Source organism: Micromonospora sp. NPDC048909, from assembly GCF_040649635.1.
Taxonomy (GTDB): Bacteria; Actinomycetota; Actinomycetes; order Mycobacteriales; family Micromonosporaceae; genus Micromonospora.
Map to the genome: position 1 here is coordinate 112,751 of NZ_JBEZFU010000004.1, position 55,985 is coordinate 168,735.

At 73.4% G+C, this 55,985-nt stretch carries 52 protein-coding genes, 2 tRNA genes and 1 pseudogene (2 of these 55 running past the window's edge); 32 read left to right on the plus strand and 23 right to left on the minus strand.

Features of this window, described 5'->3' with window-relative positions; genetic code table 11:
* A protein-coding gene (locus tag AB0C04_RS12760; protein WP_357052583.1) for a glutamate ABC transporter substrate-binding protein crosses the window boundary here: on the minus strand, window positions 1–695 show its 5' portion. It extends 259 nt beyond the left edge of the window; only the first 695 of its 954 coding nucleotides appear in the window; its start codon is at window positions 693–695; its stop codon lies beyond the left edge, outside the window.
* Between the two features lie 17 nt (window positions 696–712).
* Window positions 713–1,441 (minus strand): amino acid ABC transporter ATP-binding protein, encoded by a 729-nt coding sequence (locus tag AB0C04_RS12765; protein ID WP_357052586.1) that lies wholly within the window; start codon window positions 1,439–1,441, stop codon window positions 713–715.
* Window positions 1,442–1,633: 192 nt separating this feature from the next.
* On the opposite strand from AB0C04_RS12765, the gene AB0C04_RS12770 reads away from it, so the two are divergent.
* Window positions 1,634–2,821, plus strand: coding sequence for an ROK family transcriptional regulator (locus AB0C04_RS12770; RefSeq protein ID WP_357052589.1), 1,188 nt, complete (start codon window positions 1,634–1,636; stop codon window positions 2,819–2,821).
* Between the two features lie 37 nt (window positions 2,822–2,858).
* Here AB0C04_RS12770 and AB0C04_RS12775 read toward each other — a convergent pair whose 3' ends face one another.
* Complete coding sequence (locus AB0C04_RS12775; protein WP_357052591.1) at window positions 2,859–3,569, minus strand: hypothetical protein; 711 nt, start codon at window positions 3,567–3,569, stop codon at window positions 2,859–2,861.
* Window positions 3,570–3,698: 129 nt separating this feature from the next.
* Here AB0C04_RS12775 and AB0C04_RS12780 point away from each other — a divergent pair, with 129 nt between their 5' ends.
* Window positions 3,699–4,235: a hypothetical protein gene (locus AB0C04_RS12780; RefSeq protein WP_357052595.1), complete on the plus strand. Its 537-nt coding sequence runs from the start codon at window positions 3,699–3,701 to the stop codon at window positions 4,233–4,235.
* Between the two features lie 55 nt (window positions 4,236–4,290).
* On the opposite strand, the gene ilvD is transcribed toward AB0C04_RS12780, so the two are convergent.
* A complete protein-coding gene (gene ilvD / locus AB0C04_RS12785) occupies window positions 4,291–6,138 on the minus strand; it encodes a dihydroxy-acid dehydratase (RefSeq protein WP_357052598.1) in 1,848 nt (615 codons plus the stop codon).
* A gap of 111 nt (window positions 6,139–6,249) precedes the next feature.
* Between ilvD and AB0C04_RS12790 the strand changes: the two genes are divergently transcribed.
* The 5 genes from AB0C04_RS12790 to serA all read left to right on the plus strand — a co-directional run bounded on the left by AB0C04_RS12790 (window position 6,250) and on the right by serA (window position 14,584).
* Window positions 6,250–8,664, plus strand: a complete 2,415-nt coding sequence (locus AB0C04_RS12790; protein ID WP_357052601.1) for a bifunctional diguanylate cyclase/phosphodiesterase — start codon at window positions 6,250–6,252, stop codon at window positions 8,662–8,664.
* A gap of 190 nt (window positions 8,665–8,854) precedes the next feature.
* Window positions 8,855–10,732 (plus strand): acetolactate synthase large subunit, encoded by a 1,878-nt coding sequence (locus AB0C04_RS12795; protein ID WP_357052604.1) that lies wholly within the window; start codon window positions 8,855–8,857, stop codon window positions 10,730–10,732.
* An 88-nt stretch (window positions 10,733–10,820) separates the two neighbouring features.
* The gene (gene ilvN, locus AB0C04_RS12800) at window positions 10,821–11,336 is read left to right on the plus strand and encodes an acetolactate synthase small subunit (protein WP_350869528.1); all 516 of its coding nucleotides are present in this window, start codon (window positions 10,821–10,823) and stop codon (window positions 11,334–11,336) included.
* A gap of 88 nt (window positions 11,337–11,424) precedes the next feature.
* A complete protein-coding gene (gene ilvC, locus AB0C04_RS12805; RefSeq protein WP_357052608.1) occupies window positions 11,425–12,438 on the plus strand; it encodes a ketol-acid reductoisomerase in 1,014 nt (337 codons plus the stop codon).
* 547 nt (window positions 12,439–12,985) lie between these two features.
* Window positions 12,986–14,584: a phosphoglycerate dehydrogenase gene (serA, locus tag AB0C04_RS12810; RefSeq protein ID WP_357052611.1), complete on the plus strand. Its 1,599-nt coding sequence runs from the start codon at window positions 12,986–12,988 to the stop codon at window positions 14,582–14,584.
* Window positions 14,585–14,662: 78 nt separating this feature from the next.
* Here the strand turns inward: serA and AB0C04_RS12815 are convergent, their stop codons facing one another.
* On the minus strand, window positions 14,663–15,019 hold the full coding sequence (locus AB0C04_RS12815; RefSeq protein ID WP_357052615.1) for a hypothetical protein: 357 nt from the start codon (window positions 15,017–15,019) through the stop codon (window positions 14,663–14,665).
* A 313-nt stretch (window positions 15,020–15,332) separates the two neighbouring features.
* Window positions 15,333–16,178: an FAD:protein FMN transferase gene (locus AB0C04_RS12820; RefSeq protein WP_357052618.1), complete on the minus strand. Its 846-nt coding sequence runs from the start codon at window positions 16,176–16,178 to the stop codon at window positions 15,333–15,335.
* Window positions 16,179–16,399: 221 nt separating this feature from the next.
* Between AB0C04_RS12820 and AB0C04_RS12825 the strand changes: the two genes are divergently transcribed.
* Window positions 16,400–17,431 carry a 3-isopropylmalate dehydrogenase gene (locus AB0C04_RS12825; RefSeq protein ID WP_357052621.1) on the plus strand — a complete coding sequence of 344 codons (1,032 nt, stop codon included), beginning with the start codon at window positions 16,400–16,402 and terminating at the stop codon, window positions 17,429–17,431.
* Between the two features lie 325 nt (window positions 17,432–17,756).
* Window positions 17,757–18,854, plus strand: coding sequence for a branched-chain amino acid aminotransferase (locus AB0C04_RS12830; RefSeq protein ID WP_357052624.1), 1,098 nt, complete (start codon window positions 17,757–17,759; stop codon window positions 18,852–18,854).
* Window positions 18,855–18,918: 64 nt separating this feature from the next.
* Here the strand turns inward: AB0C04_RS12830 and AB0C04_RS12835 are convergent, their stop codons facing one another.
* The 4 genes from AB0C04_RS12835 to AB0C04_RS12850 form a co-directional block, all read right to left on the minus strand.
* Window positions 18,919–19,659 carry a tyrosine-protein phosphatase gene (locus AB0C04_RS12835; protein WP_357052627.1) on the minus strand — a complete coding sequence of 247 codons (741 nt, stop codon included), beginning with the start codon at window positions 19,657–19,659 and terminating at the stop codon, window positions 18,919–18,921.
* 60 nt (window positions 19,660–19,719) lie between these two features.
* Window positions 19,720–20,178: a PRC-barrel domain-containing protein gene (locus tag AB0C04_RS12840; RefSeq protein WP_357052631.1), complete on the minus strand. Its 459-nt coding sequence runs from the start codon at window positions 20,176–20,178 to the stop codon at window positions 19,720–19,722.
* A 141-nt stretch (window positions 20,179–20,319) separates the two neighbouring features.
* Window positions 20,320–20,850, minus strand: a complete 531-nt coding sequence (locus tag AB0C04_RS12845) for a carboxymuconolactone decarboxylase family protein (protein WP_357052634.1) — start codon at window positions 20,848–20,850, stop codon at window positions 20,320–20,322.
* Between the two features lie 2 nt (window positions 20,851–20,852).
* A complete protein-coding gene (locus AB0C04_RS12850) occupies window positions 20,853–21,413 on the minus strand; it encodes a peroxiredoxin (RefSeq protein ID WP_350869546.1) in 561 nt (186 codons plus the stop codon).
* 392 nt (window positions 21,414–21,805) lie between these two features.
* Here AB0C04_RS12850 and cimA point away from each other — a divergent pair, with 392 nt between their 5' ends.
* Window positions 21,806–23,389, plus strand: coding sequence for a citramalate synthase (gene cimA / locus AB0C04_RS12855; RefSeq protein ID WP_357052638.1), 1,584 nt, complete (start codon window positions 21,806–21,808; stop codon window positions 23,387–23,389).
* Here the strand turns inward: cimA and AB0C04_RS12860 are convergent.
* Entirely contained in the window at window positions 23,362–24,393 is a 1,032-nt protein-coding gene (locus tag AB0C04_RS12860; RefSeq protein WP_357052641.1) for an endonuclease/exonuclease/phosphatase family protein, read from the minus strand. The two genes, cimA and AB0C04_RS12860, sit on opposite strands and share 28 nt — an antisense overlap.
* Before the next feature lie 357 nt (window positions 24,394–24,750).
* Here AB0C04_RS12860 and AB0C04_RS12865 point away from each other — a divergent pair, with 357 nt between their 5' ends.
* The 8 genes from AB0C04_RS12865 (at window position 24,751) to AB0C04_RS12900 (ending at window position 30,670) form a co-directional block, all read left to right on the plus strand.
* On the plus strand, window positions 24,751–25,251 hold the full coding sequence (locus tag AB0C04_RS12865) for a hypothetical protein (protein ID WP_357052644.1): 501 nt from the start codon (window positions 24,751–24,753) through the stop codon (window positions 25,249–25,251).
* Window positions 25,252–25,439: 188 nt separating this feature from the next.
* Window positions 25,440–26,486: a MoxR family ATPase gene (locus AB0C04_RS12870; RefSeq protein WP_357052647.1), complete on the plus strand. Its 1,047-nt coding sequence runs from the start codon at window positions 25,440–25,442 to the stop codon at window positions 26,484–26,486.
* Between the two features lie 23 nt (window positions 26,487–26,509).
* Complete coding sequence (locus AB0C04_RS12875) at window positions 26,510–27,496, plus strand: DUF58 domain-containing protein (RefSeq protein WP_357053676.1); 987 nt, start codon at window positions 26,510–26,512, stop codon at window positions 27,494–27,496.
* Entirely contained in the window at window positions 27,493–28,452 is a 960-nt protein-coding gene (locus AB0C04_RS12880; protein WP_357052649.1) for a VWA domain-containing protein, read from the plus strand. The genes AB0C04_RS12875 and AB0C04_RS12880 overlap by 4 nt, the downstream gene beginning before the upstream one ends.
* Before the next feature lie 58 nt (window positions 28,453–28,510).
* The gene (locus AB0C04_RS12885) at window positions 28,511–29,380 is read left to right on the plus strand and encodes a trypsin-like peptidase domain-containing protein (protein WP_357052652.1); all 870 of its coding nucleotides are present in this window, start codon (window positions 28,511–28,513) and stop codon (window positions 29,378–29,380) included.
* A gap of 110 nt (window positions 29,381–29,490) precedes the next feature.
* Complete coding sequence (locus tag AB0C04_RS12890) at window positions 29,491–29,787, plus strand: hypothetical protein (protein WP_357052655.1); 297 nt, start codon at window positions 29,491–29,493, stop codon at window positions 29,785–29,787.
* Window positions 29,788–29,796: 9 nt separating this feature from the next.
* A complete protein-coding gene (gene arfB, locus AB0C04_RS12895; protein WP_357052658.1) occupies window positions 29,797–30,222 on the plus strand; it encodes an alternative ribosome rescue aminoacyl-tRNA hydrolase ArfB in 426 nt (141 codons plus the stop codon).
* A gap of 67 nt (window positions 30,223–30,289) precedes the next feature.
* Window positions 30,290–30,670, plus strand: coding sequence for a DUF4180 domain-containing protein (locus AB0C04_RS12900; RefSeq protein ID WP_357052661.1), 381 nt, complete (start codon window positions 30,290–30,292; stop codon window positions 30,668–30,670).
* A gap of 77 nt (window positions 30,671–30,747) precedes the next feature.
* On the opposite strand, the gene AB0C04_RS12905 is transcribed toward AB0C04_RS12900, so the two are convergent.
* Together AB0C04_RS12905 and AB0C04_RS12910 are read right to left on the minus strand one after the other, a co-directional pair.
* Window positions 30,748–31,617, minus strand: a complete 870-nt coding sequence (locus AB0C04_RS12905) for a 3-methyladenine DNA glycosylase (RefSeq protein WP_357052664.1) — start codon at window positions 31,615–31,617, stop codon at window positions 30,748–30,750.
* 35 nt (window positions 31,618–31,652) lie between these two features.
* Window positions 31,653–32,999, minus strand: coding sequence for an LPXTG cell wall anchor domain-containing protein (locus tag AB0C04_RS12910; protein ID WP_357052667.1), 1,347 nt, complete (start codon window positions 32,997–32,999; stop codon window positions 31,653–31,655).
* Between the two features lie 159 nt (window positions 33,000–33,158).
* Here AB0C04_RS12910 and AB0C04_RS12915 point away from each other — a divergent pair, with 159 nt between their 5' ends.
* From AB0C04_RS12915 to AB0C04_RS12925, 3 genes are all read left to right on the plus strand, one after another.
* On the plus strand, window positions 33,159–33,962 hold the full coding sequence (locus AB0C04_RS12915) for a fumarylacetoacetate hydrolase family protein (RefSeq protein WP_357052670.1): 804 nt from the start codon (window positions 33,159–33,161) through the stop codon (window positions 33,960–33,962).
* 109 nt (window positions 33,963–34,071) lie between these two features.
* Window positions 34,072–34,143 (plus strand) — tRNA-Gln (locus AB0C04_RS12920).
* 136 nt (window positions 34,144–34,279) lie between these two features.
* A tRNA-Glu gene (locus AB0C04_RS12925) sits at window positions 34,280–34,352 on the plus strand.
* 206 nt (window positions 34,353–34,558) lie between these two features.
* On the opposite strand, the gene AB0C04_RS12930 is transcribed toward AB0C04_RS12925, so the two are convergent.
* Complete coding sequence (locus AB0C04_RS12930; protein WP_350869568.1) at window positions 34,559–35,245, minus strand: IclR family transcriptional regulator; 687 nt, start codon at window positions 35,243–35,245, stop codon at window positions 34,559–34,561.
* Between the two features lie 49 nt (window positions 35,246–35,294).
* Here AB0C04_RS12930 and leuC point away from each other — a divergent pair, with 49 nt between their 5' ends.
* From leuC to AB0C04_RS12950, 4 genes are all read left to right on the plus strand, one after another.
* Window positions 35,295–36,737 (plus strand): 3-isopropylmalate dehydratase large subunit, encoded by a 1,443-nt coding sequence (leuC, locus tag AB0C04_RS12935; protein WP_357052673.1) that lies wholly within the window; start codon window positions 35,295–35,297, stop codon window positions 36,735–36,737.
* Between the two features lie 14 nt (window positions 36,738–36,751).
* Window positions 36,752–37,339, plus strand: coding sequence for a 3-isopropylmalate dehydratase small subunit (gene leuD / locus AB0C04_RS12940; protein ID WP_357052676.1), 588 nt, complete (start codon window positions 36,752–36,754; stop codon window positions 37,337–37,339).
* Between the two features lie 172 nt (window positions 37,340–37,511).
* The gene (locus tag AB0C04_RS12945) at window positions 37,512–38,159 is read left to right on the plus strand and encodes an HU family DNA-binding protein (RefSeq protein WP_357052679.1); all 648 of its coding nucleotides are present in this window, start codon (window positions 37,512–37,514) and stop codon (window positions 38,157–38,159) included.
* 135 nt (window positions 38,160–38,294) lie between these two features.
* Entirely contained in the window at window positions 38,295–40,295 is a 2,001-nt protein-coding gene (locus AB0C04_RS12950) for an endonuclease/exonuclease/phosphatase family protein (protein WP_357052682.1), read from the plus strand.
* Between the two features lie 71 nt (window positions 40,296–40,366).
* On the opposite strand, the gene AB0C04_RS12955 is transcribed toward AB0C04_RS12950, so the two are convergent.
* The 5 genes and pseudogenes from AB0C04_RS12955 to cofC form a co-directional block, all read right to left on the minus strand.
* Complete coding sequence (locus AB0C04_RS12955) at window positions 40,367–41,245, minus strand: NUDIX hydrolase (RefSeq protein WP_357052685.1); 879 nt, start codon at window positions 41,243–41,245, stop codon at window positions 40,367–40,369.
* A complete protein-coding gene (locus AB0C04_RS12960; RefSeq protein ID WP_357052688.1) occupies window positions 41,233–42,762 on the minus strand; it encodes a CYTH and CHAD domain-containing protein in 1,530 nt (509 codons plus the stop codon). Before AB0C04_RS12960 ends, AB0C04_RS12955 begins: the two co-directional genes overlap by 13 nt.
* Window positions 42,763–42,786: 24 nt before the next feature.
* A pseudogene (locus tag AB0C04_RS12965) lies at window positions 42,787–44,988 on the minus strand (RNA degradosome polyphosphate kinase); the annotation flags it as partial.
* A gap of 213 nt (window positions 44,989–45,201) precedes the next feature.
* Window positions 45,202–45,399 carry a cold-shock protein gene (locus AB0C04_RS12970; RefSeq protein ID WP_357052691.1) on the minus strand — a complete coding sequence of 66 codons (198 nt, stop codon included), beginning with the start codon at window positions 45,397–45,399 and terminating at the stop codon, window positions 45,202–45,204.
* A gap of 26 nt (window positions 45,400–45,425) precedes the next feature.
* A complete protein-coding gene (gene cofC / locus AB0C04_RS12975) occupies window positions 45,426–46,070 on the minus strand; it encodes a 2-phospho-L-lactate guanylyltransferase (protein WP_357052694.1) in 645 nt (214 codons plus the stop codon).
* Between the two features lie 129 nt (window positions 46,071–46,199).
* Here cofC and AB0C04_RS12980 point away from each other — a divergent pair, with 129 nt between their 5' ends.
* From AB0C04_RS12980 to AB0C04_RS13000, 5 genes are all read left to right on the plus strand, one after another.
* Entirely contained in the window at window positions 46,200–46,931 is a 732-nt protein-coding gene (locus AB0C04_RS12980) for a lysophospholipid acyltransferase family protein (protein WP_357052696.1), read from the plus strand.
* Between the two features lie 76 nt (window positions 46,932–47,007).
* A complete protein-coding gene (locus AB0C04_RS12985) occupies window positions 47,008–48,024 on the plus strand; it encodes an NAD(P)H-dependent glycerol-3-phosphate dehydrogenase (protein ID WP_357052699.1) in 1,017 nt (338 codons plus the stop codon).
* Window positions 48,025–48,031: 7 nt separating this feature from the next.
* Window positions 48,032–49,153: a cystathionine gamma-lyase gene (locus AB0C04_RS12990; RefSeq protein ID WP_357052702.1), complete on the plus strand. Its 1,122-nt coding sequence runs from the start codon at window positions 48,032–48,034 to the stop codon at window positions 49,151–49,153.
* Window positions 49,154–49,313: 160 nt separating this feature from the next.
* Window positions 49,314–50,102: a putative protein N(5)-glutamine methyltransferase gene (locus AB0C04_RS12995; protein WP_357052704.1), complete on the plus strand. Its 789-nt coding sequence runs from the start codon at window positions 49,314–49,316 to the stop codon at window positions 50,100–50,102.
* Between the two features lie 315 nt (window positions 50,103–50,417).
* Entirely contained in the window at window positions 50,418–51,467 is a 1,050-nt protein-coding gene (locus AB0C04_RS13000; protein WP_357052707.1) for an ROK family protein, read from the plus strand.
* Window positions 51,468–51,577: 110 nt separating this feature from the next.
* Here the strand turns inward: AB0C04_RS13000 and AB0C04_RS13005 are convergent, their stop codons facing one another.
* Window positions 51,578–51,778 carry a DUF397 domain-containing protein gene (locus AB0C04_RS13005; RefSeq protein WP_350869599.1) on the minus strand — a complete coding sequence of 67 codons (201 nt, stop codon included), beginning with the start codon at window positions 51,776–51,778 and terminating at the stop codon, window positions 51,578–51,580.
* A 5-nt stretch (window positions 51,779–51,783) separates the two neighbouring features.
* Window positions 51,784–52,629, minus strand: coding sequence for a helix-turn-helix transcriptional regulator (locus AB0C04_RS13010; RefSeq protein ID WP_357052711.1), 846 nt, complete (start codon window positions 52,627–52,629; stop codon window positions 51,784–51,786).
* Window positions 52,630–52,905: 276 nt separating this feature from the next.
* Here AB0C04_RS13010 and AB0C04_RS13015 point away from each other — a divergent pair, with 276 nt between their 5' ends.
* Entirely contained in the window at window positions 52,906–53,124 is a 219-nt protein-coding gene (locus tag AB0C04_RS13015) for a hypothetical protein (RefSeq protein WP_350869600.1), read from the plus strand.
* Between the two features lie 46 nt (window positions 53,125–53,170).
* On the opposite strand, the gene AB0C04_RS13020 is transcribed toward AB0C04_RS13015, so the two are convergent.
* Window positions 53,171–54,454: an ATP-binding protein gene (locus AB0C04_RS13020; RefSeq protein WP_357052715.1), complete on the minus strand. Its 1,284-nt coding sequence runs from the start codon at window positions 54,452–54,454 to the stop codon at window positions 53,171–53,173.
* A 229-nt stretch (window positions 54,455–54,683) separates the two neighbouring features.
* Here AB0C04_RS13020 and AB0C04_RS13025 point away from each other — a divergent pair, with 229 nt between their 5' ends.
* Entirely contained in the window at window positions 54,684–55,790 is a 1,107-nt protein-coding gene (locus tag AB0C04_RS13025) for a D-alanine--D-alanine ligase family protein (RefSeq protein ID WP_357053679.1), read from the plus strand.
* Window positions 55,791–55,802: 12 nt separating this feature from the next.
* On the opposite strand, the gene AB0C04_RS13030 is transcribed toward AB0C04_RS13025, so the two are convergent.
* Window positions 55,803–55,985, minus strand: partial view of a DUF3515 family protein gene (locus AB0C04_RS13030; RefSeq protein ID WP_357053682.1) — the end only. It continues 354 nt past the right edge of the window; only the last 183 of its 537 coding nucleotides appear in the window; its start codon lies beyond the right edge, outside the window; its stop codon occupies window positions 55,803–55,805.

Consider the following 55,985-nt stretch of genomic DNA (forward strand, 5'->3'; position numbering starts at 1 on the left):
TACGCGTCGCCGCGCTTCTGCAGCAGCGCCTGCACCGCCTGAGGGTCGGTGGCGAAGGCGACCTGCTTGGAGCCGGGGGCGGCGCTCGGCAGCGCGGTGACCGCCGGGGTGTTGGCGCCGACGATGACGGTCTTGCCGGCCAGGTCCTTGACGCCCTTGATGCCCGTCTCGTCCTTGCGCACGGCGACCGCCAGCCCGGAGGTCAGGTACGGCCCGGCGAAGGCGACCTGGGTGGCCCGCTGCGGGGTGATCGTGTAGGTCTGGAAGACCGCGTCCACCGACTTCGCCTGGAGCATCGCCTCCCGGGTCTGGGTGCCGATGGTCACCGTCTTCACCTCGGGCTTACCGATGATGTACTTGGCCAGCAGCTTGGCCATGTCGGCGTCGAAGCCCTCGATGTCGCCGCTGACCGGGTTCTGCTGGGACAGCAGCGGGGCGTCGAGGGAGCCGCCGACGTTCAGGTAGCCGCGCTTGCGGATCATGTCCATGGTGGAGCCGGCCGGGATGTCGGCGTCCGACGCCACCGGTGCGGCGTCGAAGACGGACTGGGCCACCTTCTGGCCGTCCGCCTGTCCCGGCAGTGCCGGGGCGGATCCGCCGTCGCCGCAGCCGGCGGCGGCGAGCGCGACGGTCACGGCCGCGGCGGCGATCGTCAACGCGCGGCGGCGTGTGACGTTCGTGGAGCGAATCGACATGGCACCCTCCTCGGGGGTCAGTGCTGGAGGATCTTGGAAAGGAAGTCGCGCGCCCGGTCGGTGCGTGGGGCGGCGAAGAACGCGTCGGGGCTGCCGGACTCGACGATCCGGCCGTCGTCCATGAAGACGACCCGGTCCGCGGCGCGGCGGGCGAAGCCCATCTCGTGGGTCACCACGATCATGGTCATCCCCTCGGCAGCCAGGGAGACCATCACGTCCAGGACCTCGTTGACCATCTCCGGGTCGAGGGCCGACGTCGGCTCGTCGAAGAGCAGCACCTTGGGCCGCATGGCGAGGGCGCGGGCGATCGCCGCGCGCTGCTGCTGGCCGCCGGAGAGCTGCGCGGGGTAGTGGTCGGCCTTGTCAGCGATGCCGACCCGGTCGAGCAGGGCGAGGGCCCGCTCACGCGCCGTGGCCTTCGGCGTCCGGCGGACCCGCACCGGGCCGAGCGTGACGTTCTCCAGCACGGTGCGGTGGCCGAACAGGTTGAAGGACTGGAAGACCATGCCGACGTCGGCACGGAGCCGGGCCAGTTTCCGCCCCTCGGCGGGCAGCGGCTCACCGTCGATCTCGACGCTGCCGGCGTCGGCGACGGCCAACCGGTTGAGGCAGCGGCAGAGGGTCGACTTGCCGGATCCGGACGGGCCGACGACGACCACCACCTCGCCGGCGGCCACCGTGAGGTCGATCTCCTTGAGCACGTGCAGCGGGCCGAACCACTTCTGCAGGCCGTGGACGGCCACCATCGGCCGATCCGGCCGGGTGGGCCCGGTCCGGTCCGCGAGATCCGGTGCCGCCGTCGGTGCCATCGCTCGCCCCGCTTCCTGCAACTGTCGAACAAAGATCTGCGCTTTTCGAATCAACGGTGCCATCTAATGCGAGGGTCAAAACCAAGTCAACCGCTTGCTAGAACAAAGCTCGGATGCTAAGAACCTGGCGTGACGATCGACGACGCCGCGCGGGACAGCCCGCGGGGCGGCCCGCGCGAGCTGCTCCGGTTGGTGTCCAGCGGAGCGGCGGTCAGCCGGGCGGATCTCGCCCGGCTCTCCGGGCTGTCGCCGTCCACCGTCTCCCTGCGGGTCGAGGCGCTGATCAGCGAAGGTCTGCTCGAGGAGACCGGCGACGGGAAGTCCCGGGGCGGGCGCCGTCCCCGCCAGCTCGCGGTGCCCACCGGCGACGCACTGGTCGGCGCGATCGACCTGGGCGCGCAACACGCCCGCCTCGGCACCCTCGACCTCACCGGGCGGGTCGTCGAGGTCCGGTCCCGGCCGATCCGCATCGAAGACGGGCCGGAGGCCGTCCTCGGCGCGCTGCTCGACGAGGTCGCCGCGTTGGCGCCCCGGCCCGTCGCTCCGGTATCCGGCCAGCGGGGCGCAGCCACCGCCGGCGGGCTGCGCGGCATCGGCATCGGCATCCCCGGCCCGGTGCACTTCGACACCGGCCGGATCGTCAGCCCCTCCCGGATGCCCGGCTGGAACGGCTTCGACGTGCGCGCCTTCTGTGCCGAGCGGACCGAGGTGCCGGTCGTCGTCGACAACGACGCCAACCTGATGGCGCTCGGCGAGCACCGGTCCACCCATCCCGAGCTCGACCACGCCGTCTACGTCAAGGCCGGCACCGGCATCGGCGCCGGTGTCATCTCCGGTCGGCGACTGCACCGGGGCGCCCAGGGCTCCGCCGGGGACATCAGCCACTGTCGGGTGGTCGCCGATCCGGGGCCGCTGTGCAGCTGCGGCAACACCGGCTGCCTGGAGGCGGTGGCCAGCGGGGCCGCCCTGGTCGCCGCGCTGCGCGAGCAGGGCGTACCGGTCGAGAACCTGAGCGGCGTGATGCGGCTGATCGACGACGGCGACCGGCACGCCACCGCGCTGGCCCGCCGGGCCGGACGATCGATCGGCGAGATCCTCGCGGTGGTGGTCAACTTCTTCAACCCGCAGGTGGTCGCGATCGGCGGTCGGCTGGCCGAGTGTGAGCCCCTGCTGGCCAGCATGCGGGCCACCCTCTACGAGCGCTGCCTGCCGCTGGCCACCCAGGCGTTGCTCATCGAGCGGGTCGTCGCCGGCCCGGACGTCGGCATCATGGGCGCCGCGCAGCTGGTCATCGATCGGATCGTCGACCCCGGCTGACCGGGATCATCCGGTCCACGCCGGACGGTGGTGCGGATCAGCCGGGCAGGGCTCCCAGCCCGGCCAGCAGCTCCAGCCGCTCCTGCGGCGAGAGCACCGCGTAGACCGGCTCGTCACGGCGGTTCGTCTCGTCCTCGATGGCCCGCCGCTGGGGCCCGTCCGGCAGCGCGCGAACGCCGTCGACCGTCAACCCGGCCGCCCGCCACGCGGCCCGGTGCGCGTCGGCTCGGTGATGGCGCAGCGCGCCGAGCCGGGAGGTCAGCCGCAGCGCCGGGGAGGCGTCCGCCGGCTCGTACACCGGGGCCATGGCCCGGAACGCAGGCCCTGAGCCGACGATCCCCGGCGTCAGCAGCCGGCCGACCAGCTCGGCCAGCCGCGGCACCACGGCGAGGCCGGGCAGCAGGTCCGGCGCGGCGGCCCACCGCTCCTCGGCGGTCTCGGCGACCATCCGCTGCACCGCCAGGGCCAGCTCGCGCCCGAGCGCGGTCAGCCGCCACGCGCCGTCGGCGTCGACCTCGGCGACCCCCTGCTCGAGCTCGTCGGTCATGTCGCCGCTCGTGTAGACCAGCGCGTCGGCGAGCGCGTCGGCCGGCATGGGTCGGGCGAGCAGCCCGAAGTTGAAGCTGCTCTCGAAGCCGGGTCGCAGGCCGCGCCCGGCGTAGTACGCCTGCACCCTCGGCCGGGCGGCCGCCCGCACTCCGACGTGCACCCGGTCGATGACCGGCCGGATCAGTCCCGCGTAGCTCATGATCGCCTCCCTGGCCTGACAAGGTACCGGTGCCCGAGCGAGGGCCTGCCAAGATCGGGACCAACGCCCGAGGCCCCGACGGCCGAACCCCGGATCACCCCGGCACGGCGCAGCACCGGAGGAGAATCAATGATCGCGGACCACGTTCGTGACGCGTCGGCCACGGCCTTCGTCTTCGGCTTCTTCGCGTCCAGTTGGTTCGGCTGGGCGCAGGAGGCGCCGCCGCGCAGCTGGCGGACGCTGCTCGCCGTCGGATCGGTTCTCTCGCTGCTCACGGCGGCGGCCGGTGGAGTTCTCGCCGGGCGGCACTGGTCGGACGGCACGGCCTTCGACGCCGACACCAGTCGCACCTTCGGCCTCGTCGTGGGCGTCGAGTTCGGTCTCGCCGTGCTCGGGGCCGGCCTGCTCGCCCTGCGCCGCCGCAAGGACCTGATCCCGGTCTGGGTCGCGCTCGTGGTGGGGCTGCACCTGTTCCCGGTCGCGGCGCTGCTCGACTATCCGCTGATCCACCTGGTCGCGGCCCTGGTGACGGCGGTGGCGCTGGCGGCCGTGCCGGTGGCCCGGGCCCGTGCCGTCACGGTGAGCGCGGTGGTCGGGCTGGGCGCCGGCGCCGTGCTGCTGGTCGCCGCGCTGGCGTCGCTCGCCGTCGCCCTGTTCGGGTACTGAGGCGGCCTCGGGCCCCTGCCGCCCATGGACTCGGCGACAGGGGCCTCGCGCACACCTACTCGGGGACGCGCCGGTAGGCGCCGTCGCTGGCCGAGGTGGCCATCGAGGCGTACGCCCGTAGCGCCGCGGAGACCGGGCGCTGCCGGTCGGCCGGGGTGTAGGGGCGGTCGCGCTTCTCCTCGGCGACCCGGCGGGCCTGGAGCACCTCCTCGGGCACGTTCAACTCGATGGTCCGCCCCGGGATGTCGATGACGATCTCGTCGCCCTCCTGGACCAGCGCGATCAGCCCGCCGGAGGCGGCCTCGGGCGAGACGTGCCCGATGGAGAGCCCCGAGGTGCCGCCGGAGAACCGCCCGTCGGTCAGCAGCGCGCACGCCCGGCCCAACCCGCGGCCCTTGAGGAACGAGGTGGGGTAGAGCATCTCCTGCATGCCCGGGCCGCCCTTCGGCCCCTCGTACCGGATCACCACCACGTCGCCGGCGACGATCTGCTTGGCCAGGATCGCCGTCACGGCGTCGTCCTGGGACTCGTAGACCTTCGCCGGGCCGCGGAAGGTCAGGCACTCCTCGGGCACCCCGGCGGTCTTCACCACGCAGCCGTCCGGCGCGAGGTTGCCGTGTAGGATGGCCAGCCCGCCGTCGGCGGAGTAGGCGTGCTCCCGATCCCGGATGCAGCCGCCGGCCGCGTCGGTGTCCAGCGACGACCAGCGGTTGACGGTGGAGAAGGGCTCGGTGGTCCGGACCCCGCCGGGAGCGGCGTGGAACAGCTCGACCGCGTCGGGCCGCGGGGAGCCGCCCCGGACGTCCCAGTCGGTGAGCCACTGGGCGAGCGAGGGGGAGTGCACCGCGTGCACGTCCCGGTTGAGCTGGCCGGCGCGGTCCAGTTCGCCGAGGATGGCCGGGATCCCGCCGGCCCGGTGCACGTCTTCCATGTGGTACATCGGCGAGTTCGGGGCGACCTTGGCCAGGCAGGGCACCCGCCGGGAGATCGCGTCGATGTCGGCGACGCCGAAGTCGAGCTCGGCCTCGCGGGCGGCGGCGAGCAGGTGCAGCACGGTGTTGGTGGAGCCGCCCATCGCCACGTCCAGCGCCACCGCGTTCTCGAACGCGGCCTTCGAGGCGACCGCGCGGGGCAGCACCGAGGCGTCGTCCTGGTCGTACCACCGCTTGGCGATCTCCACGACGGTGCGGCCGGCCTCGACGAAGAGCGACTTGCGCGCGGCGTGGGTGGCCAGCGTCGACCCGTTGCCGGGCAGCGCCAGCCCGATCGCCTCGGTCAGGCAGTTCATCGAGTTGGCGGTGAACATCCCGGAGCACGAGCCGCAGGTCGGGCAGGCCGAGCGCTCGATCTCGCCGAGCTGTTCGTCGGTGACCGCCTCGTTCGACGAGGCGATCATCGCGTCGATCAGATCGATCTTGCTGTGCACGACGCCCTCGATCGCCATCGTCTTGCCGGCCTCCATCGGGCCGCCGGAGACGAAGACGGTGGGGATGTCGAGCCGGAGCGCGGCGAGCAGCATGCCTGGAGTGATCTTGTCGCAGTTGGAGATGCAGACCAGAGCGTCCGCGCAGTGCGCGTTGACCATGTACTCCACCGCGTCGGCGATCAGCTCCCGGCTGGGCAGCGAGTAGAGCATGCCGCCGTGCCCCATCGCGATGCCGTCGTCGACCGCGATGGTGTTGAACTCCCGACCGACCCCACCGGCCTCGGCCACCGCGTCCGCGACCAGGCCGCCCATGTCCTTGAGGTGTACGTGACCCGGCACGAACTGGGTGAAACTGTTCGCGATGGCGACGATCGGCTTACCGAAGTCGTCGTCGGTCATCCCGGTGGCCCGCCAGAGGGCCCGGGCGCCGGCCATCGTCCGACCGTGCGTGGAGGTCTTCGACCGCAGCTCAGGCATGCGTACCAGTCTTGCACCGTCGCGGGCACCCCCGCCGTGCGTGGGCGCCGTGTCCCAACAGATGCACACCCGACCCCCCATCGCGGGCGCTCGTCCGGCAGAGTTGAGGGCGTGCATGTCGCCCCGGGCACGGCCGCCGTCGCGGCGCTGAGCTGGCTCGTCGCCGCCTCGGCCACCGCGCTGCTGGTGGTCGCCGCCCGGCGGCGCACCGGCCGGCACCGCCCGGCGCTCGTGCTGCTCGCCGTGGGTGCCGGGCTGGCCCTGGCCAGCCTGCTGACCGGGCTCGGCGCGATGCTCGACGCCGCTCCGCACTGGGCGCACGCGCAGGAGCAGCGCACCGGGTGGGCGACGCTCATATCGGTCGGTGCGGCGGCCAGCGGGTTGGTCTTCCTCGCCGGGCTGCTCCGGCTGCCCGGGGTGGCCCCCACCGCGGCGGCGACCGTACGGCTCGCCCTCGACGGGTTGACCGCGGCTGCCGCGCTCTGGTTCGTCGGCTGGGTGCTCCTCTCCGAGCCGACCCGGCTGCTCGGCCAGGCCACCCCGATGGCCTGCGCGCCGATCCTGCTCGCGACGGTCAGCGCGGCGCTGGCCGCCGGGCTGGGGCCGATCGTGGTCTTCCGAGCCGCCGCGCCGCGCCGCCAGCTGGCCGCCCTCGCCGCCGGGGTCGCCGCGGTCACCTGCGGCGGGCTCGGCGTCGCCGCCGGGCTCTGCCAGGCCGGTCCGGCGATGGTGCTGACCGGTGCCGGGCTGATCGCCGCCGGCCTGCTGGCCGCCGCGCTCTCGGTCCGTCGGCTCGATCAGCCGCGCCCGGTCGAGCCGGATCTGATCAGTCGCGACGGCGACTACGCGATCCTGCCGATGTTCGCCATGGCCGCCTCGGCGATCTACCACCTCCTCCAGGACGGCCGGTTCGGCGCGCTCGGCATCCTCGCCGGCACGGTCGAGGGCTTCGCCCTGGTGGCCCGGCAGGCCCTCACCCTGCGCGACATGCGGGGCTACGCCGGGCGGCTGGCCGAGCGCGAGGCGCACTTCCGCGAGCTGGCGCACACCGACCCGCTGACCGGGTTGGCCAACCGGCGCGGGCTGCTGCGGGCCCTGCACCGCTGCGCCGAGGCGGGCTCCGACTGCGTGCTGCTCGGCCTCGACCTGGACGGCTTCAAGAACGTCAACGACATGCGCGGGCACGACGTGGGCGACGCGGTGCTGGCCGAGGTGGGCCGGCGGCTGGGCGGCAACCTGCGCCCCGGCGACGTGGCCGCCCGGCTCGGCGGTGACGAGTTCGCGGTGCTGATGCACGGCAGTCCGGCCGAGGCCGAGCGGGTGGCCGGGCGGCTGCTGGCGGTGCTCGGTCGCACCTACGACGAGGTGGACGGGCCGGTCTTCCTCTCGGTGAGCATCGGGATGGCCGGCTGGGCCGGCGAACCCGACGTGGAGCTGTTGCAGCGCCACGCCGACCTGGCGCTGCGCTACGCCAAGCAGCGCGGCAAGAACCGGATCGAGCGTTACGACGCCGCGTACGACCAGCTGCTGCGCCGGCGCATCACGCTGGAGCACGAGCTGCGCGGCGCGATCGAGCGCGACGAGCTACGGCTGGCCTTCCAGCCGGTCGCCTCGCTGCCCTCGGTACGTCCGGTCGGCGCCGAGGCGCTGCTCCGCTGGCACCACCCGGAGCTGGGCAACGTCCGCCCGGACGAGTTCATCCCCCTCGCCGAGGAGTGCGGGATGATCGCCAAGCTCGGCGCCTGGGTGCTGCACCAGGCCTGCTACCAGCTCTCCCGCTGGCTCGCCGACGGGCACGACGTCTGGGTCTCGGTGAACGTCTCTCCCCGCGAACTGCACGCCCCGGAGTACGTCGTGCTGGTCGCCGACGCGCTGCGCGCGCACCACGTGCCGCCGCAGCGGCTGGTGCTCGAGGTGACCGAGCACGCCGTCGCCACCGACCTCGACGAGCTGATCCGGCGGTTGACCGCGCTGCGGCGGACCGGGGTCCGGATCGCGTTGGACGACTTCGGCGCCGGCTACTCCTCGCTGGGTCAGCTGCGCCGGCTGCCGATCGACATCCTGAAGATCGACCACAGCCTGGTCGCCGAGCACGAGCCGGTCCGCCCGGTGGGACGCGACGGCCCGGCGTTCGCGCCGATGGTCGACATCGTGATGCGCCTCGGTCACCAGCTCGGTCTGGAGGTCATCGCCGAGGGGGTGACCACCCCCACCGAGCTGGCCGCGGTGGTGGCCGCCGGCTGCCGGTTCGGCCAGGGCGCGCTCTTCGGTTGGGGCGTACCGGCCGAGCACCTGGAGGCGATGCTGGCGGCGGCCACCTCGCCCGGCGCCCGGCCGGCGCCCCCGGGCGTCCGCGCCGTACCGCCCGCCATCCGGACCACCGCGTTGCCCGCCCAGCGCTCTCCGCAGGCCGGGTCCGGGCAGCTCACACCGGCGGCCGAGGGCGCGTCGCGGGCCGACGCGCCGACGTCCGTTGACCAACATGTGAGATCAGTTGACTCATCGCGTGAGATGCGTCAGGCTTGAGCCCATGTCGTCGTACCGGTCGCTGCGAGTACTTATCTGAGCGCACTCTCCCTCATCGAGAGTGCGCTGGCCCCGTGCATCTGCACGTGGGCCGTTTTTATTGCCGTCGGATCTCCCGGGGACGGGCCTCCGCCCGCGTCCCCATCCGCTCCACCAGCCGCACCCACTCCAGCCGAAGGCCTGAACCGCCATGACGAGACCCACGCCAGAGACACTCGCCCACTCCGCCCGACGGGCCCGCGCGGCCTCCGGGCCGGCGATCGACGCCGAGCCCGCCGCCCGCGCCGCCACCCCGGCCGCCCCTGCGGTACGGACACCCGCGCCGGCTCAGCTCTCCGGGGCCGGTTCGCTCGTGCGGTCCCTCGAGGCGCTCGGCGTCGAGGTCGTCTTCGGCATCCCGGGCGGTGCGATCCTGCCGGCCTACGACCCGCTCTACGACTCCTCCGTCCGGCACATCCTGGTCCGCCACGAGCAGGGCGCGGGGCACGCGGCGACCGGCTACGCGCAGGCCACCGGCCGGGTCGGCGTCTGCATCGCCACCTCCGGCCCGGGCGCGACGAACCTGGTCACCCCGATCGCCGACGCCTACATGGACTCGGTGCCGATGGTGGCGATCACCGGCCAGGTGGCCCGCCCCTCGATCGGCACGGACGCCTTCCAGGAGGCGGACATCCAGGGCATCACCCTGCCTATCACCAAGCACAACTTCCTGGTGCAGAACGCCGAGGAGATCCCGCAGGTGCTGGCCGAGGCCTTCCACCTGGCGAGCACCGGGCGGCCCGGCCCGGTGCTGGTCGACATCCCCAAGGACGTGCTCCAGGCGTCGACCACCTTCAGCTGGCCGCCGACCCTGGATCTCCCCGGCTACCGGCCGACCCTGCACCCGCACGGCAAGCAGATCCGGGAGGCGGCCCGGTTGATGACCACGGCCCGCCGGCCGGTGCTCTACGTCGGTGGGGGGGTGCTCAAGGCCGGCGCCACCGACGGGCTGCGCCGGCTCGCCGAGCTGACCGGCATCCCGGTGGTCACCACGCTGATGGCGTTGGGCGCCTTCCCCGACTCGCACCCGCAGCACCTCGGCATGCCCGGCATGCACGGCACGGTCTCCGCGGTCTACGGGCTGCAGAAGGCGGACCTCATCGTGGCGCTGGGCGCGCGCTTCGACGACCGGGTGACCGGCCAGCTGGAGTCCTTCGCCCCCGACGCGGCGGTGGTGCACGCCGACATCGACCCGGCCGAGATCGGCAAGAACCGGCACGCGGACGTGCCGATCGTCGGCGACGCCCGGCACGTCATCGACGAGCTGATCGCCGCGGTCGGCGCCGAGCAGTCGGCCGGACACACCGCCGACCTCGCCGACTGGTGGACCCAGCTCGAGGACCTGCGCAACCGCTACCCGCTGGGCTACGAGGAGCCGGCCGACGGCACGCTCTCCCCGCAGTACGTAATCAAGCGGCTGGGCGAGATCGCAGGCCCGGACGCGATCTACGTGGCCGGGGTGGGCCAGCACCAGATGTGGGCCTCCCAGTTCATCTCCTACGAGAAGCCGCACACCTGGCTGAACTCCGGCGGTCTCGGCACGATGGGCTACGCCGTGCCGGCGGCGATGGGCGCGAAGGTCGGCAAGCCCGACACGGTGGTCTGGGCGGTGGACGGCGACGGCTGCTTCCAGATGACCAACCAGGAGCTGGCCACCTGCGCCCTGGAGGGCATCCCGGTCAAGATCGCCGTGATCAACAACGGCAACCTCGGCATGGTCCGGCAGTGGCAGACGCTCTTCTACAACGAGCGCTACTCCAACACCGAGCTGGGCACCCACAAGCACCGCATCCCGGACTTCGTGAAGCTCGCCGAGGCGCTCGGCTGCGTCGGGCTGCGCTGCGAGAACGCCGCCGACGTCGACAAGACCATCGCGGCTGCCATGGAGATCAACGACGCCCCGGTGGTCATCGACTTCGTGGTCGGCAAGGACGCCATGGTGTGGCCGATGGTCGCCGCCGGCACCAGCAACGACGAGATCATGTTCGCCCGCGGCGTCCGCCCGGTCTTCGACGAGGATGACCTGTAGTCATGACCGAATGCACCGAGCGCGGCGAGGGCCCTGAGGGCATGACGACGATGACATCTGACATGAGTGAGCGAAGCGAGGTCGTGGCATGACGGTGCACACGCTTTCGGTCCTGGTGGAGAACAAGCCAGGTGTCCTGGCCCGGGTCTCCGGGCTCTTCTCCCGGCGCGGATTCAACATCGACAGCCTGGCCGTCGGCGAGACCGAGAACCCGGACGTCTCCCGCATCACCATCGTGGTCAACGCCGAGTCCTCCCCGCTGGAGCAGGTCACCAAGCAGCTCAACAAGCTCGTCAACGTGCTCAAGATCGTCGAGCTGGACCCGCAGGTCTCGGTGGCCCGGGAGTTGCTGCTGGTCAAGGTCCGCGCCGACCGGGCGGCCCGCAGCCAGGTGCTGGAGACGGTGAGCCTGTTCCGGGCCCGGGTGGTCGACGTGGCGCCGGACACGCTGACCATCGAAGCCACCGGCACGCCGGACAAGCTCGACGCGTTGCTGCGCGACCTCGAACCCTTCGGCATCAAGGAGATGGTCCAGTCGGGGCTGGTGGCGATCGGGCGCGGCTCGCGTTCGATCACCGCAGGGCCCGCGCTACGGGCCGCCTGACCTGACGGCCGGCCCGCGCGGGCCGCCGTCGACCCAACCGCACAGACCACGACGGGCCGTCCGGGCCGTCGTACGAAAGGGAAGTTTCATGAGCGTTGAGGTGTACTACGACGACGACGCCGACCTGGGCCTGATCCAGGCCAAGAAGGTCGCGGTCATCGGCTACGGCAGCCAGGGCCACGCCCACGCGCTGTCGCTGCGCGACTCCGGTGTCGACGTGGTCATCGGCCTGCCGGTGGGCTCGAAGAGCCGGCCGAAGGCCGAGGAGCAGGGTCTGCGGGTGGTGACGCCGGCCGAGGCGGCGGCCGAGGCCGACGTGATCATGGTGCTCGCCCCGGACACCGCCCAGCGCAGCCTCTACACCGAGGCGATCGCGCCCAACCTGGCCCCGGGCAAGGCGCTCCTCTTCGGCCACGGCTTCAACATCCGCTACGACCTGATCAAGCCGCCGGCCGAGATCGACGTCGCGATGATCGCCCCGAAGGGCCCGGGCCACCTGGTCCGCCGCCAGTACGTCGACGGCAAGGGCGTGCCCTGCCTGGTCGCGGTCGAGCAGGACGCTTCCGGCAACGCCTTCGCGCTGGCCCTGTCGTACGCCAAGGGCATCGGCGGCACCCGGGCCGGCGCCATCCGGACCACCTTCACCGAGGAGACCGAGACCGACCTCTTCGGTGAGCAGGCGGTGCTCTGCGGTGGCGCCGCGGCGCTGGTGCAGACCGGCTTCGAGGTGCTCACCGAGGCCGGCTACGCGCCCGAGGTCGCCTACTTCGAGTGCCTGCACGAGCTGAAGCTCATCGTCGACCTGATGTACGAGGGCGGCATCGCGCGGATGCGCTACAGCGTCTCCGACACCGCCGAGTACGGCGACCTCTCCCGCGGCCCGCGCGTGATCGACGCCCGGGTCAAGGAGGAGATGCGCAAGATCCTCGGTGAGATCCAGTCCGGCGAGTTCGCCCGCGAGTGGATCGCCGAGGACGACGCGGGCCGGCCGAACTTCGCCAAGTGGCGGGCCGAGGGCGCGGCGCACCCGATCGAGGAGACCGGCCGGAAGCTGCGCGGCATGATGAGCTGGGTCGACCGCCCGATCACCGAGACCGCCTGACACTCTCCCGGGTGCGTCCGGTCGTCGGGTACGACCGAACGCTCCACCGGCGGCCCCGACCCGGCGCTCTCCCCAGCGCCGGGCCGGGGCCGCCGTCCGTTCTGCCCGGCCGCCCCGCCGGCGGCAGCGCACCGCCGTCTCGTCGTCGGCGGCGGTGCGCCGGGTCACGGAGCCGCGTCGGATGCTCACGTGGTGGGACCGGGTGACCAACGCCTCGGCCGGGGCCGGGCCGGGTCGGGGGTGGATCGAGCCGGGCCGGCGGGCGGAGCAGGGCCATGCGGGCGCGAGCGGCACGCGCGCCTTCTTTGCTGGCGGTGCCGCGTGCGGTTGTTGCGGCGCAACGTGACGGTGAACGGCGGGTGGCCGGCGGTCGACACGGTGTGTGAGGGCGCTCACCCCGCGGTCCGGGGCACCTCGGCCAGCCCGCCCCCTACGATCGCGTTAGGTGCGTAGCCGGCACCTGACGGCCATGATCCGGATCGGCGCAGGGCGCAGTGCGGCGTCCCACCGCCCCGGCCGACCGCTCTGACTACAGCTACGAGGACCGATGAATCCTGTCGTACTGATCGCCGAAGAACTCGCTCCCGCCGCCATCGAGGTGCTCGCGCACGACTTCGACGTCCGCCACGTCGACGGCACCGACCGCCCGGCCCTGCTCTCCGCGCTCGCCGAGGCCGACGCCGTCATCGTCCGCAGTGCCACTCAGATCGACGCCGAGGCGATCGCCGCCGCGCCGCGGCTCAAGGTGGTCGCCCGCGCCGGTGTGGGTCTGGACAACGTCGAGGTGCCGGCCGCCACCGCACGGGGCGTCATGGTCGTCAACGCCCCCACCTCCAACATCGTCTCCGCCGCCGAGCAGGCCGTCGCACTGCTGCTCGCCGTCGCCCGCAACACCGCCGCCGCGAGCGCCGCGCTGAAGGCGGGGGAGTGGAAGCGGTCCAAGTACACCGGCGTGGAGATCCAGGGCAAGACCGTCGGCGTGGTCGGCCTCGGCCGGATCGGCGTGCTCTTCGCCCAGCGGATCGCGGCCTTCGGCACCCGGCTCATCGCGTACGACCCGTACATCCAGCCGGCTCGCGCGGCCCAGCTCGGCGTCCGCCTGGTGGGTCTGGAGGAGTTGCTGCGGGAGAGCGACTTCATCTCCATCCACCTGCCGAAGACGCCGGAGACGGTCGGCCTGATCGGCGAGAAGGAGCTGGCCGTCGTCAAGCCGGGCGTCCGGATCGTCAACGCCGCCCGGGGCGGCCTCGTCGACGAGCAGGCCCTCGCCGACGCGATCGCCGAGGGGCGGGTCGCCGGCGCCGGCGTGGACGTCTACGCCAAGGAGCCGTGCACCTCCTCGCCGCTGTTCGCCTTCGACAACGTGGTGGCCACCCCGCACCTGGGCGCCTCCACCAACGAGGCGCAGGACAAGGCCGGCCTGGCGGTGGCCAAGAGCGTGAAGCTGGCGTTGCAGGGCGAGTTCGTGCCGGACGCGGTGAACGTGCAGGCCGGCGGCGTCGTCGCCGAGGACGTCCGGCCGCTGCTGCCGCTGGCCGAGAAGCTCGGCCGGGCGTTCACCGCGGTGGCGGGCGGGATCGCCGCCAGCGTGACCGTCGAGGTGCGGGGCGAGATCGTCAACCACGACGTGTCGGTGCTCAAGCTCGCCGCGACCAAGGGCCTGTTCAGCTCGGTGGTCGAGGAGCAGGTCACCTACGTCAACGCGCCGCACCTGGCCGCCGAGCGCGGCGTCGAGGTCACCCTGGCGACCCAGGCCGACACGGTCGACCAGCCCACGCTGGTCACCGTCCGCGGCGCCCTGCCCGACGGGCGTACGGTCAGCGTCTCCGGCACGGTGACCACCAGCGGTGCGCGCGACGTCATCAAGCTGACCGAGGTGGACGGTTTCGACGTGGAGATCGGCGCGGAGGGCATCCTGCTCTTCCTGCGCTACGCCGACCGTCCCGGTGTGGTCGGCACCGTCGGCACGCTGCTCGGTGAGGCCGGCATCAACATCGCGGCCATGCAGGTGGCCCGTCGGGAGGCCGGCGGCGAGACGCTGATGACGCTCACCGTCGACCAGGCGCTCGGCGCCGACCTGCTCACCTCCGCCGCCGACTCGATCGGCGCGACTGCGGCCAGCGCCGCGGACCTGCGCGACGAGTGATCTGACGGCAGCACGACGGGGGGCCCGGCGATCCGCCGGGCCCCTTCGCCGTACCGGGGCCGTTTCCGGTCCCGGTGCTCAGCCGGGCAGCCGGGCCGGTGGCGGGTAGACCGAGCCGTCCTGGGCGTCGAAGAGCATCAGCCCGTGCTCGCCGGCGAGCCGCTCGATGTCGAGCAGCACCTGATCCGCGCAGGTCGGATACAGGTTCATCTCGATGTGGTCGTTGGCCGCGTGCAGCGGGGCGACCTCCCACGGGGTGCCCGGCCTGGCCGGCCGGTCGGGGTACGCGGCGGTGATCGCCCGGTAGAACGTCACCACGCGCGGGTCGGGATGACGGTCGGCGTGCTGCCCCTGCCGGCACCGCTGCACCGCTGCTCGCACGTCCTCAGGCGTCGCCCCGTCCGGCAGGGCCCACACGCTCAGATCGAAACTCACGGCGCACAGCGTGCCATTGAACGTTCACCGTGTCGAAACTGCCCCGCCGCAGGCCAGCCGCTGAGTTGCCACACTCCTGTCGGGACGGTCCGCTGTGGAGACTCTTGCGTCGAGTTGCGTCGATTCGCTAGCGTACCGGTGCGGTCATCGGCCGAGTCCGGGACGTCGGCCCGTCTTCGGGTGGCGCGGTCGACCCTCGGCCCGACCGGCCCGCACCCCTCGATTGCGCGAGCCACGCGCACTCGTCGCTGACCGGCCCCCACGGCCGTTGCCGCGGGCGTGGGGGCCGATCGCGCGGCCCCCGGCGTTTTCGTCAGCGGCGGTGGGCGAAGAGCGCCCGATAGTCGGAGCCACCCCGGAACCAGGCGAGCCCGCTCGGGCCGGCGGCGTAGAGCGCGGTGGCGTAGGCGTCGGCCACCGCGAGGTCCGGGCCCACCACGGTCGCGGCGACCAACTGGTCTGCCGGCTCCCCGGTGTGCGGGTCGACCACGTGCCCCTGCCGCCCGCTCACTCCCGAGGTGCCGACCGCGCCGGTGGTCATCTCCAGCACCAGCGGCACCTGGTCACGGTCGGTCGGGTGGTGCACGGCCACCCGCCATGGCCCGCCGTGCGCCGCGTGGCCGCGTACCACCAGGTCGGCGCCGGTGACCACGGCGTAGTCGTGGATGCCGTTGGCGCGCAGTCGGGCGGCGGCCCGCTCCACCGCCCAGCCGCCGAGCAAGCCGCCGGGGTCGAAGCCGCCGGGCACCGCCCAGGCGTCGAACCAGCCGTCGGTGGCCGCGCGCATGGCGGCGCAGCGGTCCACCAGGTCGGCCAGCGGGGCGTACGACGCGGGGCTGATCTCGCCGCGGCGCAGCCGGGAGACCAGGCTCTCCGGGCGGGTCGGGCCGTAGGTGAGGTCGATCGCGCGCAGCTCGGCGACCGCGTCCCGCAGTGCCTCGCCGACCGCCCGCCGGCCCAGCCAGTCGGGCGCGTTGAGCAGCAGCGTGTAGTCGGCCGTGGCGGTCTGTACGGTGTGCTGCACCGCGATCCGGTCGCCGGTGACCGTGCCGGCCCGGTCGATCCGCGGGGTACGAGGGCCGAGCCGCAGATCCGGACGGCGATGCCGGAAGGCGGACAGGTCAGGCCACCGGGTCCGCGGCTGCTCGTCGATGCGCATGGCGAATCGCTCCCTCGCGATGGGCGGTCACGCCTTCGCGACCACCGGCACGGGCCCCCGTGACCCGCTCGACTTACAGGCTAAGCAGCGAAGATGACCGCACCATGAGTCTCGCCTGGGAGAGTGCTGTGCATACCGTGGTCCCACGATATGGGCGATCCGTACCGGGGTGCGGGACGTCGACGTACCGTGGTCGGGACGGCGAGCAGAGGAGCACAAGCGTGGCACGGATCGCGGTGGTGGCCGGGGACGGGATCGGTCCCGAGGTGGTCGCGCAGGCCCGCAAGGTTCTCGACGCGGTGCTCCCCGGCGTGCAGGCCACCGAGTACGACCTCGGCGCCGCCCGCTGGCACCGCACCGGCGAGGTGCTGCCCGACTCCGTGCTGGCCGAGCTGGCCGGGCACGACGCGATCCTGCTCGGCGCGGTCGGTGACCCGACCGTGCCGCCCGGCGTGCTGGAGCGCGGCCTGCTGCTCAAGCTGCGGTTCGCCTTCGACCAGTACGTCAACCTCCGCCCGTCGCGGCTCTGGCCCGGGGTGGCCGGCCCGCTCGGCAGCGTGAAACCGGGCGAGGTCGACCTGGTCGTGGTGCGCGAGGGCACCGAGGGGCTCTACGCGGGCGCCGGCGGCTCACTGCACCGGGACACCCCGGCCGAGATCGCCACCGAGGAGAGCCTGAACACCCGGCACGGGGTGGAGCGGGTGATCCGCGACGCGTTCGCCCGGGCCCGCCGCCGCGAGCGGCGCAAGGTCACCCTCGTGCACAAGACCAACGTGTTGACCCACGCCGGCTCGCTCTGGTCGCGCACCTTCGACGCGGTCGCCGCCGAGCACCCCGACGTGAGCACCGAGTACCAGCACGTCGACGCCGCCGCGATGTTCCTGGTCACCCAGCCCCAGCGCTACGACGTGGTGGTCACCGACAACCTCTTCGGCGACATCCTGACCGACATCGCCGCCGCGGTGACCGGCGGCATCGGGTTGGCGGCCAGCGGCTGCATCAACCCGGAGGGCAGCTACCCCTCGATGTTCGAGCCGGTGCACGGCTCGGCGCCGGACATCGCCGGGCAGGGGGTGGCCGACCCGGTCGCCGCCGTACTCTCCACCGCCCTCCTGCTCGACCAGCTCGGGCACGGCGACGCCGCGGCGCGGGTCACCGCCGCGGTCGCCACCGAGCTGGCCGGCCGGGCGCCGGGCGTACCGGTGCGCACCGCGGAGGTAGGCGACCGGCTCGCCGGTCACGCCGCCGGCTGACGCCGGCGCGGACACCCGGCCGGGCACCGACTTCGAGCGCCCGGCTTGCGCGCCCCGAACCCGGCGTGGCGCCAGCCGCCCGACGCCTCCGACGGCGGTTCGGTCGGCACCGAGCGCGACGGCGCAGCCTGTGGGCCTTTTCCTGTCCCGGGCGAACGGCGTGATCCGCCGGACGGCGGCGGGCGCTTCGGCGCCGCCCGTTCGGGGCCGCCGCACGGCCCGGGCGGCGCTACCCGCTGAACGAACGTTCGGGGTAAGTTTTCTGAGCATCAGTGCAGTCGGCGTGCGGTCCCGCACGCCGTTGTCCGGCAGGGAGGTCAGCGCGATGAGCGGTGGTGACAAGCTCGAATTCGAGATCCGTCCGAATCCCGCGCCGGTATCCGCCGCGGACCGGGCCGCCCTGCTGGCCAACCCCGGGTTCGGGCGGGTCTTCACCGACCACATGGTGACCATCCGCTATGCCGACGGCAAGGGCTGGTACGACGCCCGGGTCGAGGCGCGCGGTCCGATCCCGATGGACCCGGCGGCCGCCGTGCTGCACTACGCGCAGGAGATCTTCGAGGGGCTCAAGGCGTACCGCACCGCCGACGGCGGGGTGACCATGTTCCGCCCCGAGGCCAACGCCGCCCGGTTCGCCACCTCGGCGCAGCGGATGGCGATGCCGGCGCTGCCGCCGGAGGCCTTCGTCGACTCGCTGCGTCAGCTCATCGAGATCGACCGGGAGTGGATCCCGACCGGCGCCGACGGAAGCCTCTACCTGCGACCGTTCATGTTCGCCAGCGAGGTCTTCCTCGGCGTCCGCCCGGCCAACGAATACCTCTACGTGGCGATCGCGTCGCCGGTCGGGGCGTACTTCGCCGGCGGGGTCAGGCCGGTGAAGGTCTGGGTCTCCCCGGACTACACCCGGGCCGCCCCCGGCGGCACCGGCGCGGCGAAGTGCGGCGGCAACTACGCGGCCTCCCTGGTCGCCCAGGCCGAGGCGATCGAGCACGGCTGTGACCAGGTGGTCTTCCTGGACGCGGTGGAGCGTCGGTTCGTCGACGAGCTGGGCGGCATGAACGTCTTCTTCGTCTACGACGACAACACCGTGGTGACGCCGCCGCTGACCGGCACGATCCTGCCCGGCATCACCCGCGAGTCGGTGCTCACCCTCGCCGCCGAGGCCGGGCACCGGGTCGTGGAGCAGCCGATCACCTTCGCCGACTGGCAGGCCGACGCGGCCAGTGGCCGGCTGCGCGAGGTCTTCGCCTGCGGCACCGCCGCGGTCGTCACCCCGATCGGCGAGGTCCGCTTCCCGGACGGGGAGTTCCTGATCGGCGGCGGCGAGCCCGGGCGGGTCACCATGGCGCTGCGCCAGCAGCTGGTCGACCTGCAGCGCGGCGACGCCCCGGACCCGCACGGTTGGGTGCAGCGCGTCCTCTGAGACCGATCGGCTACGGCCCCTGCCCCATCCCGGGAGCGGGGTCGTAGCCGTTTGCCGGTGTGGGCTAGGCCAGCAGGTGCTCGCGCAGGGCGGTGAGCTGGGCGTCGGTGACGCCGGCGTGGCGCAGGTAGCCCTCGACCGACCCGTGTCCGGTGCGTAGTTCGGCAAGGAAGAGCCGCATCGCCTCGGGCGGCGAGGCGAGGAACGGCTCCGGTAGGTCCGCACCGCCCGGGACGGTGGCGGCGAGCCAGGCGCTGAACCGCTGCGACGCCGCGTTGGTCAGCCCGTAGTCCTCGGCGATCTCGTCGTCGGCCACGCCGAGCACGGCGAGGGTGAGCGCGCAGACGATGCCGGTGCGGTCCTTGCCGGCCACGCAGTGCACGACGACGGGGGCGTTGGTGGCGTCGGCGATGAGTCCGACCGCCTCGGCCAGCCCGGCCGTGCCGGTCTGCGCGAGGTCGGCGTAGCGGTCGGCGAGGTAGCGGGCCAGGCTGGTGCCGGGCTCGTGCGGCCGCTCACCCCACTCGGCGTGCTCGGGATGGATGTGCCGCCAGGTCAGGCCGTCCCAGTCGGGAACGCGGCCGTCACGCTCCACCTCGTACGGACGGCGTAGGTCGATCACCGTGCGGACGCCGAGGGCGGTGAAGGCCGCCCGGTCGGTCTCGTCCAGCCGGTGCAGCGAGTCGGAACGGTAGAGCCGGCCCTGGCGCACGGTGCGCCCGTCGTGGCCGGCGTAGCCGCCGACGTCACGGAAGTTGAACGTCGCGGAGAACGGGATGTGCCGGGTGACCTCGGTGGCGTCCACCCCTGACACGGTACCGGCCGGTGGGGCTGAGCCCCACCGGCCGGCCAACAGGAACAACCGTCACCTGGCGGTACCCGGCGGAATGGCCGAGTACGTGTCGCCGTAGTAGCCACCGAGCTTGTCCCGGTATGCCGGGTCGGTGTCGGCGGTCTCGTCGAACTCGGGCGCGGCCTTGATCTGGTCCTTGCTCCGGTCGACGTAGACCTTCCGCTCGTCGTGGTCGACGTGGTTGACGGTGCCGGCAGGGATCATGACCTTCTTACCGAAGATCCATGGACCGGTGTCGACCACGAGGAAACTGGAGTTCACCTCGTGGCTGGCGCGGTCCACCTTGCCGATGCCGCCGTCGCCCGCTTCCACCTTGTAGCCCACCAGGTCGACGCCGGTCACGCCGGCGTCGTCCCGGTAGCGCCACGGGTCGAAGGCGCCGCCGGGGGTGTCACCCGGGAAGGCGCCCTGTCCACCGTGCACGAGCGGGTCCGGCGTCCCGTGGGTCGTTCGAGGGTCGAGCCGCTCCATGGCGTTTCACTCCTCTACTCGACTGATCGGGGGTTGGTGCCCTGTCAGCCCCATGTCCTACCCGGTGTCGAGATCGCTACACCCCGCCGCGGAAAAAAGGGCCAGCCGGTGTGACCGGCCGGCCCTTCTCGTCGGCGATGCTCAGGCGAGCGCGGCCTCCGCGTCGTACGCGACGGCGGCGGCGTGCACCACGGAGGCGATCCGCAGCCCCTCGTGCACCTGCTCACGGCTGAAGCCGGCGGCGCGCAGGGTCTTCTCGTGCGACTCGAGGCAGACGCCGCACCCGGTGATCGCCGAGACGGCGAGGCACCAGAGTTCGAAGTCCACCTTCTCCACACCCGGCCTGGCGATGATCTGCATCCGCAGTCGAGCCGGGATCGACTGGTACTGCTCGTCGCCGATCAGGTGCTTGGCCCGGTAGTAGATGTTGTTCATCGCCATGATGGTCGCCGCGGCCTTGGCCGCCTCGACCGCCTCCGGCGTGAGGTGTCCGGCCGCCTCGGCGGCGATCTCCCTCAGCACCACCGGGTTGCGGGCCGCCACCGCGCAGGCCAGGGCGGTGCCCCAGGCCTGGTCCGGCTTGAGCGTCGAGGTGGTGATGGTCGAACCGAGGTTGAGCTTGATGTCCTTGGCGTAGTCGGGCAGGCCCGCCTTGATCGCGTCGAGGCCCACGGTCAGACTCCGGCGCCGGCGAGCAGCGTGTTGGCGTCCAGGGTCGCGCCGCCCTTGTTCCAGTTGCAGGGGCAGAGCTCGTCGGTCTGCAGCGCGTCGAGCACCCGCAGCACCTCGGAGACGTTGCGGCCGACCGAGCCGGCGGTGACCATCGCGAACTGGATCTCGTTGTCCGGGTCGATGATGAAGGTCGCCCGCTGGGCCACGCCGTCCGCGCCGAGCACGCCGCAGTCGCTGGTCAGCTCGCGCTTGATGTCGCTCATCATCGGGAACGGCAGCTCACGCAGGTCCGGGTGGTCCTTGCGCCACGCGTAGTGGACGTACTCGTTGTCCACCGACACACCGAGGACCTGGGCGTCCCGGTCGGCGAACTCGCCGTTGAGCCGGCCGAACTCGGCGATCTCGGTGGGGCAGATGAAGGTGAAGTCCTTCGGCCAGAAGAAGACGACTCGCCACTTGCCCTGGTGGGACTTGTGGGTGATCGTCTCGAACGCCTTGTCCGCGTCGAGCGAGACGCAGGCGGTGAGTTCGTACTCGGGGAAGCGGTCACCGACAGTGAGCAAGAGTCCTCCTTGACGCCGGCACGAGGCCGTTAACTTGATCAGTTCCAGATACTGCCGCAGCGGTGTTTTCCCTTGACAGCGCCCAGGTGACTTGTGAAGTCGATCACGGGTGACGGCTTCTGCCTGGCTGTTCGGCGCTCGCGCCGTATGGCAACCCTCCGTCACTGTCCCGACATGTGGATTGTTCCTCCCAAAACCAGTGAGCGGGTGGCAGAGTACCGATCGTGAACAGCACCGCCCTGATTCTTGGCAGCTAGCGCGCCGGCCCCTCCCGCCGAGCGCGCAGACCTCCCGCATCCGCGGGGGGTCTTTTTGTTGCTCCCGGCGCTCGGCGTCCGGTCGATGCCCGCAGCCCGTCCGCGTCCCGCAGCTCTTGGAGAGAAAGGCACGCCATGAGGTTCCAGGTCTACGACACGACGTTGCGCGACGGCGCGCAGCGCGAGGGGCTCAGCTACTCGGTGGTCGACAAGCTGGCCGTGGCTCGGCTGCTCGACGAGTTCGGGGTCGGCTTCATCGAGGGCGGCTGGCCGGGGGCGGTGCCGAAGGACACCGAGTTCTTCCACCGGGCGCGTACCGAACTTGACCTGCGGCACGCGGTACTGGTCGCGTTCGGCGCCACCCGGCGGGCCGGCGTCGCGGTCGGCGAGGACCCGCAGGTGCGCGCGCTGCTCGACGCGGAGACGCCGGCGGTGGCCCTGGTCGCCAAGGCCGACCTGCGGCACGTCGAACGGGCGCTGCGCACGACGGCGGGGGAGAACCTCGCCATGATCCACGACACGGTGGCGCACCTCGTCGCCGAGGGGCGCCGGGTCTTCGTCGACGGCGAGCACTTCTTCGACGGCTACCGCAACGACCCGGCGTACGGCGCGGCGGTGGTGGAGACGGCGCTGGCCGCCGGCGCCGAGGTGATGGTGCTCTGCGACACCAACGGCGGGATGCTCCCGTCGCAGGTCAGCGCGGTGATCGCCGATGTCACCGACCGGCTCGGCGTGGCACCGGAGCGGCTCGGCATCCACTGCCAGAACGACACCGCCTGCGCGGTGGCCAACACCATCGCCGCCGTCGAGGCCGGCGTCCGACACGTCCAGGGCACCGCCAACGGGTACGGCGAGCGCCCGGGCAACGCGGACATCTTCGCGGTCGTCGCCAACCTCCAACTCAAGCTCGGGCTGCCCGTACTACCGGCGGGCTGCCTGGAACAGATGGTGCGGGTCTCGCACGCCATCGCCGAGATCGCCAACATCGCCCCCGACACTCACCAGGCCTATGTCGGGGCTGCGGCCTTCGCCCACAAGGCGGGGCTGCACGCGAGCGCGATCAAGGTCGACCCGTTGCTCTACAACCACGTGGACCCGTCGGTGGTGGGCAACGACATGCGGATCCTGGTGACCGAGATGGCCGGTCGGGCCAGTGTCGAGCTCAAGAGTCGTGAGCTCGGCCTGGACCTGACCGGCCATCCGGAGACCCTGTCCCGGGTGACCAGGCGGGTGAAGGAGCTGGAGGCCGGTGGCTGGTCGTTCGAGGCCGCCGACGCCTCGTTCGAGCTGCTGGTCCGCTCCGAGCTGCCGGAGGGCGCGCCGGCGCGGCCGTTCGCGCTCGAGTCGTACCGGGTGCTGGTCGAGCACCGGGAGGACGGCGCGGTGGTCTCCGAGGCCACCGTCAAGATCCGGGTACGTGGTGAGCGGGTGATCGCCACCGCCGAGGGCAACGGCCCGGTCAACGCCCTGGACGAGGCGCTGCGGGTCGGGCTGGCCCGGCACTACCCGGAGCTGCGCGACTTCGAGTTGGCCGACTACAAGGTGCGCATCCTGGAGGGCAGCCACGGCACCGGCGCGGTGACCCGGGTGCTGGTGGAGACCGCCGACGGCGCCGGACGCGACTGGACCACGGTCGGTGTGCACCCCAACGTGGTCGAGGCGAGCTGGCACGCCCTCGTCGACGCTCTCACCTACGGCCTCGCCCGCGCCAAGGTCTGACCCGCCTGGTCGGGGGTGGGGAGGCGGAGGGTCGCGAGGACCGGCCGGTGGTCGCTGCCGGCGAGGGGCCGGACCTCGACCGCCTGGGCGGCGATCCGCCGGTCGACCAGGACGTGGTCGATGGTGACCGGCGGGATCAGGTCGCCGTCGTACGGCCCCCAGGTGCCGATCAGCCCCTGACCGGTGGCGTCGGCCGCGTCGACGTAGCCGGTGCCCAGCAGGGCTCGCAGCGGTGCGTGGTCCAGGGTCGCGTTGAAGTCGCCGGCCAGGATCCGCAGCGTGCCGTCCGGGGTGGCCGGGGGTTGCGCCGCCAGGTCGGCACGCCAGAAGCCGACCTGGTCGACGGCGTACGGAGCGGACGGGTGAGCGGACTCGACCCGTACCGGTGGTGCGCCGGGGACGGTGATGGTGCCGTAGGCCTGGGTGAAGCCCCAGCCGCCACGGTGGCTGCGGACCCCGGCATCGCTGATCGGGAAGCGTGCGTAGAGGCCGGAGCCGGGGGTGCCGACGAGCGGGTTGAGCTGCCGGTGGGGCAGCAGCCGGTCGAGCCCGAGCCGGTCGAGGTCGGCCTGCGCGTCGGGGGTGAACTCCTGCACGACCAGCACGTCGACGCGGTGGCGGCGGACCAGGTCGACCAGCGCGGCCGGATCGGCGGCTCCGGCCAGCAGGTTGGCGGTGAGCAGTCGTACGGTCGGGCCGCCGGCCGGCGGCGGCGCCGAGCCGAGCGCCCGCGGCGCGACCACGCCGAGCAGCGCCACCGCCGCCACCGCCGCGACCAGCGCCGGCCACCGCCGCCGCAGGGCGAGCGCGAGCACCACCGGCGCCAGGCTCCAGGCCGCGACGTACGGCGTGAAGGCGAGCGCCTGCACCAGCGGCCCGCGGTCCAGGCCGGCCAACCGGAGCGCGGCCCAGGCGGCGGCGGGCGCCACGGCGACCCAGCAGAGTGTGTCGACCGCTCGCCGCCGCCGACTATCGGCCGGCCGTTCCCGAGGCTCGGTGATCATGCGAGCAATCTATCCCGCGCCGCACGCGGGCATGGCCCGGCAATTTTCGTGAATGGTGGCGCGTTCACATTTCACAATTCTTCTGCCAGGCAGGAGACAGTTGCCAGGCCGCCTGTCGCTATTGACGCCCAGCTTTTTGTGGTGCTACGTTCCACGTGGTCAAAGCTCCGCCACTCTGAGTAGTAATACCTGCTCAGATTGGGTGGAAACTGATTGAGGAAGCAAAATCACGGTGCGCTGAAGCTATTTCCTCGACAGTTTTCGGGCGGAGTCAGTCGACGATGAAAGAACAAGGCTGTCATCCGTCCCGCCCCGCGGGTCGGCCGAATTTGCACGGTCACACAAGGGGGACCTGTCATGACCACACCATTCCGACGTAAGGCGATCGCTGTCGCGTTCGCCGTTCTCGGACTCACCCTGGCCGGGGGCGGCATCGCCGTCGCCCAGCCGGCCGCGAAGGCGCCGGAAGCCGTCCAGCCGGCGGCTCGCAGCACCAGCACCCAGCCGCCGGTGACGGCCGAGTCGGCCCGTAAGGCACGGGCCGCGCTCAACGCCAACAGCACCCTCATCGCCAGCACCAGCATCACCATCGTCAACGCCAACGGCACCAAGGCCCGCGGTGCCGGCACCGTCATCAAGTACGGCGTCGGCCAGTACGAGGTGCAGTACGGCCACATCGTCTCGGCCGGGGTCTACGTGGCCACCATCGGTCGGCCGGACCCCTGCTGCATCCCGGCGGGTGGCGAGATCGCGACCGCACCGAGGCTCGCCACGCCCAACGCGGTCTTCATCCAGACCCGCAACTCGGCCGGTCTCGCGGCCGACCTGCCGTTCCACCTGGTCGTCCACACCAGCTGACGGCAACGCGTCGGCCCCCGCGCGATCCGCGCGGGGGCCGCACCGTGTCCGTACCGGTTGCGTGCCTCGTACCGCCCCGGGCCGTCCGTCGCCCACTCGGGCGGGTTGTCCCGATCCGGGAGCGAAACGGCCGCTCCGGCGCTGATAATCCGACGTTTGTCCGACCGTCGCCACGGGAAGCAAGCACCGTGACGGACATCTCGGACACCCTGGCCAGCATGCCCAGCTCGGTCGAAGCCGAACCGACACCAGCCGAGCTGGAACAGACCCTCTTCGAGGTCAAACGCGTGATCGTCGGGCAGGATCGGCTCGTCGAGCGCCTGCTCACCGCCCTGATCGCCGATGGGCACTGCCTGCTCGAAGGAGTGCCCGGCGTGGCCAAGACCCTGGCCGCGCAGACCCTCGCCACGGTGGTCGGCGGCACCTTCTCCCGGATCCAGTTCACCCCGGATCTCGTCCCGTCGGACATCGTCGGCACCCGGATCTACCGGGCCTCCCAGGAGAGCTTCGACATCGAGCTGGGGCCGGTGATGGCGAACCTGTTGCTCGCCGACGAGATCAACCGCGCCCCCGCGAAGGTGCAGTCGGCGCTGCTGGAGGCGATGGCCGAGCGGCAGGTCTCCATCGGCGGGCGCAGCTATCCGGTCCCGACACCGTTCCTGGTGCTGGCGACCCAGAACCCGATCGAGTCGGAGGGGGTCTACCAGCTGCCGGAGGCGCAGCGGGACCGGTTCCTCATGAAGGTCGTCGTCGACTACCCGAGTGACGCCGACGAGCTGGCCATCCTCTACCGGATGAGCACCGACCGGCCCACGTCCCGGCAGGTGCTCGATCCGGAGCGGCTGCGGCAGCTGCAGGCCCGCGCCGAACGGGTCTTCGTCCACCACGCGCTGGCCGAGTACGTGGTCCGGCTGATCCTGGCCACCCGGGACCCGGGACGGTTCGGGCTGCCCGAACTCGCTCCGCTGCTGGCGTACGGGGCGAGCCCGCGGGCCACCCTCGGCCTGGTCGCCGCCGCCCGGGCCCAGGCGCTGCTGCGCGGCCGGGAGTACGTGCTCCCCGAGGACGTCCGCGAGCTGGCCCCGGACGTGCTCTCCCACCGGCTGGTGCTCTCCTTCGACGCGGTCGCCGACGGCGTCACCGCCGAGTCGGTCGTGCGGCGGCTGGTCGAGGCGGTGCCCCCGCCCCGCCTGGCCACGAAGCCGGAGCAGGCGCCGGATCTGGCGGCGGCATGAGGCGCACCGAAACCGTCGCGGCCGTGCCGGCCGATCCCGGTCTCGCCGACCTCGCCCCCGACCAGCGGTTGCGTCGCCTGGAACTGACCGTCAACCGGCGCCTGAACGGCCTGCTGCACGGCCAGTACCGCGGTCTGCTGCCCGGGCCGGGGAGCGAGCCGGCGGGCAGCCGTGAGTACCGGCCCGGCGAGGACGAGGTGCGCCGGATGGACTGGGCGGTCACCGCCCGCACCAGCGTGCCGCACATCCGTCAGGTCGACGCCGACCGGGAGCTGACCACCTGGTTGCTGGTGGACGCCAGCCCGAGCATGGAGTTCGGCACCGCCGAGCTGGACAAGCGGGAGCTCTCCGTGGCGGCCGTCGCCGCGATCGGCTTCCTGACCGCGGGCGTCGGCAATCGGCTCGGCGCGCAGCTGCTCACCCCGGCGGGACTGCGCCGGTTCCCGGCCCGCAGCGGGCGTACCCACCTGCTGAGCCTGCTGCGGGCGCTGCTGGCCGCCCCGCGCACCGGCGGGTACGACGAGGCGACCGCGCCGCTCGCGCCACCGGACCTGGCCGGCGCGCTCGCCGCCGTGCACCGGGTGGCCGCCCAGCGCGGTCTGGTCGTGGTGGTCTCCGACTTCCTCGACGGGCTGCCCGACGACCCCGACCACCCGCCGCCCTGGGAGCGGACCCTGCGCCGTCTCGGCGTCCGGCACCAGGTGCTCGCGGTGGAGGTGACCGACCCGCGCGAGCTGGAGCTGCCGGACGTCGGCCTGGTCACGCTCGTCGACCCGGAGACCGGGCGCCGGCGCGAGGTGTGCACTTCGGACCGTGGGCTGCGGGACCGGTACGCCGTCGCGGCGGCCGCCCAGCGCGACCAGGTGCGTCAGGCGCTGCGTCGCAGTGGGGCGGCACACCTGTCGTTGCGGACGGACCGGGACTGGTGTGCCGACATCGTGCGGCACGTGCACGCCCAGCGCCGGCTGGCCGCCGTGCCGGTCGGCGTCGGCCGGGGAGGTGCCGCGTGATCTGGCTGTCGCCGGCCCGGCTCTGGCTGCTGCTCGGCGTGCTCGCACTGGTGGTGGGCTACCTGATGGTGCAGCGCCGACGAAGCCGGTACGCGGTCCGCTTCACCAATCTGCGGCTGCTCGACCGGATCGCGCCGCAACGCCCGGCCTGGCGTCGGCACGTGCCCGCCGGGCTCTTCCTGGCCATGCTGGCGCTGCTGGTGGTCGGTTTCGCCCGGCCGACCGCCGAGGTGCGGGTGCCCCGGGAACGGGCCACCGTGATGGTGGCGGTGGACGTCTCCACCTCCATGCTCGCCACCGACGTCGAACCGGACCGGCTCGCCGCGGCCAAGAGCGCGGCCCGCAAGTTCGTGGACGGGCTGCCGGACGAGTTCAACGTGGGGCTGGTCGCGTTCGCCGGCAGCGCGGCGGTGCTGGTGCCGCCCGGCACGGACCGGGAGGCGCTGCACGACGGGGTCCAGCGCCTCGCCGAGGGGATCACCGGAGTGCAGGGGACCGCGATCGGTGAGGCGATCAGCACCTCGCTCGGCGCGGTGAAGGGCCTGGACAGCGAGGCGGCGAAGGCGCCGCCGCCGGCGCGGATCGTGCTGCTCTCCGACGGGGCGAACACCTCGGGCATGGATCCGATGGAGGCCGCCGCGGCGGCGGTCGCGGCGAAGGTGCCGGTGCACACCATCTCCTTCGGCACCCCCGGCGGTTTCGTGGACCGGGGCGGGCGCCCGATCCAGGTGCCGGTGGACGGGCAGACCCTGCACGCGGTCGCCGAGGAGACCGGCGGGATGTTCCACGAGGCCAGCACGATCGAGCAGCTGAAGGCGGTCTACGACGACATCGGCACCTCGGTCGGTTACCGCACCGAACGGCAGGACGTCTCGGCCCGGTTCATCGGTCTCGGACTGGTGTTCGCGATGGGCGCCGCGGCCGGCTCGATGCGCTGGTTCTCCCGCCTGCCCTGACGAACCGCGGCCGGCACGCGCCCGGCCACCGCCCAGGACACCGACGTGAGGAGTACGCATGGCAGTGCAAACCGGACTGGGCGAGCCGCGCGGTCCCTGGTTCGTCTCCCCTGAGTTGGACCCGGACGGCCGGACGCGCTGGGACGGGCCCGGATCGGGGCGGGACTCCGCCGGCCGGCGTTGGCGAGGTCGGTTGCTGGCCGCCCTGGCGGTGGTGGCGCTCTCCACCGCCTCGGGCGCCGCGGCCGGCGGCTGGGTGGCCAGTCGTGGCGGCACCCCCGGCCCGGCGGCGGCGTCCGCGGCCCCGGTGCCGGCGGAACTGGTGACCGCGGCCGAGCGCACCGTGCCCGGGGTGGTGTCGGTGCTGGTCGGCGGCGGGGCGGCCGGTGCCGCGGCAGCCACCGGGTCCGGCTTCGCGGTCGACGACCAGCAGCACATCATCACCAACGACCACATCCTGGCCAAGGGCGGCGGCGGTTCGGTCACCGTGGAGATGCCCGACGGGCGGCGCTTCACCGCGGAGGTGGTCGGCCGGGAGCCGAGCAGCGACCTGGCGGTGCTCAAGGTGCCGCCGAGCGCGGGGCTGGCGCCGTTGCCGCTGGCCAAGCCGGGCTCCACGCGGGTCGGCGAGCCGGTGCTGGCCGTCGGATCGCCACTCGGCCTATCCGGCACCGTCACGGCCGGGATCGTCAGCGCGCTCAACCGCCAGGTGCGCCTCGGCGCCAACCGGCACACGGCGGTGCAGACCGACGCGTCCATCAATCCGGGCAACTCGGGTGGGCCGCTGGTCAACGCGCGCGGCGAGGTGGTCGGGGTGAACACCGCCATCGCCACGATCGACGGGAACGGCTCGATCGGCATCGGCTTCGCCATCCCGATCGAGCAGGTGCAGCAGACCGCCGACACCATCATCGGCAAGGGTGGCTGAGCTGCGGGTACCGACGGGTAGCGCGAGGTGGGAAGGCATCGACTGTCGGATATCCGGCCCGGGAGCATCGGGCCATGGAAATATTACGCTGAGTATGGATACTGGCGGAGGTGGAGCGTCCTCTCATCGCGGTCCTCCTGGTGGCGGGCCTGCTCATCGGAACTGGCGTCGGATCGGCATACACCCGCGCCCGGCGCGGCTGGGCCGACTATCAAACGGTCAAGAAGAGTGTGCCGGGAGCCCGGAAGACGGCCTGGCTGCTGATCCGGGCGGTCACCACGAAGGTCGGCGTGATCGCGCTGCTGCTGATCGGCGCGGTCGCCTACGCCGCGGTCGGCTCCGACGACGAGACCGCCGGACCGGCGCCGACCCCCTCAGTCACCCCGAGCGAGCGCACCGGGCGATAGCCTCATGGGATGGATGGCGGACTGCGGGTCAGCGACCGGTGGGTCGTCCCCGCCGCCGAGCTCCGGGAGCGCTTCTCCCGGTCCTCCGGCCCGGGCGGGCAGGGTGTCAACACGGCCGACTCCCGGGTCGAGCTGAGCTTCGACCTCGCCGGCTCGCCGAGCCTGCCGGAATCGCTGCGTGCGCGGGCGCTGAGCCGGCTCGCCGGGCGGCTGGTCGACGGCGTGCTGACCATCGCGGCCAGCGAGCACCGGGCGCAGCTGGCGAACCGCGAGGCGGCCCGGGAACGGCTGACCGCCCTGCTCCGGGACGCGGTCGCGCCGCCGCCTCCGCCGCGTCGACCGACCCGCCCGTCCCGGGGCGCCAAGGAGCGTCGGCTGGCCGAGAAGAAGCGTCAGTCCCAGCGCAAGCGCGAGCGTCGGGTCGACGGCGACTGACGGTCGGCGGGCGCGCCCCGGTTAATTCCGGGCGTCCGGCGGGTGCGGGCCGTTACCGTCTGCCGGCATGACCACCGACACTCTGCGGGACGTGCACGGCGTACCCGTGCTCGACTGCGCCGACGACGGCCCGGTGCTGCGCGACGGCGACGCCGCGCTCGACGTGATCGGCGACGCGCTCGGGCGCGGCGCGGAGCTGGTCGTGCTGCCCGTGAGCCGGCTCGGTGACGATTTCTTCCAGCTGCGCAGCGGGGTGGCCGGCGAGATCGTGCAGAAGTTCGTCAACTACCGGCTGCGGCTGACCGTGGTGGGCGACATCGCCGCCCGGCTCGCCGCGAGCCCGGCCTTGCGTGACTTCGTGACCGAGGCCAACCGGGGTCGCCAGCTCTGGTTCCTGGCCACCCGGGCGGAGCTCGACGGCCGGCTCCGGCCGGCCGCGCGACGGTGACGTCGATCCTGGCGCCCGAGTGGGCGGTGCACCGCGGCCGAGCCGGGTGAACGCCCGGGGATGCCCGGGCGGGGCGCTCACTGCGGGACGGTGACCAGCAGCCGGTCGCGCAGCGCGGCGGCCCGTACCGCGAAGTCCCGCTGGGCGGCGGCGTACTCGGCGCGGCCCTGCGCGGTCTCCACCCGCACCGGCGGATAGCCGAGCGCCGCCAGGTCGTAGGGGCTGGCCCGCATGTCCAGCGTGCGGATCTCCCGGGCCAGCGCGAACGCGTCGGCGACCAGCTCGGCGGGGACCAGCGGGGAGAGCTTGTACGCCCACTTGTAGAGGTCCATGTTGGCGTGCAGGCAGCCCGGCTGCTCGTGCGCGTGCTGGGTTTCCCGGGTCGGGGTGAGCAGGTTCAACGGCCGGGCCGGCGCGGTGAAGAACCGGTACGCGTCGAAGTGGCTGCACCGGACCCGGTTCGCCTCCACCGCCCGGGCGGTCTGCTCCGGGCTGAGCCGCAGCGGCCAGGCGTTGTGCCGTACCTCCGCCTGCGTCTGCCGGTAGACCATCGCCCACTCGTGCATCCCGAAGCAGCCGAAGTGCGCCGGGCGGCCGGCGGTGGCCACGAGCAGCGGCCGGATCCAGCGGATCGACTCGGCGCGGCGGTCGCGTACCGCGGCCACGTCGAGGACGATCCCGTCGTCGGTGGCCCGGTAGTCGGCGCCGAACGCCGCCGGGTCGGCGCCGCGCAGCTCGACCCCGGCGCCCGGATGCCAGCGGCGCAGCTGGGCCGGGCGGTGCGAGTAGTAGGTGAAGAGGAAGTCCTCCACGGGGTGCTTCTCGCCCCGCCGTCGACGGGCCAGGTGCGGGGTGAGCCAGGCGTCGACCCGCTCCTCGTGTGCCCGCTGCCGGGCCCGCCACTCCGCCGCGTCGAGCACGGTGGCGGGGGCGAGGGCGGCGGTCACGGCATCCAGGGTACGACCGCCGCCCACGCCGCTGGTCAGGGCACGTCCACCCGCACCCCGGCGGAGAAGACGCCGCTGCGCAGCTCCAGCTGCTTGGGCGGGTCCCGTCCGTCGACGGTGAAGACCAGCGGCAGCACCACCCGGCTGCCGGCGGCCACCGGCTGGGCGAAGACGTCCCGGCCCAGGTTGGCCTTGCGGGTGGCCGGCTCGTCGGTGCTCACCCACCGGCCGCCGGGCAGGTACGCCCGTTGTAGCTGCCCGTGCCAGGCCTGGTGCTCCGGACTGAGGTTGCGCACTCCGACGGTCGCCTGGCACTGCCGACCGGTGGTGGCGGCGGCCGAGCAGGCTATCCGGTACACGGTGAACTCGAACGCCGTCTCACGCAGCGGCACGCCCACCGTGCCGGCGGCCCCGCTGCCCATCCAGGCCCCGCTGGTCGGCTGCTTGTCGGTGTCGATCGCGGCGACCCGGCGGGTGGCCGTCCAGCCGGCGGTGCCGGCGATCGCGCCGAGCACCACCACGGCCGAGCTGACCAGGAGCCAGACCGGCGGGCTACGCCGCCGGCTCGCCGGTCGGGGTGTCGCCGGGCGCGGGTAGATGGTGCCCCGGCCCTGCCGAGGATCGCTGCTCGGCGCCGCACCGTCGGCCAGGGCGGCGGCCACCGGGCGGCGACGTCGCCGCCACAGCCACCAGCCCGCGCCGGCCAGCAGCAGCACCGCCCCCAGCACCCCCAGCAGCACCGGCGTCCGCTGCCACAGCGGGGTCGAGGTCGTCTTGGCCACCCCGGTGGCCGCCGCGCTCCAGGTGGCGGTGGCGCAGTCGTACGGACGGCTGCCGTCGCTGGTGAACGCGCAGGCGGGCGCGGTCACCGGCTGGCCCGCCGGGGCGGTGGCGAGCGACGTGTTCAGCGTGGTGACGCTTCGCGCCGGCAGCTTCAACCGCCAGGTCACCTCGCTCGCCGACTGCGCGCCGACGTGGCTTGCCCGACCGCCGGCGGTGATCAGCGATGGTGCCGACCCCGGCGGCAGCTCCTGCCGGATCGTGGTCTCCACCGGGGCGCTCCCGCTGTTGCGGACGTGGATCCGGTAGGCCGGCGCCGGCGTGGGCGCCGGCGCCACCGCCACGGTGACCGGTGGCTTGGGTGGCGGCGGCATCGCCTGGGTGGGCGTGGGCACAGCCGGCGGCGCGGCGGGCATACCCGCCCGGCCCGTGGGCGGCGCCGACGACTCCGACGGTGACGGCTCGGGCGCCACCGCCGGTGGTCGCTGGTGCGCGGCCGCCGGTTCGCGGGCCACCGCGGGCAGTGCCGGCACGGCGGCGAGGATGCCGAGGCAGTGGACGACCACCGCCAGGGCCTTGTGGTGTCGTGTCGATGCAGGCATACGAACGAACCTCCGGAGCCGACGCTATGGGCGGGGTCACGTCGTGCGGGTACGAAGTCGGGAAACCGGCCCCGGTCGCCGTCGGTTCGCGTACTCTGCGCCGCCACGCCCTCACCCACCTGGGCCCGGGGTCCTCACCGGCGGGGATAGATTGGCCGGGTGCGTATCGCTCGTTTTGCTCATGCCAAGGGAATGTCGTTCGGGGTCGTCGAGGGCGAGCCGGAGGCCGGGCCGCAGGGCCTGACCATCGCCGAGATCGAGGGGCACCCGTTCGGCCCGATCAAGTTCAGCGGTGGCCGCTGGGCCCTCTCCGACGTCCGGCTGCTCTCACCGATCCTGCCCAGCAAGGTGGTCTGTGTCGGCCGTAACTACGCCGAACACGCCGCGGAGCACGGCAGCGAGGTGCCGAAGGAGCCGCTGCTGTTCCTCAAGCCGTCCACCTCGGTGATCGGGCCGCGCGACGCGATCCGGCTGCCGATCTTCTCCAAGCAGGTCGAGCACGAGGCGGAGCTGGCGGTGGTGATCGGGGCGCCGGGCGCGCGCCGGGCCGACCGGGCCGCCGCCGAGCGGGCCATCTTCGGCTACACCTGCGCGAACGACGTGACCGCCCGCGACCTGCAGCGCTCCGACGGTCAGTGGACCCGGGCGAAGGGCTTCGACTCGTTCTGCCCGATCGGCCCGTGGATCACCACCGGGCTGGACGTCACCGACCTGGAGATCCGCTGCGAGGTCGGTCCCGACCCGGACGCGATGGAGGTCCGACAGCTCGGCCGGACCCGCGACATGGTCTTCGACGTGCCCGCGCTGGTGTCGTACATCTCGCACGTGATGACGCTGCTCCCGGGCGACGTGGTGCTCACCGGCACTCCGGCAGGGGTTAGCCCGCTCACCGACGGGGATACGGTCAGCGTGCGGATCGAGGGGATCGGCGAGCTCACCAACCCGGTGGTCCCGGTCGCCTGATCCGGCACCAACGTCCGAGAAACCACTGGTCACGTGGGGTTTCGGGGGTTGGATTTGGCCTGTCGGTGGCGGGAGGGTAAAGTTCATTCCCGGCACCGCAAGGGGCCAATGGGGTATGGGGTAATTGGCAGCCCGACTGATTCTGGTTCAGTTAGTCTAGGTTCGAGTCCTGGTACCCCAGCAACCGATGTTCGCAAGAATGTCGGTCGTTGCAGTGTGTTGGAGTCCGGCTCCGCTCCCCGTCAGGGGGCCGAAAAAGATCTCTGATAGACTTCAGCGGCGCCGCCCGGCAGGGCGGCGAAGGGAAAGATGGTTCTGGCCCCGTCGTCTAGCGGCCCAGGACGCCGCCCTCTCAAGGCGGTAGCGCCGGTTCGAATCCGGTCGGGGCTACAGCAGAAAGAGCCCGTCGCGCGCAAGCGCGGCGGGCTCTTCTCCTTTTGCCCGGCATACCCTCTCCCCCTCCCGCCACACCTCGCCCGCCCCAGGCTGGCCGCACACCGTTGATCATGAGGTTGACGGCGAAGGGACCTCCGAATCCGCCGCAAAGCTCATGATCAGCGGGTGGGGGCCCGGGGTGGGGGGTTACGGGGTGGGGGTTAGAGGCCGGAGAGGCGTTGGCCGGCGCGGACCACGGCCATGGCGTGGCGTTCGCCGGGGCGGCGGCCGAGGCGCTCGATCGGCCCGGAGATGCTGACCGCGGCGATCACCCGGCCGGTCCGGTCCCGGATCGGCGCCGAGACGCTCGCCACACCGGCCTCACGCTCGGCCACGCTCTGCGCCCAGCCGCGACGGCGGACCTCGGCCAGGGTGCGCCCGGTGAACTTCGACCGGGGCAGCAGCGGCATCACCGCCTCCGGCGGCTCCCAGGCGAGCAGGATCTGCGCGGCCGATCCGGCCGTCATCGGCAGCACCGAACCCACCGGAACGGTGTCCCGCAGCCCGCTGGCCCGCTCGGCGGCGGCCACGCAGATCCGCTCGTCCGCGCGGCGCAGGTAGAGCTGGGTGCTCTCGCCGGTGGCGTCGCGCAGCGCGGCCAGCAGCGGCTCCGCGGCGGTCAGCAGCACGTCCGGCGCGGCGTTGGCCAGCTCGCCCAGCCGTGGCCCGGGACGCCAGCGGCCCTGGGTGTCCCGTACCAGCATCCGATGGATCTCCAGCGCCTGTGCCAGCCGGTGCGCGGTGGCCCGGGGCAGCTTCGTGCGCTCAACAAGTTCGGCCAGGCTGGCGCCGTCGACACAGGCGGCCAGGATGACCACCGCCTTGTCGAGAACGCCGACACCGCTCATACTGTGTCCCACAAGCCGAAACTTACCTCCCAGAATTTAGGATGTCCAGATGGTGGGAGTCACTCAACCGAGGACCCTGGCCGAGAAGGTCTGGGACGCGCACGTCGTACGGTCCGCCGCCGGCGAGCCGGACCTGCTCTACATCGACCTGCACCTGTTGCACGAGGTGACCAGCCCGCAGGCGTTCGACGGGCTGCGGCTCGCCGGCCGTCGGGTGCGCCGTCCCGATCTGACGATCGCGACCGAGGACCACAACACCCCGACCGGCTACGCCGACCCGGCGTTCCGTCAGCGACGCGGCGACCTGCTGACCATCGCCGACCCGACCTCGCGCACCCAGATCGAGACGCTGCGCCGCAACTGTGCCGAATTCGGCGTGCGGCTGCACCCGCTGGGCGACGACAACCAGGGGATCGTGCACGTCATCGGCCCGCAGCTCGGGCTCACCCAGCCCGGCACGACGATCGTCTGCGGCGACTCGCACACCGCCACCCACGGCGCGTTCGGAGCGCTCGCCTTCGGCATCGGCACCAGCGAGGTCGAGCACGTGCTGGCCACCCAGACGCTCCCGCAGAGCCGGCCGAAGACCATGGCGGTGACGGTCACCGGTGAGCTCGCCCCCGGGGTCACCGCCAAGGACCTGGTGCTCGCGCTGATCGCGAAGGTGGGCACCGGCGGCGGTCGCGGACACATCGTCGAGTACCGCGGCGAGGCGATCCGCTCGCTCTCCATGGAGGGCCGGATGACCATCGCCAACATGTCCATCGAGTGGGGCGCCAAGGCCGGCATGATCGCGCCGGACGAGACCACCTTCGCGTACCTCAGGGGGCGGCCGAACGCACCGCAGGGGGCGGACTGGGACGCGGCGTTGGCCTACTGGCGGACGCTGCCCACCGACCAGGGCGCCACCTTCGACGCCGAGGTGACGCTGGACGCCGGTCAGGTCACCCCGTTCGTCACCTGGGGCACCAATCCTGGTCAGGGAGCGCCGCTGAGCGCGCCGGTGCCCGATCCGGAGGAGTTCGGCACCGACTCGGAGCGGGCCGCGGCCCGGCGGGCCCTGGAGTACATGGACCTGCGCCCCGGCACGCCACTGCGCGAGCTGCCGATCGACGTGGTCTTCGTCGGCTCCTGTACCAACGGCCGGCTGGAGGACCTGCGCGCCGCCGCCGACGTGCTGCGCGGGCACAAGGTGGCCGGCGGGGTGCGGATGCTGGTCGTACCCGGGTCCGCCGCCGTCCGGGAGGCCGCCGAGGCGGAGGGGCTGGACAAGGTCTTCACCGACGCGGGCGCCGAGTGGCGCTTCGCCGGCTGCTCCATGTGCCTGGGCATGAACCCGGACACCCTCAAGCCGGGCGAGCGCTCCGCCTCCACCTCCAACCGCAACTTCGAGGGCCGGCAGGGCCGGGGCGGGCGTACCCACCTGGTCTCGCCGCCGGTCGCCGCCGCCACCGCCGTGGCCGGCCGGCTGACCGCTCCCGCCGACCTGTAGAGGAGACACCGCTGATGCAGAAGTTCATCACCCACACCGGCACCGCGGTTCCGCTGCGCCGGTCCAACGTGGACACCGATCAGATCATCCCGGCCGTGTACCTCAAGCGGGTGACCCGGACCGGTTTCGCCGACGGGCTCTTCAGCGCCTGGCGGGAAGATCCGGAATTCGTACTCAACGATGCCGCCTATTCGGGGGCGTCGATTCTCGTGGCCGGTCCGGAGTTCGGCACCGGGTCGTCCCGGGAGCACGCCGTCTGGGCGCTGCGCGACTGGGGCTTCCGCGCCGTGCTCTCGCCCCGCTTCGGCGACATCTTCCGCGGCAACGCCCTCAAGGAAGGTCTGCTGCCGGTCGAGTTGGAATTGAAAGCGATCGAGGAGATCTGGGATCTCGTCGAGTCCGACCCGAGCGCACGGATCACCGTCGACCTGGCCGCCCGCGAGGTCCGCGCCGGGGATGCCACCTGGTCGTTCCCGCTGGACGACTTCAGCCGATGGCGGTTGATGGAGGGCTTGGATGACATTGGACTCACCCTCCGGCACGAGGCCGAGATCGGCGCCTACGAGGCGGCCCGAGCGCCGTTCCTGCCCGTGGTGGCATAGCCGATCGCCCGACGCGTACAGCAGATTCGCCCCCACCGGTGCCGCCGGTGGGGGCGAATCCGTTACGACACAAGGGCTTTTTTCTACCGAATGTTTGTGTCCAGGCAGCACAGGGCATACCGTGCGCGCAGAATGGCTCGCGTCGAGTCAGTTGCACAATCGGGAGGAAGTCGTGAACAAGGCCGAGCTCATCGAGGCGCTCGCCGTTCGCCTGGGGGACCGGAAAACGGCGACGGCCGCGCTCGACGCGGTCCTCACTGAGGTCCAGGCGGCGGTCACCAAGGGCGAGAAGGTGGCGATCACCGGATTCGGAGCGTTCGAAAAGCGTGTCCGGGGAGCGCGAACAGCGCGGAACCCCCGCACCGGCGAGGCGGTGAAGGTCAAGAAGACATCCGTGCCGACCTTCCGTGCGGGCGCCGGGTTCAAGGAGATGGTGGCCGCCGGCAAGGTGCCGAAGGCCACGGCGGCGGCCAAGAAGATTGCGGCCGCCACCAAGACGACCGCGGCCGCCAAGACCACCGGCGCGAAGGCGACCGGGGCCAAGGCGACCGGGGCGAAGGCCACCGGGGCCAAGGCGACCGGGGCCAAGGCGGCCGGCAAGAAGACCGCCGCGGCGAAGGCGACCAAGACCAGCGCGGCGACCAAGGCCGCCGCCAGCAAGAAGACGGCCCCGGCGCGGAAGACCGCGGCGGCGAAGACCACCACGACGAAGAAGACCACCGCGGCCAAGAAGACCACCGCGGCGGCGAGCAAGAGCACGGCGGCCAAGAAGGCGCCGGCGAAGAAGGCCCCGGCCAAGAAGGCGGCCACCCGGCGCTGACCGGCCGGCTCGAAGGGCGTCCACCGCAACGGTGGGCGCCCTTCGGCGTATCCGCGGACATTGACCGGTGCCGTCACCGCGCGGAGAATCGCCGTGCCGGTCACCCCGCCGGCGCCGAACGAGAAGAGGGCGCCGGTGCGTCAGCGTCAATTCGCCGTCGGTGCGCTCGCCCTCGGCGTCGTCCTGCTCACCGACGTGCTGCGGGTCTGGCTACCGGGCATCATCACCATCTTCGGGCAGGCCGCGTCGACCCCGGCCGAGCTGATGGGAGCCTTCGCCCTCGGCTGGTTCGTGCTGGCCCTGGCCACGCCGGCGCTGATCCGGCGGGCCGGTGCCCGCCGAGTCACCGTCGCGTCGGCCGTGCTGCTGGCCGCCGCCCGGATCGCGCTCACCGCCACCCCGGGCGGGCGGCCCCAACTGTGGCTCGCCACCGCCGGCCTGCTCGCCGGGCTGATCTGGCTCGCCGGCACCGCCTCGACGACCGACCGCCCGGTCCCGGGTCTCGCCCTGGGGCTGGCCGTGGGCGCGGCCGGGCACGCCGTCCTCGACACGTACGACCTGGTGTGGTGGGGGCGCTGGGAGGCCTGGCTGGTCAGCCTGGTCCTGGTGGCGCTCTTCCTGGCCGGGCAGGCGGCGCGGTCCGCGCCGTCCGGCGCCGGTGGTGCCCGCGCCTGGCTGCTGGCCGGCCCTGCGCTGCTGCTCGCCGGCATGGTGGCGCTCTCCCCGGCGCTGGCCCGCACCGGGAACTCCTACCTGCAGGGCGAGGCGGGCGTCGCCCGCTCCCCGTTGCTGGGCCTCGCGCCGCTGCCGCTGGCCGTCGCCGCCTTCCTGCTGGCCGCGTTGGCGGGAGCGCCCCGACCAGCCGGGCGGCTGCCCCGACCGGTGGCCGTGCTGATCGGCCCGGTCGCCGTGCTGGGTGGCGGAGTGCTCTTCGCCCTGCACCGGGGCGACCTGCTGCTCCCGGCGATGTTGCTCGCCGCCGTCGGCCTCGGCGCCTGCCTGGCCCAAGCCGCCGCCGGGAACGCCGCCGCCGCCGGGAACGCCGCCGCCGCCGTCCCGGGCGGCGCCGCCCGGGATCCGGGCGGCGCGACCGCCGACGGCGTCGGACCGGTCGCCCGCTCGACGGTGGACCCGGCTGAGGCCCGAGCCGCCACGGGCCGGGGCTACGCGGCCGTCGGCGGCATGCTCGTCTTCGCCCTCGCCGCCGTCGCGTACTACTCGGCCTACGACCTCGGCTACCCCAACGGCTGGGTGCCGGTGCTGGTCGCCGTGCTGGTCGCCGCGGTCGCGCTGGTCGCCCGGCCGGCCGGTGAGCCGGTGCACATACCGCTGCCGGCGGCCCGGACCACCGCGGCGGTCACCGCGTTGGCGCTGCTGGCCCCGGTGGTGGCCGACGAGGTGCCGCTCTCCGGCAATCGGGACGGGCCGCCGAAGCAGCTGACGGTGGTGGCCTACAACATCCGGATGGGCTTCGGGCTGGACGGGCGGCTCGACCTGCCCGGCCTGACCGCCGCGGTACGCCCGCAGCAGCCCGACGTGGTGATGCTCAGCGAGGTCGACCGGGGCTGGCTGCTCAACGGCGGGCACGACACCCTCGACCTGCTCGCCGACCGGCTCGGCATGCCGTACGTCTTCGCGCCCGCCGCCGATCCGCTGTGGGGCGACGCCGTGCTCAGCCGATGGCCGCTCACCGAGCCGCGAACCCTGCCGCTGCCCGCCGTCGGCGCCCCCACCGGTGCGCAGGCCCTCGCGGTCACCCTCGACCTCGGCGACGGGGTACGACCCGCGGTGGTGAGCACCCACCTGCAACCCCCACCGGGGCAGGGGCCGGTGGTCCAGGCCCGCGCGGTCGCCGAGTTCGCCACCGGGTACGCGGCCGGCCGGACGCTGGTGGTGGCGGGTGACCTGAACACCGAGCCCGGCGACCCGGCGTTCGCCGAGTTCACCCGGGCCGGGCTGGTCGACGCGCTGGCCGCGGCCCGACCGTTGCCGACCAGCCCCGCCGACCGTCCACGGCAGCAGATCGACCACGTCTTCGTCACCCCCGGCCTCGCCGCCACCGGGGCCCTCGCGCCGCGCGGCACGGCCAGCGACCACCTTCCGGTCGCGGTCACCCTCACCCTGCCGGCGGCCTGACCGCAGGTTCGACGGCCGGGCCGGCCGCAACGGTGCCAACCGGGCCGCGCGCCCACCATCGGACGGGTCGGTCAGAGGCGCTCGGCGGCGAGCAGCCCGTCAGTGGCGAAGGCGAGCAGCCAGCCGCCGCCCTTCGGGGTGGTGAAGTCCTCGCCGACCCGGCCGGTGAGCTGTTCGAGCGCACCGGGGATCACCTTGCCCTGGCTGCACACCGCCACCCGGTCGCCGGTGCCGGCCAGCTCCAGGAGCCGGGCGGCGAGGACGAGCGCCCGCTCGTCGCGCTGCTGACCCGGCTGCGGTTCGTCCAGGTCGCCGCAGACCTCGACCGGCAGGTCGAGGCGGGCGGCGGCCGGGCCGAGCGTCTGCACGCACCGGCGCGGCGACGCGGACACCAGCCGGGCCGGCCGTAGCAGCGACACCAGTTCGGCCAACGCCTGCGCCTGCGCCCAGCCCTCGGCGTCGAGCGGCCGCGCGGTGTCCGGACCGGACCAGGTCGCGCGCATGCCGGCGTGGGCGTGCCGGACCAGCACCACCGTCCCGATCACCGGCGGCAGTGCGGCGAACCCGGCCAGCACCTCGGCGTCGTGCGGGTAGCTGACCAGCCGGATCGCGTCGTCCACGGCGAGCCAGCGCACCTCGTCCACCTCGGTGCCGGGCTGGAAGCCACCGGTCGCCACTGCGCGCATCGACCAGTAGTCGACCACCTTGGGCCGCCCCTCGCTGCGGTAGCGCGCGCCGGGGAGCCGGACCTGCGGCACCGCCCGCACGTCGGTCTCCTCGGCCACCTCGCGGACCGCGGCCACCAACGGATGCTCGGCCGGCTCCAGCTTCCCCTTCGGCAGCGACCAGTCGCCGTAGCGGGGCCGGTGCACCAGGCAGACCTCGACCCCACCTGCTGTCGGCCGCCAGGCCACCCCGCCGGCCGCGCGGATCTCGGTCACCGCAGCCATCTGGTCCGCTTCCGCCGGTTGGCCCGATGCCAGGCGGCCGGGAATTCGGCCCGCATCCGGCGCACCGTGGCGCGCTCCCGTTCGGCGAGCCGCCCCGCGGTGACCGCCAGCTCGTGGTCGGCCGGCTGCGCGGCGGCCAGGGCCAGCCAGGTCTCCGCCGCGACCGCGGCGTCCTGGTGCTCGCCGAGCACGTCCTGCACCCGCTTCAGCTTGCGGGCCAGCCTGCCGGCGTCCGCGCCGAGCACCGGCGCGACGGCGGCGACCGCGTAGCGGGCCTGCTTGCCCCGCTTGCGCACCTCGTGCCACCGCTCGTCCGGCCCGGCCGGGTCGAGCGCCGCCACCCCGCCCGGCCGGCGCTTCCCGCCGGCGAGCCGGCGCCACGGGCGGGCCACCAGCCGGGGCAGCACCCGGGCGGCCGGTCGCTTCGCCTTCGGGGTGAGCCGGGGTGCCCGGGCGGCCAGCACCAGGGCGTCCACCAGGGCCAGGTAGCGGGGGGAGCCCAGCGCCTCGGCCACCTCCGCCAACGCCCGGTCCTGCCGTTCGGCGAGCGCGGCGTCCAGCCGGTCCACGGTGGCCGGGTCGAGTGGGCTGGTCGGGTCGGCCGCGGCGGTGCGCCGCAGCCGGTCGCGCAGCACCTCGGCGTCCCGTGCCGCGCCGAGCACCCCGGCGAGCCAGGCCAGCTCGTCGCGGAGCGGGCGGGCCCAGGCGGGACGCAGCAGCGGGGCGAAGGTGCGCAGGTCGCTGCGGAGCCGTCGGCAGGCCACCCGCATCTGGTGTACGGCGGTGTCGCCGTCGAGCGGGACGCCCAGCCGGACCAGCGGGTCGTGCTCCACCAGCCGCCGTACGCCGCGCCGGACCGCCTCGGTGACCACGTCACCGGCGGTCGGCTTGCTCGGCAGGCCGGTGGGCGGAACCAGGTCCGGTTCGCGCTCGGCCGCCGGGCCGAGCGCCCGCACGTGCTTCGGGACGAAGGATCCGCCGCGTGCCCCGGCCTCGCGCAGCACCGACCCGATCCGGTCCAGCAGGGCGCGGTCGCCGGCCTTGCGCTCCACCTCGAGCTCGCGGAAGGCGCCGGTGGGGGATCCGTCGCCGGCGAGCGTGGTCACCCGGTCGTCGACCACCTCGGCGAGCACCTCGCCGGCCGGCCCGAGCACGTCGTAGGCGTGCCGCTCGGTGCGGACCAGCGCGGCCGGGGCCAGTGGTGCGCCCCGGGCCTGCACGGTGACCAGCGCCGCCAGTTCCGCCGGCGGGTCGCCGACCGGCCCGGCCCGGGAGATCTCCTGCCGGATGCCGGGGGTGTCGGTGGGTAGTTTCACCGTCCAGGGCAGCTCGTCGCCCTCCCGGCGGCGCAGTGAGACCCCGGCGCGGGCCAGCCGCAGATCGACCGTGTCGACGTAGGTGGCGAGCAGGGTCACCGGCGCTCGGGCGCGCACCTCGCCACCCGGCGGGGCGGCCGACGAGAGGTCGGGCAGAACGAAGGCGTCGTCCACCTCGTACTTCCGTTCCTCCTCGACCACTTCGTCAGCCTATGCCCCGCACGGTCAGCCGGCAGTGCCACCGACCCGGCGCAGCAGCAACTCCTGCAGGTGGGCCAGCGGCTCCTCGGGGGTGCCGGCCCGCCGGGTCCAGGCACCGTCCCCGGCCAGCTCGAACCCCTCCACCTCGGGGCTCATCGCGGCCGTCAGCACCTGGTCCAGCTCGGCCCGGGCGACCGGATCGGTGACCTGCACCAGCGCCTCCACTCGCCGGTCCAGGTTGCGGTGCATCAGGTCCGCCGACCCGATCCAGAACTCGGCGTCGCCGTTGTTGCCGAACCGGAAGACCCGGGAGTGCTCCAGGAACCGGCCGAGGATCGAGCGCACCCGGATGTTCTCCGACAGCCCCGGCACCCCCGGTCGCAGCGTGCACATGCCCCGGATCAGCAGGTCGACGTGCACACCGGCGCGGGAGGCGCGGTAGAGCGCGTCGGTGATCGCCTCGTCGACCAGCGCGTTCACCTTGAACTGCACCAGACCGGGCATGCCGAGCCGGACGTGGGAGATCTCCCGTTCGATCCGCTCGATCAGGCCGCTGCGGATGCCCTGCGGGGCCACCAGCAACCGGCGGTACGCGGTCTGCCGGCTGTAGCCGGTGAGCACGTTGAACAGGTCGGTCAGGTCGGCGCCGATCTCCGGGTCGGCGGTGAGCATGCCGAAGTCCTCGTAGAGCCGGGCGGTCTTCGGGTGGTAGTTGCCGGTGCCGATGTGGCAGTAGCGACGGATCTGGTTGCCCTCCTGGCGTACCACTAGCGCGGTCTTGCAGTGCGTCTTCAGTCCGACCAGGCCGTACACCACGTGGCAGCCGGCGCGTTCCAGCGTCCGGGCCCAGCCGATGTTGGCCACCTCGTCGAAGCGCGCCTTCACCTCCACGAGCACCACCACCTGCTTGCCGGCGGCCGCGGCGTCGACCAGGGCGTCCACGATCGGGGAGTCGCCACTGGTGCGGTAGAGGGTCTGCTTGATGGCCAGCACGTTCGGGTCGGCGGCGGCCTGCTCGATGAAGCGCTGCACGCTGGTGGCGAAGGAGTGGTACGGGTGGTGCACCAGGATGTCCCCGTCGCGCAGGGTGGCGAAGACGCTGCGCGGGACCTCGCCCTCGGTGAGCCGCGGATGGGTGGACGGCACGAACGGCTTGTCCTTCAGGTCCGGCCGGTCCGCCTCGCCGTAGAGCTGCCAGAGCGCCGAGAGGTCGAGCAGGCCGGGTACCCGCAGCACGTCCTGGTCGTCCATGTCCAGCTCACGGACGAGCAGCTCCAGCATGTGGTCGGTGATCGAGGCGGCCACCTCCAGCCGGACCGGCGGACCGAACCGGCGCCGGGCCAGCTCCCGCTCCAGCGCCTGGAGCAGGTCCTCGTCCCGGTCCTCGTCGACCTCCACCTCGGCGTTGCGGGTGACCCGGAACAGGTGGCACTCGACCACCTGCATCCCGGAGAAGAGCTGCCCGAGGTGCACCGAGATCAGGTCCTCGACCGGCAGCATTCGCAGCCCGGGCTGGTCCCGGTGCACCCGGACGAACCGGGGGACGTTGTTCGGCACCTTCACCCGGGCGAACAGCTCCGACCCGCCGTCCGGGTCGCGGACGGCCACGGCCAGGTTGAGCGACCGTCCGGAGATGTACGGGAACGGGTGCGCCGGGTCGACCGCGAGCGGCGTCAGCACCGGGAAGATCTGCTCCCGGAAGTAGGCGCGCAGCCGCTCCCGTTCGGCGTCGTCCAGCTCGCTCCAGCGCAGGATGCGGATCTCCTCGTCGGCGAGCTTGGGCAGCACGTCGTCGACGAAGCAGGCGGCGTGCCGGGCGACCAGCGCGGCGGCCTTCTCGGAGATCAGTTCCAGTTGGGTGCGCAGCGGCATCCGGTCACCGCCGCGGACCGGCAGGCCGGCCTGCAACCGGCGCTTCAGCCCGGCCACCCGCACCATGTAGAACTCGTCCAGGTTGCTGGCGAAGATGGCCAGGAACTTCGCCCGCTCCAGCAGTGGGGTGCGGGGGTCCTCGGCGAGCGCCAGCACCCGGGCGTTGAAGTCGAGCCAGGAGAGCTCCCGGTTGAGGAACCGCTCCTCGGGCAGCGGTTCGGCGGCCGGCGGTTCGTCGTCGCCGCGGTCGGCAGCCAGGTCGGGGGCGGGCGCGGGTCGGGGGGCGAGGGCCGAGCCGGGGGTGGCGACCGGGTCGAGCACCTCCTCCAGCCCGTCCGAAGCGGCCGCCGCGTCGGCGGCGGGCAGGTCGGTACGGGCAGCCCGGGGGTGCTCGGCGTCGTCGGGCGGGTCACCGGGGCGGAAACGGCCGTCGTCGCCACGCAGCCGGGTGCCGTTGCGGGCCCCGGTGTGCTCGGGGGTGGGCTTGGCGGGTTGCTCGCGAGGGGTGCTCACCTGCTCATAATCACCCGAATCCGGTGAACGCAAAATGAACTTGGCGGCGACGCGTCAGCTCATCGTCGGCAACGTCACGCGTACCACCTCACCGGCGGCGTCGGTCTCCACCCGCAGCCGCTGCCCGAGGCGGAGCAGACGCAGGCCGGAGGCGTCGAAGGCGCGGGCCGGAAAGGGCAGCTCGGTGCCGTCGTCGAGGAGCAGCAGACCGCTGCGGGTCGCCGCGTCGTAGGTGGCCACCGTGCCCTGCATGCGAGCACCGTACACCGGCGGGCACCTCAGCCCGGTGCGCCGGCCGGGCAGTGGGCGCCGACGAGTGCGGCGCTGCGTGGCCCGAGCCCGATCCCGGCGGCGACGGTGAGGTCGGCCGCGGTGTCGACGTCCCGGCGCAGGCTCGGCCAGTCGCCGGTGAGCGGCAGCGCCCCGCTGGCCGCGTGCGCGGCGGCCGAGTCGGTCCCGAACCGGGGGTCCAGCGGCGTCCCCGGCGGCGCGGCGAGCAGCACGGTGCCGCCGCCCGGCGCGTCGGCCACGAACCGGCGTACGGCCGGGGCGGCCTGCGCCGCTGCCAGCGCCGCGGCCAGCTCGGCCGGGCGCAGCGCGGGCAGGTCGGCGGTGAGGCCGGCCACCCAGCCGCCGGGCGCGGCGGAGGCGCCGTGTCGGAAGGCGGCGTTCAGGCCCGCGTCCGGCTGGTCCGGCAGCACTCGCGCGCCGGCCTGGCGGGCCGCCGCACCCATCCGGGGGTCGTCGGTGACCACCAGGATCTCGGCGACCGCCGGGCAGGCCCGCACCGCGCGGACCGTGTCGGCCGCCAGCGCGAGCGCCAGCTCCTCGTGGGGTACGCCCGGCAAGGCCCCGCGCAACCGGCTCTTCGCCGCCGCCAGGCGCTTCACCGGGACCACCACGGTCCACCTCGGCTGACTCACACCTGCAATCCTGCCAGCCGGGCGGCGGTACCCCTCACTGGCCGTACCCCGAGGCAGCAGGCATGATTTCCGCTGCGGGTGTCACCGGCGGGGCCGGTGGGCGGGGCCCGGGCGGCACGAGGAGGCGCGGTGGCACGGCGGAGGCTGGGGTTCTGGCGACGGTTCGCCGTGTTGCTGGTCAAGCCGGTGATGACCGTCTGGACCCGGCGGACCTGGCGGGGGATGGAACACCTCGGCCGGGACGGCGGCATGATCATCGTGGCGAACCACCTGTCGCACGCGGACCCGCTGGTCTCCGCGCACTTCATCTTCGACTCCGGGCGCTGGCCGCAGTACCTGGGCAAGGCGAGCGTGTTCCGGGTGCCGGTGGTCGGCTGGATCCTGCACCGCTGCCGGCAGATCCCGGTGGAACGGGGCACGGTGGACGCGGCCCGGTCGCTGGACGCGCTGATCACCGCGGTCAAGGAGGGCGGCGCCGTGGTGATCTACCCGGAAGGCACCACCACCCGGGAGCCGGAGCTGTGGCCGATGAAGGGCAAGACCGGCGCCGCGCGGCTCGCGCTGGCCACGGGCGCCCCGGTCGTCCCGGTGGCGATGTGGGGCCCGGAGCGGATCTTCGACCCGCGGACCGCCCGGCTGAGCCTGCGCCCCCGGATCCCGGTAACCGTGGTGGCCGGTCCGCCGGTCGACCTGAGCCGGTGGGCCGGCGCGTCGCCGAACCGGGTCACCCTGGAGGAGATGACGGACGCGATCATGCTGCAGCTGCGCGACATGCTCGCCGAGATCCGCGGCGGCACCCCGCCACCGCTCTGGGAACGCCCCGGCCGCGCCCAGCGCCAGCAGCAGGGAGACGCGGCGTGAGCGAGCGACAGCGAGCGAATCATCGACTCAGTGCGGCTGAGCCTCATGACAGCACGGAGCGCAGCGGAGTGCTGGCATGAGCGAGCGGAGCGGGCACGTCGCGGTGCTGGGCGCCGGCTCCTGGGGCACCGCGTTCGCCAAGATCCTGGCCGACGCCGGCCGGGATGTGACCATCTGGGCCCGGCGGCAGCGGGTCGCGGACACGCTGCGGGACGAACGGCGCAATCCGGAGTACCTGCCGGGCCTGGCGCTGCCGGAGCGGGTCACGGCGACCGGGGACGCCGCCGAGGCGATCACCGGCGCCGAGCTGGTCGTGCTGGCGGTGCCGTCGCAGACCCTGCGCGGCAACCTGGCCGAGTGGTCCGGTCACCTGCACCCGGACGCCACGCTGGTCTCCCTGATGAAGGGCATCGAGCTCGGTACCACCCGGCGGATGAGCGAGGTGATCGTGGAGACCGCCGGGGTCACGGCGGACCGGGTGGTGGTGGTCTCCGGCCCGAACCTCGCCCCGGAGATCGCCGCCGAGCAGCCGGCCGCGACCGTGGTCGCCGGAACGGACAGCCGGCGGACCACCCTCGTGCAGTCGTCGATCCGCACGCCGTACCTGCGCCCGTACACCAACGACGACGTGATCGGCTGCGAGCTGGGCGGGGCGGTCAAGAACGTGATCGCGCTGGCGTACGGCATCGCCACCGCGATGGGCTTCGGCGACAACACCCGGGCGATGCTGATGACCCGAGGGCTGGCCGAGACCGCCCGGCTGGGCGTGGCGCTCGGCGCGGACCCGATCACCTTCGCCGGTCTGGCCGGCATGGGCGACCTGGTCGCCTCCTGCTCGTCCCCGCTGGCCCGCAACCGGACCTTCGGCGAGCACCTGGGCCGCGGCGAGACGCTGGAGCAGGCGCAGGCCGCCACCCGGCAGACCGCCGAGGGCGTGAAGAGCTGCCTGGCGATCCGCGACCTGGCGCGGGCGCACGGCGTGGAAATGCCGATCACCGAGCAGGTCGAGCGGATCTGCCACGAGGGGATGGATCCGCGCCTCGCCGTGGACACCCTGATGAGCCGGACCGCCAAGCCCGAGTCGTACGAGTGAGGATCCGATGACTGATCTGGGGGACGGCACCCGCTGCGTACGCGCCGGGTTGCCCGAGCCGGCGCCCGGGCAGCCGTTCCTGCCCGGTCCGGTCTTCGCCGCGCCGTACCACGTCGACCCGTGGCAGGGGCCGGCGGCGAGCCCGAACGGCTACGGCCGCCCGGACAATCCGACCCGCCGGCTGCTGGAGGCGGCCATCGGCGAGCTGGAGGGCGCCGACTGCCGGGTCTTCGCCAGCGGGCAGGCCGCGATCACCGCGCTGCTGCTGACGGTGCTCCGGCCGGGCGACACCGTGGTGCTCCCCACCGACGGATACTTCCCGGTCCGGGCGTTCGCCACGGACGTGCTGGCCGAACTGGGCGTCCGGGTGCTCTTCGCGCCGACGGTCGGCCCGTACCCCGACCTGGCCGGGGTGCGGCTGGTGCTGGTGGAGACCCCGGCCAATCCGGGTCTCGACGTGGTCGACGTGGCCGCGCTGGCCGACCGGGCGCACGCCGCCGGCGCGCTGCTCGCGGTGGACAACACCACCGCGACTCCGCTGGGGCAACGTCCGCTGGACCTCGGCGCGGACCTGGTGGTCGCCTCCGGCACCAAGGCGCTCACCGGGCACTCCGACCTGCTGCTCGGCTACCTGGCCACCCGGTCCACGGTGCTGCTCGAGGCGGTGACCGGCTGGCGTACCACCACCGGCGCCGTCCCCGGCGCGTTCGACGCCTGGCTGGCTCACCGGTCGCTGGCCACCCTTGATCTGCGACTGGCCCGGCAGAGCGCCAACGCGGCGGCGGTCGCCTCGCTGCTGGCCGACCGCGTGGACGTGACCGGCCTGCGCTGGCCCGGCCGACCGGAGGACCCGGCCTACCCGGTGGCGTCGGCCCAGATGCGCCGGATGCCGGGGGTGCTCTGCTTCGACCTCGGCACGGCGGACCGGGTCGGCCGGTTCGTCGAGGCCGCCCGCCTGGTCGCCGCGGCCACCTCGTTCGGCGGTCTGCACACCACGGCCGACCGCCGGGCCCAGTGGGGCGACGACACCGGCCCCGGCTTCGTCCGGCTCTCCTGCGGGGTGGAGGACACCGCGGATCTGGTGGCCGACATCGCCGCCGCGCTCGCCGCCGCCGGCCCGGCTACCTGATCCCCGGCCGGCGGGATATCGTTCCGGTGGCCCGCGACGGGGCCCGAATCCGAGGAGGTGAGTCCGATCCACCCGACAACAGGACCGGCGCTCCCTCCCGCGTCCAGGCCGCCACGGTAGCGGCCACGGGAGCGCCGTCGAGCGCTCCCGGAGGCTTCCCATGACCGTGCCCCTCCCTACCGACCGTTCCGCCCTGGTGCACCGGCTGCGCGCCGCCGGCTGCGTCTACGCCGAGGACGAGGCCGAGCTGCTCCTCGACGCCGCCGAATCCCCGGCCGCGCTGGCCGACCTCGTCGACCGCCGGATCGCCGGCACACCGCTGGAACACCTGCTCGGCTGGGCCGAGTTCTGCGGGCTGCGGGTCGCCGTCGACCCCGGCGTCTTCGTGCCGCGCGGACGGACCGGCCTGCTGGTCGCGGCCGCCGCGGCGGTCACCGGGCCGGCGCCGGCCGTGGTGGACCTCTGCTGTGGCTCCGGGGCGACCACGCTCGCGCTGGCGCAGCGGCTCAGCCCCCGCTGGCTGGCTGCCGCCGACATCGACCCGGCGGCGGTGGCCTGCGCCCGGCGCAACCTCGCCGATCTGGCCGTGCCGGTCTTCGAGGGCGACCTGTTCGCGCCACTGCCGGCGCGCTGGCGGGGCCGGCTGGACCTGGTCGTCGCCAACGCCCCGTACGTGCCGACCGGGGCGGTGGCGCTGATGCCGGCCGAGGCGCGGCTGCACGAGGCCCCGATGGCCCTGGACGGCGGCTCGGACGGCCTGGCGGTGCTGCGCCGGGTGGCCGAGGGGGCAGCCGACTGGCTGGCGCCCGGCGGGCACCTGGTGGTGGAGGTCGCCGCGGTGCAGGCCGACGCGCTCTGCGCGGAGCTCACCGGTCTGGGGCTGACGCCGCAGGTGCGCCACGACGAGGACCTGGACGCGACGGCGGTCACCGCCCGCCGCCCGACCTAGCCGCCGGGCCCTGCCCAGCCCGTCGGGCCCGGCCCGCCCGGCCTGGCCGCCGACGCCGACCGGCCCGTTCCGCCGCCGCCGCCGTCGCGTCGGCGGCGGAGTCGTGGGGAGCGGTATACCGCTGAGGAATATCTATGCCTCCGCGGTATACCGCTCCCGAGGACACGTCCCGCCGTGCGCCCGCTCCTGCCGCCGGTTGCCCGGGCGGCGTGGCGGTGGCCGGGGGATGAGCACTAGCCTCTGCTCACAGCTCGCCGGGCCGCGTCGACCACGGCGCGGGCGGGCCGGGCGTCACCAGGGACGGGAGGCGGTTCGGTGGGCAGCGCAGGGGTTCCGGTGGTCGTCGGGCTGGACAACGGCGGCACCAGCAACAACGCCACGGTCCTCACCCTGGACGGCCGGTTCCTGGTCGACGGGCTGGCGGAGATACCGAGTGAGGTGCAGGACGGCCCGGACGCGGCGATCGAGGCGCTGGCCCGCGCGCTGGACGGCGTCCTGGCGCACGTGGGGGTGCCGCGCGAACTGGTCCGGGCGGTCGGGCTGGACACGCCGGGCCCGGCGAGCGCCACCGGGGTGATCTCCTCGCGCGGGTCGACCAACTTCTCCCAGCCGGCCTGGCGGGGCTTCGACGTGCGCGGCGCGCTCGAGCGGCGGCTCGGCCTTCCGGTGATCTACCACAACGACGGCAACGCGGCCGCGCTCTACGCCCACCACGTCCACTTCGGAGCCGAGGCGATGGCCCGGTCGTCGGTCTCGGCGATCGTCGGCACCGGGCTCGGTGGCGGCGTGGTGGAGGGCGGCCGGGTGATCGCCGGGGCCGCCGGGATGGCGGGCGAGCTGGGCCACGTGCACCTTCCGCTGCACGGGCTGCTCGCCCCGGACCAGCCGGTGCCGGTCTGCGCCTGCGGCTTCGACGGGGACGCGGAGAGCATCGCCTCGCTGACCGCCATCGAACACAACCTGCTGCCGTACTGGCTGACCCGGTACGTCGGGCACCCGTTGGCCGCGGAGCCGCCGGCCCGGGCCGCCAAGCTGGTCCGGGGTTACGGCGAGCGGGGTGACGCGCTGGCCCGCGCGATCTTCACCCAGCAGGCCATGGCGCTCGGCCGGTTGTTCACGATCGCCGCCAACTTCACCGATCCGCATGCCTACTTCGTCGGCGGTGGGGTGGTGGAGGCGGCGCCGGAGTTCCGCGACTGGTTCCTCGCCGAGGTCCGGGAACACACCGTGCTCCGTGCGGAACAGGCGGCCGTGGCCACCTTCGCCCTGGTCCCGGACCGGGACATGGCCGGCGCCCGGGGGGTGGCGATCGCGGCGCTGGAGGCGCTGCGGGCCGGCCCCGCGCCCCGGTCGGTGGTCGCCTGACCGGCAGCCACCTTCGGAGCACCCCGGGCCCGGCCGGCCACCGCCAACCGGCGGCCGGTCGGGCCTCGGCGTCCGGCCACCGCCCACCGGTGGCCGGACACCGAGGGTGGTCAGCGGCGCGGCGGCGCCTGGGCGAACGCGGCCCAGGCGGTCGGTGCGAAGAGCAGCGCCGGGCCGGTCGGGTCCTTGGAGTCGCGGACGGCGACCAGTTGAGGGATCACCGCCACCTCCACGCAGGCGCCCTCGTCGCCGCTGCGGCTGCTCTTGCGCCAGCCGGCTGCGGCCAGCGCCGCGCTGATCGTCGGTGTCATCGGTCCTACCGTCCCTTCAGGAGTTCGAGGAGCTGGTCGCGGCTGTCCGCCGGGCTCAGCGCGACCGTCCGCAGATGTTCCATGATCTTCGTGCAGGTACGCAGGTCGCCGGGGCGGTCGAGGATCATCTGACCGGCCACCGTCTCCACCGAGGCGATGATCGGGTCCTCCGGGTCGGCGAACTCCAGGATGTGCAGCGATCCCCGGGTGCCCCGGTGGTAGCCGGCGGCCAGTGGAATCACCTGGACGGTGATGTTCGGCAGCTCGGCCATCTTCACCAGGTGCCGGAGCTGCCCGTCCATCACCGACCGCTCGCCGACCGGCCGGAGCAGCGCGCCCTCGTCGATGATCGCGTCGAAGATCGGCGGCTCGTCGCCGGTGAGCCGCTGCTGGCGGTCCAGCCGGAGCTTGACCCGCTGCTCCACCTGCTCGTCGCTGAGTGTGTGCGGCCCGCCGCGCATCACCCCGCGGATGTAGTCGGCGGTCTGCAGCAGCCCCGGCACCACCGACGGCTCGAAGTTGGCGATTCCGGTGGCCTCGGACTCGAAGGCGATGAAGTCGATGGTCCGGCGGTCCAGCAGGTACGAGTAGGAGACCCACCAGCCCGGCTTGCGCGCGTCCTTGGCCAGCTGGACCGCCGCGGCGACGTCGTCGGGGCCGACCCCGTAGAGGGTGAGCAGCGCCCGCACGGTGGCCGGGTTGACCAGCGTCTGGGCGTTCTCGTACCGGGAGAGGGTGCTGCGGGTGCTGTTGATCTCATCCGCCGCCGCCTCCAGGGTCAGGCCGGCGGCCTCCCGGTTGGTGCGCAGAGCGATGCCCAGGCGGCGGGCGCGGGCGGTCTTCGGAGCCATGCATCGATGGTCGCACACATTTCTGGGAACCGATACATGAGAGAACGCCGATGAGAGTTGCATTCATGGGTCTACAGCTGTCAATCTGTTATCGCGTCCTCACCGCCGGTTGTCGTGGCGACGGTGGTGGTGAGCGACCGGAGGGGATGGGGCGCGCGGCGATCGGGTTTCTCCCCCGTACCCGATCGCCGCGTGCCGCCCCGTCCCGGCCCGTCCGAAGGGAGTCAGCGTGCGTACCGGTCCGCAAGCCCGCGTCGACCACCCTGGGCCCCGGCGATGACCCGCTTCCTGGTGGTGCTCACCGACGTACGCCCGATCGAAGGGCCCGTCCGCAACGAGCGGACCAGCCCGGAGCGGCGTCGCCAGGTGGTCGGCGCCAGCAGCCGGGAGGCGGCGGACCGGATCGCCGGCGCGTTCATGGCGCTCGGCATGGTGCGGGCCGGCCGCCAGCGGGTGAAGGTGATCGCCGTGGGCCGGCGGCACGCCCGCGACTGAGGCCGTCGGGGCGGGTGGCAGCGCCCGACCGGCCCGCCCCGACCCCTCAGAGCAGCTTGCGCTTCTTGAGGTAGGCGACGAGGTCGTCGTAGACGCCGCCCTCGTTGGCGAACATGGCGACGTTGCGGGCGGTGGCCATCCAGGGCCGGGTCGACGGCCGGACCTCCTTCAGCGCCCGGTCGAAGTCCCGCTGCTCGATCATCCGCACCTCGCCGCTGCGCACCGAGTCGGCCATCGCGAACTCGGCGGCCGTCTCGCAGAGGTGGGCCAGGTCGGCCCCGGAGTAGTCCTCGCTGGCCGCGACCACCTTGCGCAGGTCGATCTTGGCGATCGGCCGCTCCCGCAGGTGGTACTCGAGGATGGCTCGCCGGGCCTCCGGGTCCGGCGGCAGCACCAGCACCACCCGGTCGAGCCGGCCCGGACGGCGCAGCGCCGGGTCGACGTCCCATGGGGTGTTGGTGGCGGCCAGCACGAACACGCCCTCGTTGTTGCCCTCCATGCCGTCCAGCTCGGCGAGCAGCTGGTTGCCCAGCGTCCGCATCGAGCTGGAGCCGACCTGGGAGCGCTTGTGCCCGAGCGCGTCGACCTCGTCGAGGAAGAGCACGCACGGCGCGTTGCGGCGGGCCGCCTCGAACAGCTCGTGCAGGTTCCGCTCCGAGTTGCCCATCCACATGTCCAGCACGTCCACGATGGAGAGCGAGACGAACTTCGCGCCCATCTCCCCGGCGACCGCCCGGGCCAGGAAGGTCTTGCCGCAGCCGGGCGGCCCGTAGAGCATCAGCCCGCCGCGCAGGCTCTTGCCGTACATCCGGCGCAGCTGCGGGTTGCGCAGCGGGCCGAGGAAGGCCAGCTCCAGCCGCTCCTTCACCGCCGACATGCCGCCCACGTCGGCCAGCCGGATCGTCGAGGTCTCCACGTCGTACACCCGGTCGTGGTCGCCGGTGACCGGGTCCGGCTCGTCGTCGGCGCGGGCGAAGCGCGGCGGGACGACGTCGGCGAGCTCCTGCTCGTAGGCCGCGAGTGGGTCGTCGCCCGCCGGCCCGGCCGCGCGCTGTGCGGGCGGCCGCGTCGCCGGGCCGGAACCGGGCGCCGGGGCCGCGCCGGGCGTGGGCGTCGGCGGCGGTACGGCGGCGCCGAGCGCCCGTTGCATCAACGCCTGCGCCTGATCGCTGCCCGGATCCCGGGCGAGCGCCTGGCCGATCTGGGCGATCGCCTCGCCGCCGCGGCCGGCGTCCAGCAGCAGCGTGGCGAGGTGCAGGCGGAGCGGCAGGTCGTCCGGGCGCGCGTCGAGCGCGGCCGACAGGGAGTCGATGAGGGCGTCGGAGCTCACAGCCGAGCAGCGTAGTGCCGCTGCCGCCCAGCGCGCTCACCCGCTCCACCGTGGCCGACGGAGGCGCACCCCCGGATGCGATGGGCGATTACGCACCGTATACGCGCTGCTGACCGAATGCGGTGTGGTGCTGCGTCTCACCGGGTATGAGCCTCGACCGGTCGCCACGCACAGTAAGGTCAACCGGGTGAGCGACGAGCCCGCATCCGCGACCGGAGAGGTGACCGGAGTGACCACCCCAGGCAAGACCCGCGTGGCGATCGTGTTCGGCGGCCGCAGCCCGGAGCACGGCATCTCCGCTGTCAGCGCCGGCAGCGTGATCGGCGCGCTCGACCCGGACGAGTACGAGGTGGTGCCGGTCGGTATCACCCGCGCGGGGCAGTGGGTGCTCACCAGTGGCGATCCGGAGCAGCTCGCCATCAGCGCCCGCCAGCTGCCGGAGATCACCGCCCAGTCCGGGGTCGACCTCGTGCTGCGCGCCGACCCCACCGGCAACGGGCTGATGGTGCTCGACCCGGCCGAGGGCCCCCGGGCACTGGCCGACGTGGACGTGGTCTTCCCGGTGCTGCACGGTGCGTACGGCGAGGACGGCACGATCCAGGGGATGCTGGAGATGGCCGGCATCCCGTACGTCGGGGCGAACGTCTTCGCCTCCGCCGCCGCGATGGACAAGGAATTCACCAAGAAGCTCTGCGCCGCGGAGGGCATCCCGGTCGGCCCGTACGCCGTGCTGCGCAACGGGATGACGCTGAGCGAGGCCGACAAGGAGCGGTTGGGCCTGCCGGTCTTCGTCAAGCCGTCCCGGGCCGGCTCGTCGTTCGGCATCACGAAGGTCACCGACTGGGCCCAGCTGGACGCGGCCGTGGCCACCGCCCGGCAGATCGACCCGAAGGTGCTCATCGAAGGCGCGGTGATCGGCCGCGAGATCGAGTGTGGCGTGCTGGAGGGCGAGGCCGGTGGCGCACCCGAGGCGTCGGTGCTGGCCGAGGTGCGGCTCGTCGCCGGCTACGAGTTCTACAACTTCGAGGCGAAGTACATCGACTCGGAGCAGGCCTGCGAGTACGACATCCCGGCCGGCCTGCCCGAGCGGGTGACCCGCCAGGTCCAGGAGTACGCGGTGCGCGCCTTCACGGCACTGGACTGCGCCGGACTGGCCCGGGTCGACTTCTTCGTCACCCCGGAGCTGGACGTCTACCTCAACGAGATCAACACGATGCCGGGCTTCACCCCGTCGTCGATGTTCCCCCGGATGTGGGCGGCCGCCGGCCTGGAGTACCCGAAGCTGGTCGACCGGCTGATCCGCACCGCCCTCAACCGCGGCGTCGGCCTGCACTGAGCGGCCGGGGCGTCAGCCCTGGCAGCCGGCCGGGGTGTCGCCGCCGGAGGGCACCGAGGCCACGATGGTGTCGGAGATGGGCGCCGCCCACTGCAAAGGCTGCCCGTAGGCGCGGGGCACCCGGACCGTCACCGCGGTCTCCCGGTCCACCGTGGTGAGCACCGTCGCGTCGGTCTGCTCGGCCGCGTGCCAGCA

Excerpts from the sequence above, each read along its gene's own strand:
- AB0C04_RS12765 (WP_357052586.1), bottom strand. The coding sequence starts at position 1,441 with ATGGTGGCCGTCCACGGCCTGCAGAAGTGGTTCGGCCCGCTGCACGTG.
- AB0C04_RS12775 (WP_357052591.1), bottom strand. The coding sequence starts at position 3,569 with ATGAGCTACGCGGGACTGATCCGGCCGGTCATCGACCGGGTGCACGTC.
- AB0C04_RS12780 (WP_357052595.1), top strand. The coding sequence starts at position 3,699 with ATGATCGCGGACCACGTTCGTGACGCGTCGGCCACGGCCTTCGTCTTC.
- ilvD (WP_357052598.1), bottom strand. The coding sequence starts at position 6,138 with ATGCCTGAGCTGCGGTCGAAGACCTCCACGCACGGTCGGACGATGGCC.
- AB0C04_RS12795 (WP_357052604.1), top strand. The coding sequence starts at position 8,855 with ATGACGAGACCCACGCCAGAGACACTCGCCCACTCCGCCCGACGGGCC.
- ilvN (WP_350869528.1), top strand. The coding sequence starts at position 10,821 with ATGACGGTGCACACGCTTTCGGTCCTGGTGGAGAACAAGCCAGGTGTC.
- ilvC (WP_357052608.1), top strand. The coding sequence starts at position 11,425 with ATGAGCGTTGAGGTGTACTACGACGACGACGCCGACCTGGGCCTGATC.
- serA (WP_357052611.1), top strand. The coding sequence starts at position 12,986 with ATGAATCCTGTCGTACTGATCGCCGAAGAACTCGCTCCCGCCGCCATC.
- AB0C04_RS12820 (WP_357052618.1), bottom strand. The coding sequence starts at position 16,178 with ATGCGCATCGACGAGCAGCCGCGGACCCGGTGGCCTGACCTGTCCGCC.
- AB0C04_RS12830 (WP_357052624.1), top strand. The coding sequence starts at position 17,757 with ATGAGCGGTGGTGACAAGCTCGAATTCGAGATCCGTCCGAATCCCGCG.
- AB0C04_RS12840 (WP_357052631.1), bottom strand. The coding sequence starts at position 20,178 with ATGGAGCGGCTCGACCCTCGAACGACCCACGGGACGCCGGACCCGCTC.
- cimA (WP_357052638.1), top strand. The coding sequence starts at position 21,806 with ATGAGGTTCCAGGTCTACGACACGACGTTGCGCGACGGCGCGCAGCGC.
- AB0C04_RS12860 (WP_357052641.1), bottom strand. The coding sequence starts at position 24,393 with ATGATCACCGAGCCTCGGGAACGGCCGGCCGATAGTCGGCGGCGGCGA.
- AB0C04_RS12865 (WP_357052644.1), top strand. The coding sequence starts at position 24,751 with ATGACCACACCATTCCGACGTAAGGCGATCGCTGTCGCGTTCGCCGTT.
- AB0C04_RS12885 (WP_357052652.1), top strand. The coding sequence starts at position 28,511 with ATGGCAGTGCAAACCGGACTGGGCGAGCCGCGCGGTCCCTGGTTCGTC.
- arfB (WP_357052658.1), top strand. The coding sequence starts at position 29,797 with ATGGATGGCGGACTGCGGGTCAGCGACCGGTGGGTCGTCCCCGCCGCC.
- AB0C04_RS12900 (WP_357052661.1), top strand. The coding sequence starts at position 30,290 with ATGACCACCGACACTCTGCGGGACGTGCACGGCGTACCCGTGCTCGAC.
- AB0C04_RS12910 (WP_357052667.1), bottom strand. The coding sequence starts at position 32,999 with ATGCCTGCATCGACACGACACCACAAGGCCCTGGCGGTGGTCGTCCAC.
- AB0C04_RS12930 (WP_350869568.1), bottom strand. The coding sequence starts at position 35,245 with ATGAGCGGTGTCGGCGTTCTCGACAAGGCGGTGGTCATCCTGGCCGCC.
- leuC (WP_357052673.1), top strand. The coding sequence starts at position 35,295 with ATGGTGGGAGTCACTCAACCGAGGACCCTGGCCGAGAAGGTCTGGGAC.
- leuD (WP_357052676.1), top strand. The coding sequence starts at position 36,752 with ATGCAGAAGTTCATCACCCACACCGGCACCGCGGTTCCGCTGCGCCGG.
- AB0C04_RS12955 (WP_357052685.1), bottom strand. The coding sequence starts at position 41,245 with ATGGCTGCGGTGACCGAGATCCGCGCGGCCGGCGGGGTGGCCTGGCGG.
- AB0C04_RS12970 (WP_357052691.1), bottom strand. The coding sequence starts at position 45,399 with ATGCAGGGCACGGTGGCCACCTACGACGCGGCGACCCGCAGCGGTCTG.
- AB0C04_RS12985 (WP_357052699.1), top strand. The coding sequence starts at position 47,008 with ATGAGCGAGCGGAGCGGGCACGTCGCGGTGCTGGGCGCCGGCTCCTGG.
- AB0C04_RS12990 (WP_357052702.1), top strand. The coding sequence starts at position 48,032 with ATGACTGATCTGGGGGACGGCACCCGCTGCGTACGCGCCGGGTTGCCC.
- AB0C04_RS12995 (WP_357052704.1), top strand. The coding sequence starts at position 49,314 with ATGACCGTGCCCCTCCCTACCGACCGTTCCGCCCTGGTGCACCGGCTG.
- AB0C04_RS13005 (WP_350869599.1), bottom strand. The coding sequence starts at position 51,778 with ATGACACCGACGATCAGCGCGGCGCTGGCCGCAGCCGGCTGGCGCAAG.
- AB0C04_RS13010 (WP_357052711.1), bottom strand. The coding sequence starts at position 52,629 with ATGGCTCCGAAGACCGCCCGCGCCCGCCGCCTGGGCATCGCTCTGCGC.
- AB0C04_RS13015 (WP_350869600.1), top strand. The coding sequence starts at position 52,906 with ATGACCCGCTTCCTGGTGGTGCTCACCGACGTACGCCCGATCGAAGGG.